Genomic DNA, 57671 nt, shown 5'->3' on the forward strand with positions numbered 1-57671 from the left:
CGCCTGGGCGGGCTTCACCAGGACCGGGAAGTCCAGCCTTCGCCATTCTTTCCAGCCTTCCACGGGCTGGTTATGCAAGGCAATCCATTTCTGGGTACCGATGCTCCTTTTCCAGTTCGCCGCATCAAAAGCAACTGCCGGCTGCGCCAGGTAGGCAGCGGCTTCCGCAGCTGTGCCGCCCCAATCCCCTACAATGGAAGAAGTTATGGCCGCATTGTAATAATCTTTGGCGTTCCCGGGAACATTGAAGCCTCTCATTTTGGCTTCGGCAAGCAAGAAAACAACCTCTGTATAAGATAGCAGCAGGCCTGGCAATTCCGGATTACGCAATACATTGCCGGGCTGGGCAACCCTGGAATAACTATTGGCAGCCCCATAAATTCCGCCCACATACTTACCCGCATTCGGGCCTGCGGTGGCCGGCCGGAAGAATTCGTTCAGGCGCGGATCGGCAAGCGCATTCAGCACATCCACAAACGTGTTGGCCGAAACATTGTCGTTCCGCAGCCTCAGGTTATTGTAAACCGGGTTAGCCGTTGTGGGATTGGCGGTATACGTCAGCTTGGTTTCTTCTGCTGTCGAGGCAAATACATGGGGAGCAGCCTCTTCCACCAATTTCTTCGCAGTCGCGGCATCTGCATCTGCAAGCGTGATACCAAAGCGCAGTTTCAGCGAGTTTGCAAATTTGACCCAGCTTTCGGAATGTCCGCTGTAATACAGGTCACCTTCGCCAAACCCTGCGGCTCCCTTATCAACATTCAGGTTCACAATCGCGGCATCCAACCGTTTGATAAGATCAGCGTAAATGGCTGCATCGTCTTCGTAAACAGCCTGCACATTCGTAAAATCAAGAGCCTGGGCATAAGGGATATTCCCGAAAGTATTCACCAGCACCGACCATGCATATACTTCCAGCACCTCAATGACCGCGAGTTGGTTCACTTTTTCAGAATCAACAATATACTGGTCTGCTTCTATCGTCTTTCTGGCCTCCCGCAGATCACCCAGCACGTCACGGTACAGCACATCCCAAAAGCCTTTGTTGATTTCCCGCGCATTGATATTGTATTGACTTTCGTCGGGATATTGTACCGCTGCCCAATGCTGAAGGTAATACCGGAAAGGATTGAGGTTATAATCCGCCGTGGTAATGATGTTGCAAAGGTTAAACTGCGCATTGCTCACCAATGTAGCGGCCGGCACTTCAGTTGCCTTTTTGGGATCGACGTTGTAATCATCGTCCAGGTTGTTGACGCAGGCTGTTGCGAAAAACAGCGTTGACACGCCTATAAAGAATATTTTTTTCATAGTAACGCCGATCAGAATTTCATTTTGATGTTAAAGCCAATGTTACGGGCAGTAGGATAAGCCCCGCCCAAAATTCCTATCCCGATGTTCCCTGCACCATATCCAGCCTCAGGATCGGAATAAGGGACGTCCTTGTGAATAATCCAAAGGTTGCGGCCCACCAGCGACAGGTCGATGCCTTTGAATGCTTTCAAACGGGAAATCAGGCTTGGCGGCAGTGAATAGGTCAGAGAAGCTTCGCGGAGCTTTACAAAACCTGCACCATAAACATGGCGCTCGTTGGGGCCATTGCCGCCCATCGAGCTTTCGGTGTTTTCAAGCCTGACGTCATTGGGGGAGCCGTCCTCCTTCACCCCGTCCAGCAGAAGGCCTCCTCCTTCCCCAACCGGGAGCCTCGAAGATTTGCCCAGTTCGTTCAGCCCGGCAGTTTCAGGATAGAGCCCCGTGCCAAAACCATAATAGGTGTCTATGTTGTATAACTGACCGCCTTTCTTCATATCGACCAGGAAATACAACGAAAGGCCCTTATAGGAAACTGTATTGGAAAGCCCTCCTATCCAATCCGGATTGGGGTCGGCGATCTCTTTGGTAGGAGCCGATAACACGTACTGCCCGTCCTCATCGATGAGGCGTTTCCCGTTTTCATGCAAAACATAGCCAGTCCCTCTCAACACGCCGAACGGACGGCCGACTGTCGCATTGGATGTGACGTTGGTCTGGTATTCGGCCAGGATCATATTGTCGCCTTCGGCCAGCGCTACCACCTTATTCCTGTTTCTCGACCAGTTTGCTTGGATCATCCAACTGAATGACGTCGTCTTAACCGGCGTAGCGAACACCGAAAGCTCTATTCCTTTATTGGCCACTTCGCCCGCATTCACGTATTTATAGCTGTAGCCGGTTGTGGTAGGCACCGTCACAGGCAGGATCTGGTTAAAGGTCTGCGAACGGTAAGCCGTCAGGTCCAGCCCTGCCCTGTTGTTCAGGAAAGCCAATTCCACCCCCATCTCGGAGCTTTTGGTTTTTTCCGGTTTCAGGTCAGGGTTAAACCTGGTGTTGGGGACCGAATACATGGGAATCCCGTTGAAACCGCCAATCGGGCTCCCCCTTTCCTCATTTTGCTTATTATAATATTTGCCTGTGGCCGCAAACGGCGCATCACTGCCAACCTCGGCATAGTTGCCCCTCAGTTTTCCATAAGATAGCCAGGATAGATTTTTCAGCATTTCCGAAAACACCAGGCTGACCGCCGCTGAAGGGTAAAAATAGGCGTTATTGGCTTTGGGCAACGTGGACGACTGGTCTCTCCGCGCCGACAGGTCCAGGAAAATCAACTCCCGGAAGCCAAGTGTCGCGTTTGCAAAAATACCGTCGACCGCTATGCGCTGCTCGTTCTCGATAGGAGGAGAAAGAAGGCTCTTCGAATTAGATAATGCATATAGCTTCGGTACCACCAAACCTCCGCTCGTGGAAGCACGCAAAGAGTTCGCTTGCGACCTCCGCATGTTCATCCCCACCAACCCACTGAGAGACAGCCCCTTGAAAAGGCTTTTCTGAAAGTTCGCAAACAAGTCAAAATTGAACTCGCGGAAAGTTCTGTTATAACGGGTATAATAAGGATCGCCCTCGTTCGAGGTACTGCCGATGGCAAACCTCTCTTCTTGTACCTCGTCATAAGTATCCATGGAAACCCGACCGGTGACTTTCAGCCAGGCAGCCGGGTTATAGATCGCCGCAATATTGCCGAAAGTGCGGTAACGCTTGTCGTTTTCATAGTTCTCATACCGGGTAAAATACGCATTGTCCGAATAGGCAGCCACGAGATCATCGGGGCCTTTCCAGTTCCAGCTCATATTTTTCCCGGTGCGGAAGTACGACTCTTTTTGCTCTTTCAGGTCCACATTGGTCTGAAACCACTGGCGGAAACCCAGCATCGGGTTCAGTGAAGAATAACCGGCCCCGTAACGTCCGAGACCGTCCTGCTGGGTAAAGTTCACATTCGCCTGCGTGGACAATTTAGAGGTTAGGTTCAGCACTCCTCCCAGGCTCACCATATTTTTCGTGATTTTGCTGTTGGGCACGATCCCTTTATCGGTGGTGCGGGTGAAGCCTACCTTGAAAGTCGCCTTCTCGCTGCCGCCGTCTACCATGATACTATTATTGGTAGAAACCGCCGTTTCAAAGAAATATTCCGGCCCGTGTTCGGCGGCTACCCAGGGTTTCGCCTTCTTGTAATACAGGGAAGTCGGGTCGAAAGCGTCCCAATGGTACACCAGCTTATTGGGATCGAATGCGTAACCGTAAGAGGCATCGTCGGAGAAAGAAACTGTTTCGTCTTCCACGCCATCCCCATTCACGTCGAAACTGCCCCATATTTCCTCGTATCCTGCGCCGTATTCTTTCTGATATACAGGCAACGTCTTTTTATCGACCTTTCCAATTGTCAAACCGCTGTTAACTGTAACGCCAAGGCCTCTTTTACCTTTTTTAGTAGTGATCAAAATCACCCCGTTGGATGCGCGCGAACCATACAAGGCCGTGGAAGCCGCGCCTTTGAGCACGCTGACGGTGGCAATGTCGTCCGGATTGATATCGGCTACCGGATTTCCATAATCGTACCCGCCTGCGCCCAGAACCTGGCTGTTGGTGTTGGAAACATTGTTGTTGACAGGCACACCATCAATGACAAATAAGGCCTGGTTGTTCCCCGTGAGCGACTTGGTACCCCGGATCACCACATTGGCGGAGCCGCCCAGCGTATTGGTCTGGGTGATATTCAAACCCGCTATTTTGCCAGACAGCGAGTTGATCAGGTTGGGGTTACGGCCAGCGGTGACGGCGGTTCCCTCGATCTGCGTCGCGGCATAAGGCAATGCGTTCCGGCTGCGTTCCACGCCCAGGGCCGTTACGACCACCTCGCTGAGCTGCCTGGTGTCCGGCTGCAGTGCCGCCTCGACGTTTCTGGCATTATCGATGGGAAGCTCGATGGTCGTATACCCAATAAAACTAAGTACCAGCACAGCCGGCCCTGTAGGCATTTCCAGATTGAAAATACCGTCGCTATTTGTCGTTGTACCGACGGAGGTCCCCTTTAAAAGAATGTTAACCCCGGGCAGTGCTTCCTGCGTAGACGCATCGGTTACCCGTCCGGTAACCTTCCTTTGCTGTGCCAGCAACGTCTGAAAAGAGCACGCCAGCATCATCAACACGAATAGATATTTTTTCATGGTCATAATAGGAAATAGTAATTGGATAAAAGTGGCTTGCAGGCAGGATCCCATGCATGCAAAGACACGCGCAAAGAATGACCTTCGCGGCTCTGTTTTTTTACTAAAATTTCAGCTGAAAAGGGAAATAAGGGGGAATCCCCGAGATTTGAAAAACGCGTCGGCAGAAAACACAGAAAGCCGTATAAACGGCTTTCGTCTGCAAATTGCAACATCACTTGGAGTCCCCAGCCATGGAGGAATAACGGCTAGCTGGTCCTCTTGTCTTTCAGCAGCATGCTCATAGCTGCGTCCAGCGAACCTGCGCGGTTGACTTCGCCGGAATTGACAAAGAATATTTCGTCGGCATTCTCAATGGTGTTCAACCTGTGCGCGATGATTACCTGGGTAGTAGTTTCGGGCAATTGTTTCAAAATGTTGCCCAGCAATTTTTCGGTTACTGTGTCTATATTGGCAGTGGCTTCGTCCAGGATCAGCACTTCGGGACTACGCAGCACTGCGCGCATGAATGCGATCAACTGCTTCTGGCCCAGACTGATACTATCCCCCGCCGACGTCACTTTCGTCTCCAGCCCGTCTTCAAACAAGGCCAGTATGTCTCCGAGGCCAGCTCCCCCGATGACCTGTTCGAGTTTTTCAGTAGAATGATTTTTCAGTGGCTCGTTGCCATACAGGATATTGTCGCGTACCGTCCCGCTGAAAAGGAATGGCTCCTGCAATATAAAACCTATTTTTTGGCTGCGCTCCTCGGCGCTGTAACTCCGGATATCTTTGCCATCTAACAGAACTACCCCTTCCTGGGGATCGTATAAACGTGCAATCAGCGATGCCGTGGTAGTTTTTCCGCCGCCGGTAGGCCCAATCAGCGCATACGTCTTGCCCCGTTCGAGCCGGAAATTTACATGATGCAATATCTCTTTCGAATCGTACCCGAAGTGCACGTTCCTGAATTCCAGCAAGGAACCATCGGCCACGGCTTCTGTTCCGGGAAGGGTAACCAGGTTTGTCTCAAGAGCAAGGATATAGGAAATACGGTCCCACCCGGCCATAGCGACCTGAAAATTGGCCCATAAAGTGGCTAATTGCCTCAAAGGGTTGTAAAAATTGACGGAATAGGCCAGGTAACTTACCAGCAAGCCCACGCTGAACCCGCCTGTGCTGATCAAATAAATGCCGTAAGTAAGGACGATCAGCTGCGCGATATTGGAAAACAGGGTGTAAACCGGCATGAAAATATTGTTAGCCAGCCCGGCACGAATGGCAGTCACATAGTTGTCGAGGTTGGCGACCTGAAAACGCTGACGAAAATAATCCCGCCGGTTGAAGGCGATCACTACTTTGAAATTGCTTAGGCTCTCCTGGATTTCCCCGCTCAGCCCTCCCGTACTTTTCAGGCTTTTGGCATTGGCGCTTTTCACCCAAGGGGATAACACCATGGTAAACAAAAGGATCAGCACCGCAGGCAGCAACGCGGCAGCACCCAGCCTGATGTTGATTGCCAGCAGGAATATTCCTGCCCCCAGCATCGTGAAGATACTGCCCACAAACTGCATCAGCGATTGGGAGAAAAACTGGTTCAGCTTATCGGTATCGTTATTGACCCGCGATATGAGGTCGCCAGCTTTGTTCTGATTGAAAAAGGCCACAGGCAACTGCTGCAATTTGTTGAAAATGGCATTGCGCAAGGTAAACAGCAGCCGCTGCCCTACCCCGCCCATCAGTTTGGTTTGCTGAAAAGCCGTCAACAGCCCGATCAGGTACATGCCCAGCAGGATTCCTCCGAATACCAATAAACCGTGAAACTGCTTGGTGACCACGTATTTGTCGATTGCGTGGCCGATCAGGAACGGTCCGAATAAATTAACGGACGTGTTGAGGATAATCGCAACAAATGCCAGCGAGAGATTTCTGCGCTCATGGGCGATCAGTTTCAGCAGTTTTCCCAGTGCTTTATAGGTGGACGTTTTCTGCTGCTGCTCCGAAAGCTTGTTAAGATCGTAATTCATAATTGCTGGTGCTTTGCTGTGAATTGAAAATCTGTACGTATTCCGGACTGGTGGCCATCAGCTGCTGATGGGTGCCGGTCCCGATTACCTCTCCCTCCATCAGGACGATAATCTGGTCGTAATGCTCGATGGCCGCGATTTTCTGGGTGACTGAAATCAGGGTGATGCCGGGATAATTCTGCTCCACGTTGGAAAGGATCTTCTTTTCGGTGCTGGTATCCACCCGGGCCGTGAAATCATCCAGCAACAACACTTTCGGGTTGATCGCCAGTGCCCTCGCCAGCATGATGCGTTGCTTTTGCCCACCCGACAGGCTTGAACCCCGCTCCGAAACGATGGTATCCAGTTTTTCCGGCAAACCGTCAATAAAAGCCGTCAGCTCGGCCGTATCAATGGCCTTCTGAAGAGACGCATTGGTTACCGTGCTGCTGAATGCAATGTTCTCGCGGACACTCATATTAAAAACAATACTGTCCTGAAAAACGAACCCTACCTGCTGGTGGAACGACTCACTATCGTAGTAATCAATGGGTTTCCCGTCAAATTCGACCACTCCTTCCCGGGGACTGATCAGCCCGGTAAGCAAATAGAGAAGCTGTGTTTTCCCAGCCGCGGTCGGGCCGATAACCGCGATTTTAGATCCTGCTTTGACCGATATCGAAACGTCTTTGAGGGCCGGTTTCTCACCATATTTCACCCATACGTTTTTCAAATCAATATTCCCTTCCAGGACCTCTTTGCCCGTGCCCTTTTCCTCGGGATCGGGTGCGTTCAGGATCGCCGAAATCCTTTGAAATGAGGCCGTCGACTGTGCGATCACGTTGCTCATGAAACCAATCACCAGGATTGGAAATATCAGCATGGAGAGATAGCTGTTGAATGCGGCAAAACTTCCGAGCGTCATCGTGCCTTCTATTACAAAATGCCCGCCCAGAACGAGGATGGTCAGCATGGAAAGATTGGCCGTAAAGCTTACTACGGGGATCAGCCCCGCAAAAAGGTTCAGGATGGCTAGTCCGAAACCTTTGGCCTTGGTATTGGCTTCCAGGAACTTGGCGTATTCCAGCTGCTGCGAGTTGACCACCCTGATCAGGGCCGAGCCAAGAATACTTTCATTGATGATTTTATTGAGCCAGTCGATCACCTCCCGGCTTTGCACAAAAAGCGCCCTGACTTTCTGCAGGGTCAGGAAAAAAGTACCTCCTATGATCGGGATGATGGCGATGACGGTCAGCGCCAGCTTCCAGTTAATGCTCAGCAAAAGGATGCTTGCCCCTATGATGATCACGATGGAGGAGACGATGGAGACGATTGCCTGCGAAACAAATAGCTTGATGGAATCGGTATCTGCTGTGAGGTTGGTCAGCAATTTGGATGGGTTCGCTTGCTCGATGAAAGCGTGGCTTTGCCTGGAAATCTTGTCCGAAAGCCGGGTGCGCAGGTCACGGGCCACCTTTTCGGAAGCATATACCTGGATCACACTCTGGAAATACCCGAATATGAACACCAACACGACAGCCAGAGAAAATTCGATGAGCGTGTATTTCAGATCAAAGCGCCGGTGGGTGTAGTCGTCTATCCCACCCGCAATGATTTTGGGCAGCCAGAGGTTAATGCCGTTACTCAGCAGGGCAAACAGCAATAACAACACAATCAGGCCCTTATAGGGCACCAGCAAGCTAAATATGCCCGGCCCGCCTGCCGCGCCGCGTTTGGTTTTTTCAGACATGGGTTCAGTTTCAAGCAAATTGCAAATATACAAAGACCATCCGCCTCTTTTGCCCAAACCAAAGAACCTGCAGATGAAAAGCTACCCGAGGCCAGGTGTGGATCGCCCGGAACCTTCTGCCGCCGGAGAATAGTCAAAGCGCTTTTTGAAGACATACCCGAAATGCGAAAGATTCTCGAACCCGACCTCCAGGGTATACCTCCGAAGGTTTTCGCTTGTTTTCCCTGATCTGACAATGTGCCAGTTCCAGCCGCTTGTGGGTAAGCCATTTTTGGGGTGTAGTGCGGAACACTTTCTTGAAGTCCCGTTTGAATGTGGTCAGGCTGCGGCCTGTCAGGTAGCCAAATTTGTCCATGCTCATGTTGTGCATGTAATGGCGTTCCATACAATCGTCCAGGCTGATCTTCCCTGGTTCATTAAAATTGGCCAGTACATAATCGATCTCGGATTCATCGTACGGAGGATATGAACAGCCTCTTCAATTTTAAACGAAGCGATCGCTTCCGGCAACGGGCCGTTGAAAAAGCGTTAAATGGCGAGCCTACGGGTTCTTTGTGCGGCTCTATTGTAGCTGTCTGTTCTTTGTTCCATGGCTAAAATCAAAATTTGTTGGAACAAAATTAGCCCGCCGCGAGCCGCGCCTGTTTGTTTTAAAGTCCTCATTTTGTGTTTTAAAGACCATTTTACAACAAAAAAAGACCCGCCATTACCGGCGGGACCTTTCCAACAAAAGTCACGTAAGGGTTGCTATTGCCCTTGCTTGACGGGGTGAATTTCGACCGGGATCAATCCGTGCGCTTCCCTGTGCGTATTGATCACCGAATTGGCGTCTTTGGCTTCCGAGAGGCACATCACCGCACCCGACTTTTCATCAACCCAGTAATTGATAAAATTGACATTGTACTTACCCTGCACCGCCAGGTCCTTGACATGCGCCTCAGCAACAGCCTTGGCAGTAACATTACCCGCTCCCAGCTGGTGAATGTCGAGAAACAGCGTGGGGTTCACGCCCCCTGCGGCTTCATGCCCGCTGCTGACAGGCTGTACCAAAGCAGGTACCAAGCCGTGCGCCTCTTTGTGCGTCTGGTATACCGATGCAGAATCCGGTGCTTCCGACAGACAGTAAACCTTACCTGCAGCTTCGTCGACCCAGAATTTGATGAAGTTCACACCAAACTTGCCCTCCGTGGCCAGGTCTTTCTTATGTGCTTCCATTACTGCGTCGAACGTAACACCGCCGGGCGCGAGATTGTGCACATCGAGGAACATGCTTTTCGGCTGGTTTGTGTCAATACCCTGCGATTCTGTTTTGCAGGAGAAAGAAAGGAGAACTAGTGTGATCAAAAGTAAGCTTGCGTTTTTCATGTTGTTTTTTGATTGTTTTAAATTTGATACAAAGGAATATCTTCCCCACCGCCCCGATTTCAGGGCTTTTCCCCATATTAAAATGCAGGCTCCCTATTTTTCCGACCACGGAGGCCGTATAGGGAAATATTCCGGACGATTTGAAAATGGGACTACAGGCATTCAGCCGGCCCCTATCTGAGACCGGCTGAATGCCTGTTCTTGATGTGACCAATGAGAGTAGATCAAGGGGAAATCCCGATCATCTCCAAACATGCCGCTTCATTGATGGCTCCGATCCGAGCCGACGTCCCGTTTGGCTGGTATGGACGAAATGTGGCCGCCGATTGTCTTGAAGAAGTGAAAAGATTACCTGCTATTTCTTTGCCGGGAAGCCTTCTGATGGTTCAGGCAGGATGGTTGGGCTCATGGATGATGCGTCATTTGCAGCAGGTTTTTCAACTCAAAATTTCCAGGTTAATTGCCTCCTGAACGGCCTTTGAGCGGGAATTAACAGCCAGTTTGCTCAGAATAGCCGAGATATGGTGGTCCACCGTTTTTGCGGAAACGAACAATTTTTCAGCAATTTCCTTGTTCCGCATGCCTTCTTTTAAAAGTTGCAACACATCGAGCTCACGTAACGTCAGGTTCGCGGCGTTGGACCGTGTAGTCTGCCGCTTCCCGCGGGGTATCTTGCAGAGACCGGCAAATCGCATCTGTTTCTTCAATTTATTGTAAACAGCCGTTGCACCCAGATCCTGAATGATGGTGAGGGCATTCCGCTGGTCGTCCTCATTTCCCTCGAGCAGCATCAGGGCCTGTTCGTAAGGACAGCCGAGTGTTTTCCAGTAAGCAGCTTCCTTCCGCGCCGCCTGGGCATTCTGGAAACCATAATCTTCATGTCTCTCCGAAGCCGGCAGGTAACCCTTCCTTGCCATTCTGATCCAAAAGTACAGCCTGTTTTTCTTGGCAATTTTGGGCAAAACGGAGATCATGGCAATGGCGTGGTCGAGAATTGCGTCCTCAACCAGCGGTTGGCCTTCCAGCCATTCGTATTCCAGCAGGGCTGCCAAAGCCGGGACAATACGGTGCAATTCCATGGTTTCAAGGGCAATAGCCTGTGCCTCGAGCAGCAATGCCGCTGCTGTTGCGCCTCCCCTTCTGAGTTCTAATATGCCAGCGACAGTCAGTGCACCGGTTTTCACAACTGGCAGCAGATCTTCTTTTTTTAACAAATCCCCCGCAATGGAAAATGCCTGGCCCCAGTCACCGGTTTCAAGAAAGAGTCTCGCCTTGTAACACAGCATGTATAGCTTCAGGGAATCCATATCCCTTTCTTCACAATAGGAGATTCCCAATTCCAGGTTTTGTTTTGCAATGGCATATTGCTTCATCGACACCGCATTGCTCCCCAGCGCCGTGTAAGCCCGCGCAATGTGCTCGTGAAACGCATGTTTTTTAGCAATTTCAAGACTTTGTTCCAAGAAAGAGATCCCCTCGGCGATGGAAATTTGCACCGTCATTAACGCCGATCCGATACTATTCATGGCATGGGCCAATGTTTGCTGATCGTCGATTTCCCTTGCTATCTCGCAGGCTTGCCGCCCCCATTCCAGACATGCGTCGGATTGGTCTTCCAGCATTTTAAGCTGAGCCATATTGCTGTAAGCCATCGCTTTCGCCCTGGAAGCAGGCATTTCTTTCAATACCTCCACAGCTGCATAACCCAGTTGTTCGGCAAGCGCCCTGTTTCCTTCGAACCACCACAATCTGGATAAAAAACGCAGACTATCGCCCGATTTTTCATGGTTATCCTTCTCCTTCCAATATTCCAGGGCCTTTTCCACACATGCAATGGCTTCTTTGTGACGGCTGATCAGATAGCACTCATAAGCATAGGATTCATACCACTGCATGAGATCATCCCGATCGCCCTGCTGCTGGTAATCAATGGCCATCCGATAAAGCCGGGCAGCGTCGGCATGGGATCCCGCTGTTGCCGACCTGGCGGCGGCGATTGGCGCATACTGACAAATCAGATCGACAGCTTCCGCGTTTTTCGCATGATGGATGATCCGCTCGATCTCCCCGTTGTTTTCGAATCTTTCCAGAAAAAGAGCAAGGATTTTCCTGTTGAGGCTAATTCTGAGCCGGGGCGTAAGCGCCTCCTCTATGGTAATCCGGTAAAGTTCGTGTTTGAAGAAAAGACGGCCCTCCTTTTCCAGTATGATTTTCGAGTCGATCCCTTCGCTAATTTCATCTAAAAAATGCGGTAACATCTCCGCAAAAAAATGCACTTCAGCGCCTGTCGGAAAAATGGAGAGCAACTCCCACATCTGCCGGGTCTTCGGATCCTGTTTGTTGTAAACAGCCAGGATGGAGTCCCTGATGTTATCGGGAATGCCGGGACTGTACCAGGCCAATATTTCATTCACGTAAAAGGGATTCCCCCCTGAAATCCTGTGCAGCTCTTTGCCGTCCAATCCTTTCTCACGGGCCAAATTTTCGACTGCAGTTCCCGAAAGCGGCCCAAGCCTGATCCGGGTGAAAGCATCGGGTGCAAGCTGGCCTAATATGTTAATGAGCGGGTGCCGGAAATGGATCTCGTCCCGGTAAGTGAGGATAAACAAACACCTCGTCTGGCCGATCCGCCTGCCCAGAAACTTAATAAAATCCAGCGTTGCTTCGTCGGCCCAATGTATGTCCTCAAAGACGATCACACAGGTTTCCTTACGGTTTCTCAGCTCGCCCAGGAAGCTGATGAACAACCCCGACTTATCGCCCGTACCGACCTGGCTTTTGAGAGCCGCACTGCCAAGCTGCCAGATGATATCGTACAACGGGGCCAGTGGCCTTGGCGTGAACAAGGCATCGCAGGTCCCCTGGTATATCCCGCTATTGTTTTTTATTGCGCTGCAAAACGCCCTCACGAGCGACGACTTACCAATACCCGCTTCACCGCTTACCAAAATGCAATGCCCTTCCCCTCCTATCGTTTCTTCAAATCTTTCATTCAACCGCCGCAAAAAGGCGGCCCGTTCAATCAACTCCATATTCGTTAAGTGTAGTAAGAGACCACCTCGCCGTCGTTTTCCGGCATGGTCTGCGATGCTTTGAAATTCAAAATGTACCGCGCAACTGACAGATTTCAGCCAAAAATCTATTTATTATAAGGAAATTCATTGACCCAATGGAAACCCCTGTTGACCAAAGTAAAGTTGCTGGTATCGAACTTCCTCAGGCTGATGTGCAGGGAGTCTGCCGCCCATCGGCCTTTGAGTTGCAGATAACCGTTTTTACTCTCCTGATACGCAAATGCAAAATGATGGGCCTTGTTTTCCAGCGTATTTCCTTTGATAGTGTTCGTTTTCACGTCTGCCGCAAACGCATATCTTTTTGTCGTGTCGTTCATGGCCATGATCTTTGCAAAACCCTGAGTATGGACGATCAGCTTTCGCCAGCGAGTATTATCAGTCGTTAAAGGAGGAATGGTGTCGCCATTCCTTACGAAACTTTCTACATGATAGATACCGTATAAAGGCGGTTTCTCGGCAGCATCCCCATATTCGCCCGCGGTTTTAACATAGAGTACGACAAATCCGATCAGCACGAATACGATCAGGATGTACTTAAAACCAATGGCTGCCCTCCCTCTCCATCCCGGGCAGCCCGGGGCCGGATCGCCGGGATGGAGAAAAAAGAAATTCAGGAGTCGCATGCCGTCTTTAGCCTGCAAAAACAGCGACATCAGCACAAGCATGGTCGACAATATCTTGACCGGCACGTCGAAACAGTAATTCACAGCCATGATATTCAGCGCCACCACCAGCGACAAAGCCGCACCAAGCATAGCGGTTCTCCTGAACAACAGCAATAAGCCGCAGATGACCTCAGAGAAGCCCACGAAGTAGTTGAAACCCACCGAATAACCCATGTAAGCCCAGGCAAGCCCCATGGGTGACATTGTTCCAAATGGCTGAACGAGACGACTTAGCGAAGGAAACGGAAACTGCAGCTTCATCACTTTGGCCAGCCCATAATTGACCATCGTGAAAGCCACATAAAACCGCACGATTACACAGGCCCAATAAAAAATCACATGGTAGTTACGCTGCTTCGTTTCGGTCACTGTCCAAATCACAGCGAAAAGGCTTGCCGTCCACACCGTAAACAACAGCAGTACATAATCGTAAGTAGTATCGCCGCTGCCTGTGACAGTTACGTCGACAGGCTTACCGAGGTGCAGTACATGTTCGGCTATCCACGGGATGAGGAGATGAAATGGCTGAAGGTAAAAATTGGCAAAATCGTCGGTATACGGGATACTGCCATTGGGATTGAGAAAGATATACAGTGAAAAAAATGCCAGGAAGAATCTGAGCGCAAATTTTTGTGTGCCGGTCCACTGCGCGGCCCGCATTACGACAGGTGTGGTCATACTATCTGAGGTTCTGAGCGTCATTCGTTGCGCAAGATTAGCCAAAACCAGTAAGAGCGATATCGGTGATATTCCCTATTTTATAAATAAGGGAAGAAAAGCGCCCTTTCCAAGACAGTAGCTCGCAGTTAAAATAGAGAACCCTGGTTCTAAAATAGGGAAAAACGCCGATATCGCCCCCGGAAATCCCAGTTTCCTTTGTGGAAAAATTAACATATCCACTTTTTATCTGTTAGCTATGAATACGTTTAAGTTCATTCTCTCCATTTTGATCCTTGTTTTTCTCGGCAGCTTTGTGCTGACGTCCTGTTCCACAGACGGCGGGAAGACGGTCGTGGCTCCATTATCGGAAACGCCCTATTTACCATCTGGTATGCGGTGTATGGTAAACAATTCGACCTGGATAGCGGGTGATTCCGGTTCCGGTGTTGTTCAGGCCCAATACCTGCCCGACGAAAAATCACTCACTTTCGGCGGTCTCGCCAGCTATGGAACCGGCGTATCACTGGGGATCGAGTTCTCTTTAAAGAACACCGATTTTTCCAATATGGCCCTTCATCAGCAGACCCAGGCGTTCCTGGGCGATTCTCTGACCGGAAATACGATAGTCAGGGTCCGAATGGCCGGGCCGGCGGGTTTCCGTTCACTTCCCCTCTCAGGCACCGATATGAAAAGCTATCTGATCTGGGAAGTGAGCAACAGGGGAAGTGATTTCGTGATCGTGCGTGGCACTTTTCAAATTCTTTTGCCCAACCCCGACGGCGGACTGTACAACATTCGCCAGGGAGAATTTGAGATCAGGGTTTCGACAGACCGTTCCTGAATGCTTTCGCTCCCGGTTTGCCGGCTCAACTTACTCTGAGCGAAGTGATTTGACCGGATTTGCCAATGCCGCTTTGATACTCTGAAAGCTGACGGTCAGCAAGGTGACCATGATGGTGAGTACGCCCGCCATGCCGAATATCCACCAGGCTATGTCGGTTTTGAAGGCAAAGTGTGCAAGCCACTTGTCCATCACATACCACGAAACCGGGCTGGCGATAAGCAGTGATACGCCGACCAGGGTCACGAAATCCCGCGACAGCAGCTGTACAATGTGGGTCACCGTTGCACCGAGCACTTTCCTGATACCGATTTCTTTTGTCCTGTGCTGGGTCACGATGGACACCAGTCCATACAGGCCCAGGCAGGAGATCAGGATCGCGAGCCCGGCAAAATAGCCGATCAGCTTACTGAGGCGCTGCTCCTTTTCGTAGGCATTCGCAATGCTCTGATCCAAAAATGCATAATCAAAACCTTTTTCAGGAAAGTACCGGTCCCATTCGCTCCTGATATAGGACAGCGTCCTACTCATGTTCCCGGGCGCAAGCTGGATAGATACCTGTGTGAGCAGTGGCTGGTCGATGTGCAATAACATTCCCTGGATCGGGTTTTGAAGCGATTGATTATGGAAATCTTTCAGGACGCCCACAATCCTGCCCTGCTTTCCTTCCAGGTTTATGGACTTGCCAATAGCTTCCTCCGCGGATTTCCAGCCCAATTGCTTCACCCCCGTTTCATTGATCAGAAATCCGGCGTTTTGGTCCGTTGAAAAGCTTTCGGAAAGATCGCGTCCGGCAGCGAGCTTCAGGCGATATGTTTTCACAAAATTGAAATCAGTCCCCAGTGCGCCAATGAACAGGTTGTTGTCTTTCGTCTTGCCTTCGGGGACCACATTCCGCTGAACGACACCCGCCCCCATCCTCTCCGTGGAAAAGGTAACCTCCTTCACGTCAGGATTTTTAAGCACGATTTCCCTGAAAGTCTTTAAACGCAGGTAAGCACTGTCGTTGCGCGATGCAAAAACATTGGTTATCTTCTCGTTCCGGACGTTTGCCGTGACCATGTAATCTTTATTAAAACCCATCGGCTGCTCCATCAGGTAGTTCAACTGCCGGAAAGCGACCATAGCGCCGATGATCAGCGCGATGGAAGTAACAAACTGAAGCCCCAGCAATGCATGCCTGAGCGCCCCTCCTTTTGCTTTTCCGCCTATAAAGCTTCCCTTCAACGTAGCAATGGGCTGGAAACGGGACACAAAAAAGGCAGGATAACTACCTGACAGAAGTCCCGCCAGCATCGCGATCCCCACAAAGGCGAGTAACAGCAGCGGGCTGGAAAACAGGTACGAAAGAGTGAGTTTCTTGTCAGTCAGACTGTTCAAAGCGGGAAGCAAAAGGCCGATCAGCACAACCGCTAAGAGCAATGCGATACCACTGAGCATCAACGACTCTCCCAAAAACTGGGCGATGATCTGGCTTTTTTCGCTGCCCAACGTTTTACGGATACCCACTTCCCTGGCCCTTTTCAAGGAGCGTGCCGTAGACAGGTTCACAAAATTGATACAGGCAATCAGCAAAGTCATAAAACCGATACCCAGGAAGACATACAGGTAAGTCATGCTGCCCGTAGCTTCCTGGTTCCCCTCTATTTCATCGTTCAGGTGAATATCGGCCAGGGGCTGCAATTTGTATTCGATATCCTTTGCCAGCTGCTTATCCGCGTGGGTCGCCAAAAACCGGGGGAAGCGGGCATTGACGCCGGCCGCGGACCTGCCCGGACGTAGCAGGACATACGTAGATGAGTGCGTAATAATCCAGTTCTGAGGCAGATTGGTCCGTACCAGCTCGCTCTCCGTCGCAAACATGGTCTGATAATCCGAAAGCAAGTCGATCCGGATGTGCGAATGATCCGGGAACCCCTTCACTATGCCTGTTACTTTCAGCGGATGTTTCCCCTCGTAAATCAGCATTTTACCAAGCGCATCCTGCTTACCAAAATATTTCTCCGCGATTTGGTCGGTGATGATCACGGAATACTTGTTTTTCAGGGCAGTCCGTGCATCTCCCTCTATAAACCTGAAGGAGAATATGTCCAGCAAGGTCGAATCCGCAAAGTAAAAATGGTCCTCATCGAACTTGACAGGCCGGGAGCTCGAACTCGTCGGGACCTCAATGGTAGCATTGCTCCGGTAGATCCGCGCGGATTTTTCGATGTCGGAAAAATAATCGGGCAGCAAAGGCGACGCCACAGGGGGCGTCAGTGCGATAAACTGGGCATACCCCGCGAATTTGGGCATATAATTGAGCCGGTAAATGCGGTCGTATTTCGCGTGAAACGTATCATAGCTCAGCTCATGGCGCACAAAAACCAGGATCAGGAAACAGCAGGTCAACCCGATGGTCAGCCCCAAAATATTGATAAACGAGAAACTTTTGTGGAGCAGCAGGTTCCGCTGTGCGATTTTGAAGTAGTTTCTAAACATCCCGGTGTCTGTTGCAGGTTATAAAATGGAATTCTGTTTCTGACGATTTCACGCTGAATTTACAATCATGTGCAGCCAACTCCGAAAAGAGCAGTTGGCGCGGCATACAACCCTGTTCCATCGACGAACTCCGCCGACAGGTGTTGAGACAATCTCTTAAACGCGCTAAGATCGTCCGGTATCACGGTCGTTCGTTCACTTCCGGACATCTACTTTTTGAACATGAAATTTTCGAAGCAGGCTTAAAAATACTTTTAATTATCTAATAATCAAATGTTTAACTTACATTTTCCACCCTCAGAAAATGAGTGGGGCTAAAATTGGCACAGGCTTTTTTAACAGATAAGCAGCCATGAGAAAATATAATAACCAAATCTTTAAAACCAACATAGCCATGAAAATCTCAATTGTTTCCAAAGCAGTTTGCGCAGTTGCCCTGCTGTACTCTCTTTCTTCATTTACCTCCGAAAAGGTGGACCGTGAAACGACCAGCTCTCCTAACAAGGTAGCATTCGACGCCTCGATTTTCCAGGTGCGTCACAGCAACAAAGTGAAGCTTGCTGTAGACAAAGGCGGCGACGCCCGGTTGAAGGTTGTATTGAAAGACGAAACAGGAAAAACTTTTTACAGCGAAACGTTTGGAAAAGCAGAACAACAGTATCGCCGGGTATTCGATCTGGAAGGAATGAACGACGGCACTTACTATTTCGAAATCAGCGCAGGAGATCAGAAACTGACCAAAGAAATCGCTATCCAGACCAAAGGCGAGCGCGTTATTTCATTTGAATAGTACTCAGAGAACAGCCTGAAAAAGCCCCGGTGTTCCCGGGGCTTTCTTGTTTTAGCACCGACCATACCCGCAAATACTACTTCGGCATAGATATTGTGTTAGGATGCATTTATAAATGCAATTGATGAAAGTGCCCTGGCAGGCTATTTTTCCGTTATCCATATGCGGACACAATAAAATGACTGCCAGGAAGCCTTATTTCTAACCTAATATCTTCAATACAATGACTAAAAGTATTTTGCTTATCCTGGCTGCGTTTGCTTTTGCCTCGTGCCAAAAAAAAGCACCAGACAACGCCGATGCGGCCCAAGCCGACAGCACTGCGGCAGCCCCAGTTGAAACCCAGAAGGCCAATTCGGATTACAAACCCGCATTTGAAGGTCAAACCAGGATCGCTGGCGTTAAATCAGTCACCGCTTACGAAGGCAAAGTCTTAGCCAGCAATCTGACAAACCCATGGGGCATTACAAGCTTGCCCGGCGGCCGCCTGATCATTACAGAAAAAGCGGGTACCATGCGCATTGCAACCACCGCCGGGGTAGTTAGCGAACCCATCATCGGCATTCCTGCCGTCAATGCAGAGGGGCAGGGAGGCTTACTTGGGATCCGCGTCGATCCCGATTTTGAGAAAAACAGGATGGTTTACTGGGTGTTTTCAGAGGCACGCCCGGACGGCAACCTCACTGCCGTAGCCAAAGGCAAGCTTTCGGCAGACGAAAAGAAAATTGAAGGCGCGACGGTGATTTACCGCGCCACTCCCGCATTCGCCAGCAATCTGCACTACGGTGGACGTATTTTATTCGATAAAAATGAGAACCTCATCATCAGCACCGGCGAACGTTCCGATACCATTACCCGGCCGCAGGCGCAACAGCTGAATTCGAGTCTGGGGAAAGTGATCCGGATCACTAGAGAAGGCAAACCGGTTGCCGGGAACCCGTTTGAAGGAAAGGCTGGCGCCAAGCCCGAGCTGTATTCTTATGGCCACCGCAACGTCCAGGGACTTGCATTTCACCCGGTCACGGGCGATTTGTGGGAAGTGGAGTTCGGACCCAGAGGAGGCGACGAGCTGAACCGCATTGAGCCCGGCAAGAACTACGGCTGGCCTACCATCACGTATGGCATCGAATACAGCGGCAAGAAAATCGGCGACTCTATCCAGGTGAAAGAAGGAATGGAACAGCCTGTCTATTATTGGGACCCGGTTGTTTCTCCGAGCGGCATTACTTTTTACAGTAGCGACAGCATTCCCGAATGGAAAAACAACCTATTTATCGGCGGCTTGAGCAGCATGCATATCGTAAGGCTGGTCATTGAAAACAACAAAGTAGTGGGCGAAGAAAGGCTGCTCGCCAAAGAGGGCCAGCGTTTCCGCGACATTACCCAAGGCAAAGATGGCGCGCTCTACGCGGTGACCGATCAGGGCAGACTGTACCGCGTGTATAAAAAGTAACGGTTATTTTAAAAAAATATCATGTGGTCATGGGTTGTCAAGGATTGCTTGGGCGATCGGGGCAATTGATTGACCACATGTTATTTAAGATATCACACTTTTTTTTCTGCCGAGTCTTTGGGCAATATTCGCTAATGACCGGGCCAACAGTCACAAATAAGCGTAGGGGTTTTTCGGGGCGCAGTTGTCGTGATCAAAAGACAGGCCTCAAATTACAATGATATGCATTTCATCAACTTCCGGAACCCGATCGCATTCTTGCTGTGCAGCGCCTTTTTCATGGCGTCCTGCAAAATGACCAAACCCACATTACCTGCCAAATTAATCAATGAAACCCCCAATTCCGTTGTCTTTTCTCCCGACGGGAGCCTCCTGGCTGCAGGGGTATGGGGCGGAGCCCGGGTTTGGGAACACGCGTCCGATAAATACACCGACTACCCGGCCAAATCTCGATACGAAACCCCGAAAAATGTGCGCTTTTCGAATGATGGCTCTCTTCTCGCAGCTGGTGTATGGGGAGCAGTACGCGTTTGGAAGCTGGGCACGTCCGAATTCACCGATTACCCCACAAAAATGAAGAATGATACCCCAGGCAGGGTTTACTTTTCGCCAGACGACCGATGGGTCGCCACAGGGGTTTTCGGCGCTGTTCGGATATGGGACCTTCGCAACGGCAATTTCATGGATTATCCTTTAAAACTCCGCAATGAAACCCCGGACGAAATCGCTATTTCACCAGACGGCAAAGTCATAGCGACCAGTGCCTTCGGCGGCGTCATGAAATGGGATGTGAAACCATTTTAAGAGGCTGCCCCACAGATTGGGACAGCCTCTTACTTTTATTGATCAATTCAAAAACAATTAGTTACCAACCCGGCGTCTGCTTGTAGGCTCCGTTGGACCTTGAAATTTCGTCGGGGCTCATTGGCCAGGCCATATGTTTCGAGGGGTCGAAACTGCGGGCCGGCCAGATTTCCTTCACGGTAAAAGGAGAAGCAGGGTCCGTTTTATTGGTATGGATACGCCCGTGAAGCGGAGCGTTGATTTTCGGGTAATCACCCCATCTCTTCAAATCCTGCAGACGGTCTGTCCATTCGCAGGCCAGTTCTACCCGGCGTTCGTGTTTCAGGTCGGCCATGGTAGGCGCAGCGACCGGAGCTAACCCGACACGCGCCCTTACTTCGTTCAATGGCACGGCGGCTTCCGCATTTTTACCCTGCATCATGAGCGCTTCTGCTTTTAACAGCAATATTTCGGCATAACGCAACAGGGGCAGGTTCAGCCTCGTGGTTGGATAGTCACCATTCTGGTTGATCATGTTGTTGGTACTGGCATCCTCGTTGGTACCATAGCTGTAAGGTTCCATATATTTATTGATCTGGAAACCCGACAAACTGTTGGTGGAATAGTAAGAACGCTCCTTGCCGAAATAGGTAAACTTATCGCCGAACTTTAAGATCGTTACCTCACGGCGCGGGTCGTTGGCCTCATACTCGTCATACAATTCTTCGGTTGGCTGGAAATATCCCCAGCCATTGAAAATTCCCCATCCCTTATTTTCCAGCACAACCCCGATAAACTCCGATCCTCCCTGCAGACCCGACGTTACCGACCAGATGTATTCACTGCTGAAATTGTTTTCAACTTTAAACACCGCCTGGTAATTGGCGCGGGCGCTTCCTTTGCCTGTGATTAAAGCACGGTTACCCTCGGTTTTGATCTTATCGGCAATGGCTGGGATCATCGCCCATTTGCTGGCGTCGTGCTGTGCCCAATAGGCGTAAGTTTTGACCATATATCCCCAGGCTGCTGCCTTGTGCGCACGGCCCTGGTCGGATGTGCCAAAAGTTTCGAACAATGGAAGCAGGTCTGCCGCTTTTTGCAGATCGGCGATGACCTGTGCGTAGTTATCTGTCACGGACGGCATCTGGGGAGGTATTCTTTTGCCATATTCCGCGTTCTCAGGACCGTCGAATGGTACACCCTGATTTTTATGCCCCCACAAGTAGGCAATCCAGAAATGCGCAAATCCACGTACGAAATAAGCCTCGCCCAATGCAGTGTTTTTCACAGATTCAGAAACGTTGGTAGCAGTGGGGATGCCTTCGATCACCTGATTGGCCTTGTTGATCATCCAGTATACATCGTTCCAGCCTCCGGTCATGCCACTTTCACGGCCTGTTACATTGAAGTTTTTGATGTTGTCGCTTTCCGCGCGGACACGACCCGTAACCAGGTCATCGCTGGCATTTTGCATCCAGAACAGGTTCCTGCCCCAGGTCGATTCGTAACGCATCGGCACATACATGGCAGCCACTGCTTTCTTTACATCGTCTTCACTTTTCCAAAAGAATGCCGTCGTCGGCTCTCCGTTCGGTTTGGTATCTACCCATTTCTCGTCGCAGCTTGTAGCACATGCCAGGGTGGCAACGAGGGATAGTTGATATAGGATATTGAATTTCATTTGCTAAAAATTTAAGCTTTCAATCAGAATTTAAGTCTCAGACCGGCTGAATAGGTCCTTGAAACCGGGAACTGGCCGCCGTCTAGACCGATACCGCCCACTTCCGGGTCCATGCCCGAGTATTTGGTGAAAGTCAGTAGGTTATCGCCGCTTACATATACCCTCAGGTTTTCAATGCCTTTCAATTTTTTGAAAGTATAGCCGACCATGAGGTTTTTCACACGCAGGTAATTGCCGTTTTCCAGGTACCAGTCGGAGTTGGTTGAAAAGTTGCGGTTAGGATCGTTCGCCTGCACGCGCGGAATGTTGGATCCCGTGTTGCTTTCCGACCAGGCGTCCAGGATTTTATCCCACCGGTTATATCCTTGCTCGGCGCCGTTCAAAGTCGATTCCTTAAATGCATGGAACAATTTCACGCCACCTACCCCTTGCATAAACAAACTCGCGTCGAAGTTTTTCCAGGCCACATTGGCAGTAATGCCGTAGGTCACTTTTGGAAAAGCGCTGCCCATGAACACACGGTCGCTGTCGTCGATCTTACCATCTTTGTTTTCATCGACAAATTTGAGGTCACCGGCCTTAGCGTTGGGCTGGATCCGGTTTCCATTGGCTGCGACATAGGCTTCTGCCTCGGCATTGCTTTGGAAGATACCGTCATTTTTAATCAGCCAGTAAGAATAATAGGGCTGACCAACCACTGAACGGTAAGGATTCAGGATACCTCTCCACGAATCCCCGTGCGACCAGAACGACGATGGGTTTCCATCGATATAATCCACCCGGTTTTTCAATGTCGCCAGGTTACCGCTCACTTCGTAGCTCAGCTCGTCAACGCGGTCGCGCCATGCAGCCGAAAACTCCCAGCCTGTATTCCTGATTTTACCCTGGTTGATGAAAGGCGCGCCGTAACCGAATGTATTGGGCCAGCCGGTGTCCTGCTGCTTGATCAGATCGTAGGTCAGTTTATTAAAATAATCGACGGTCAAGGAAAGCCTTTCCTTCAAAACACTCACATCCAGACCAATATCGGTTTGCTGCGAAGTTTCCCACGAAAGCTCAGGGTTAAAGCGGCTGTTCACATAAAGCGCGTTGCTGATAGGCGCCTCGTTACCGATCTGATAGGTACTGTTAGAGCTCAGTCTCGGATAACCATAATAGGTGCCGATGGAGCCGATGTTACCAATTCGTCCCCAGCTCGCGCGCAATTTGAGCAAGTCGACCGGTAATGAATTCAGGAAAGGTTCGGAGCTGATTTTCCAGGCACCGGTAACACCCGGGAACCCTTTGCCGCGATAGCCACTGGCCAAACGTCCGGCGATGTCGAAGCGGTAACTTCCGGTCACGAAATACCGGTCGGCCCAGCTGTACGACAAACGCCCTACATACGAAGCGTTCTTATCTTTCCATTCATAATCGCTCGGGCGGTCCTGATCAAAAACAGTAGCATTTACAAAGAAGTTGGCCCACTCCGATTCGTTTTCGAAACCTCTGGCACCAGCGCCAAATCCACGCGCGCCATTTTCCTGGGCTGTTGTCGAAAGCATCGCACCAATGCTGTTCTTGCCCAATATCTTATTATAATTCAATGTATTCTCCCAGATCCACTGGTAGTTACGGTCGGTGGAATAAGCCAGGCTGTTTTGATTGTTAGGCTTACCTGGCTCCGTTCTTTTGGGCTCAAACTTCTTCCAGAGCGAGCTTCCCTGGCGGTACGTGAACCGGGTAAAGAAGGTCAGATCGGGAATAATGTCGGTATAGCTGAACTCCGATACCGACTGTACCTGGCTCGATTTGTTGTAGGGATTATTACGCAGCAGCGTCCCTACCGGGTTGATCGCATCTCCATGGATACCCAGGTACTGGCTGTCACGCGGGCCTACGCCACCGAAGCTTCCGTCTTCATAATAAGCAGTAGCAGATCTGGGCATATATATCGCGGAGAGGATCGTTCCGCTGTATCCGCTGGCCGTTTCCGTGCCTCGGTTGTCGTTGTTGTTCCAGAAAACATCCTGCCTGAATTTCAAATGTTTGCTGAATTGGTAGTTCGCGTTCAGCCTGAGGGATAAGTTCTGGCTGAATGTGTTCAGCAAGGTGCCTTCTTCTTTTTCATAGCGGCCCTGGATCAATGTAGAAAACTTGTCAGTGCCCGAATTGATGCTCAGGTTATGCCGCTGCACGATGCCGGTACGGAAAATCTCGTCCACCCAATCGGTACGCGTTACTGCCGCGTAGGGGTTTTTGGATGCATCCCAGCCGTCCAGTGGCGAGAGGCCTGCGTTGGTGTAAGCCAGGTTAGAAATGCGTGCTTCGTCCTGAGCCGTCAATGATTGCGGCAGACGCCAGGCCTGTTTGGCACCCACGAATCCACTATATTCGATACTGGGTTTCCCCTGCGCTGCCTGGCGAGTAGTGATCAGGATTACACCTGCAGAACCGGAAAATGCTCCATAGATCGCAGCGGAAGCAGCATCTTTCAGTACGGTCATCGACTCCACATCAGCCGGGTTGAAAGGGGCGCCCGGCACACCGTCCACCACATACAGTACACTTTCACCGCTGCGCGAGCCCATTCCACGTATCGTTACCGAGGGCGCGCTGTTGGGGTGGCCACCATTGCTGACCGCCGTTACCCCTGCTACTTTTCCCTGGATCATACTCTGGACATTGAGCACGGGCCTGTTTTTGATCTGCGCCATATCCGGCACGGTGGATACCGCCGCTGAAAGGTCACTTTTACGGGCCGTTCCGTACCCGATCACGACTACTTCGTCCAGCGACTTTGCATCCGCTTTCATGGTCACATCAAGGACGGTCTGGTTGCTGATCACGATTTCCTGGGACTGGTAACCTACAAATGAGAAGATCAACGATGCCTCTTCATTATCGTTGATGCCCAGGGTATACTTACCATTGGCATCCGTTACGGCGCCCCGTTGGGTGCCTTTCACTACAATACTTACCCCGGGCAGAAACTCGCCCTTTTCGTCACGAACGGTACCCTGTAAGTCACGAAGGACCTGATGGCTCGCACCCGTTTTGACGGCCGCCATCAGATAGCCCTGGCTATGGAGCGTGGCCGCTGCCAGCAATAGCGCGGATACAGCAATTTTTGGCTTAAAAATGCTGGTAAAACATGAAAACATAATTTGTGGGATTGGTAATAAATAACAGGAGTGATCTCCAATTTGCGGAGCAAATCCTTAAAAACGGGGCAAATATGCGCCCCGCAGCATGCTCATAAAAGCCGGAAAGCGATTCTTAACAATTATTTAAAAAATTTAATAACCTTGCCGTAACCCCATTATTCCGCTATAAAGGAGTATTTATCTAGCAATTCTACAAAATTGCCATGTACATTTGGGAAATGTTCGGACCTGTTGACTGATATGAAATATTTAGCTTCTGCACTTCTTCTGATAGTCGGATTATCACTTGCACACAACGCCCTGGCGCAGGACAAGCGCGGGTTCGTTTCCGTCTCCGCGGGTTACAGCCTGCCGGTCGGAAAATTCGCGAAGGCCAAACCGGATGACCCTTTGTCCGGCCTGGCGGGATCGGGATTCTACGGACAGGTCAATTATGACCGGCAGGTGTGGAAATGGCTCGGGTTCCGCTTTTCGGGCAATTTCAACAACAATAGTACCAACGCAGGGCCCATTGTCGAAAAAGCAAATTCCTACACGGTCGGAACAGGAAAGACCTACACCTGGCAGAGCGATGTTTCCAAATGGAAGTTAGGCGCGGCCCTGATCGGGCCTGCCGTTTATCTGAATTATCAAAAGCTTAAGATCGAAGGGCACGTCCAGGCGGGTATTGTCACAGCGAAGACACCGTCTGTTCACCTGACTGGCAATGTGTTGACCGCCACCGGGCAGGTAGATCCCGCCAGTACGCAGATCGATATCACGATGGACCGGAAAACGGTTACTCCCTTTGGGTTTGCAGGGGGGGGCAGCCTTCGTTATCCTGTTTTCAAAAGCCTGTTTGTTCATGTAGACGCAGACATCATCAGCGCCAGGGCGCAGGTAAAACACCTGGCGATCAAGGCAAAAGTGGGCACGCTCGAACTTTCGGAGCAGTTGTCCGACAAACGGTTTATCGGGGTGGTTAACCTTGGCGCCGGGCTTGGCATTGCGTTCTAGCAAGAACCCTTTCCATTGAGACTGGCTGCTCGTAATAAAGAAATGATTTGATCATGTTGGGGTAAAAAGAAATGATGTAATAAATGGTTCTTTTGCCCTGCCATTCAAACAAACCCGCCGTGTAGAGGGTGGGATCAAATCATCGGGATTATCATGAAAATATTGCGGCTAACCCTGCTAAGCCTACTTTCACTGATTGCCTTTCTGGCTGTAAACCAATACTTCTTCTGCCCGCATTTCAAATTCAAAGATCCGGCCCCCTTCACAGGACGCAGGATTTACAATCCATACCGGTCTATTTCGGCAGCCGACTGGGTTAAATGCAATTTTCACGCGCACGCCAAAGCCTGGAACGGGGTCACCGATGGGCATGGGACCGCGAAAGACATCCATCGCGCTTACAAGGACCTTAAATACGGTGTGCATTGCGTGTCCAACTATCATTACATCGATACCACCGGCGAACGGCAAAAAGGATACATACCTGCCTATGAGCACGGGTATAATATCCGGAAAACGCATCAGCTGGTTCTGGGCGACTACCGGATCGAGTGGCTGGATTATGTTTTACCGCAGACCATCCATAACAAGCAGGATGTTCTCAACCATCTGAAAACTCCAAACTCCCTGATCATCCTGAACCACCCCGAATTACGGAGCGGCTACCCGGCAGGCGATTTTGCTTCTCTTTCCAATTATGACTGCATGGAAGTACTGAACCCTTCTGTGATCTCGACAGAGCAGTGGGACGCCGCGTTGTCGGCAGGCCGGAAAGTGTTCATCGTCGGGGACGACGACCTGCACAATGTGATCGAAAAGGAGCGGCTCGGGAAGATCTGTACGTTTGTCAACGTGCCCGAAAACAGTCAGGAGCTGGTTTTGAATGCTTTGAGAAGCGGGAAGAATTACGGCGTTGTCATCGGCGCCGATCAGCATGCCGATTCGATCCCTTTCCTTAAAAATATGCAGGTCAGCGGCGATACGGTCCTGATCGAAATGAGCCAGCAGGCGAGCGACGTGGTGATCACCGGGCAGCAGGGTAAAGAGATCCAATTGTTTCATGACACCAGCCGGGTCCGGTTCATACTTAAGCCGCAGGACCATTATGCGAGGGCCGTCTGGTCATACGTCAATGGTACGCAGGTTTACCTGAACCCCGTTTTCTTTACCGCAGGGGAACCGGATATCCTGCATGCTGCCGCCCCGGAAAATGTGCTTGAAACGCTGATGTTCCGTAGTGCGGGCGTGGTGGCCCTGATCGTTTGCTGGTCAGTAATCAGCAGGGTTTTTCAATTGAAATGGGTACCCCGCTACATGGTCAGATGATACTATAAGTCCCAAAAGCTCACGTCAAAAAGCGCCTTACCGAAAATCAGGGCAATCCCTGATGAAGATTCCTTCCGGATAGACGGGGATGTTACGCCTTCACGCCAACTGCTTATCATAGTAAGGTTGCTCCCGAACAGCGCAGGGAACACTTTACGTTGATCCAAAGCTCACTTCAAACTCCCTGAGGTTCGAGTCAATGTCCATATATTCTTCAATTGCCAAAATCTGTGTATCTTGACTCCATAGTCAGTAAATTCACAGACACCGGAATAAGGAGTTACCAATGGATAATGATCTGTACTCGACGTTGCCAGATGAAATGTTGGGAAGGCTTCTTTTTACAGGCGACGCAAAGGCCTATGAGGCTATCTACCAGCGTTACTGGCGGTCGCTGTTTTCCATTGCGACCTGGAAAACGAATAGTCAGATTGCTGCCGAGGAAATGGTGCAGGAATTATTTCTGAAATTGTGGGAAAACCGTCAAAAGACCCTCATCGAGAACCCCGAAGCGTACCTTAAAACAGCATTGAGATACAGTGTGATCGGCTTTATTAAAGCAAAGCTTGTTCATGCGCAAGCCGAGCTGAAAGAAGCTTCCGACCAAACCACAGACCAGCTGGCCGATACGGGACTAGGTCTGGCCGAGTTGTCGGCTGCATTGGAGAATGCCCTCAATTTGCTCCCCGAAAAAACACGGCTGATATTTCAGATGAGCCGTTTTGAACAGCGTTCTACCTCAGAGATAGCAAGCCAGCTGGGGCTTACCGATCGCGCTGTTGAATACCACATTACGCAATCCTTACGCCTGCTGCGGTTGCAATTGAAGGACTATATGGCCTATTCGGTCATCGCCGCCACCCTTGGCACATCCATTTCTTCCCTCTAGAAAGCACGCCCGCCCAAACATATTTTCTTTTGCCAAAGCGATTTTTGATATTTAATTATTTCAAGAATCTTTGAGCACATCCTCCATTTATTTGTTATTTTTCAAATAAATACAAATTTAATTTACGGCTCCACCCGCTTTTTTATACTATATCATTGAACACTTCTGAAGTCGCGATATAATGAATCGATCTGCCTTTCTGGCTTTATTGGACCGTTACGAAACGCATACCTGCACACCTGAGGAAAGCCAGCTGGTGGAGCAGTGGTATGAATTACTTGGAGAGCCTATTGAAATTCCGTTATCAGAAGAGCAATGGCTGACGATGGAGCAAAAGCTCTGGAGCAAGGTCCAGCCGCACACTCCGGAATCAGTCGTAGAATCTGCACCGTTCGTGAGGCCATTATGGCGTAAAGTTGCGTTGATCGCTTCCGGGATCGCCGCTGTCATTGCAGTTGTGATTGGTCTGAACTGGCACCAGCGACTGCTCCCAAATTGGTTCGGGCAACAGTCGCTGATTGATAAGGTGGAACAGACCGAATGGACGCAGTTTGTGAATGAGACGGGAAAGCATAAGGAAGTTAAACTGCCGGACGGAAGCATTGTTATGCTGTCGCCCCGTGCACAACTGGCTGTTCATAAGGAATTTAATAAGAAAACCAGGGATGTGAGACTGCTTGGAGAGGCCAGCTTTGATGTGCATCGCGACCCCGCCAGACCATTCCTTGTTTATTCCAATGATATCATTACGAAAGTGTTGGGCACCACATTCCAGGTTCGGGCCGGCGGTCCCAGGCAACCTGTTCAGGTTACCGTTCAAAGCGGTAAGGTAACGGTATACAGACAGGGGGTAAAGGAACTTACCAATCTTAGTCCCAACCGCGGTGTCATTTTGACCCCCAATCAGAAAGCCACGTATTTTCCTGACAACGAGCAATTTGTCACCAGCATTACAGAGGATCCGCAGCCAATTGTGGCATCTGTATCAGAAAAAATAGCATCTCCTTCCCTCGTATTCGAAGATACACCCATCGGGGACGTGATCCATCAGCTGGAAGTTATCTACGGGATAGAAATTGAATTGGAGCAGGAGTCATTGAGCCACTGCCCATTTACCGGGAATCTCACACATCAGGCACTGTATACCAAACTGGAACTGCTTTGCGGGACGATCAACGGGAGTTACGAAGTGCGAGGGACCAAGATTCTGGTTACAGGAAAAGGCTGTCAATAATAACCCATCTATAACCCATTTACTATGTCTTAAACTTTATCTGACTTCCGGAAACGAAATCGGTACCGTTGCACCGGTACCGACTTTCTACGCCCTTCCTGTATCTCGCAGAACATCCATTTCAGGGTGTAAAAGGGCTGCTATTGCTAAATCCTAAAAAAACTTAACAAACATTCAAAAGTATGAAAGACCATCTACATTGTCAAACCTGGCTTTGGGTAGTTATGAAACACTCCGTCTACCAATTTCTTCTGGCGGCTTTTGTGATAAGTGCCATTCAGGCAGGACCCACCCATGCGCAAAATCTGCTGGAACGGATCGTCACTATCCATCTCGACCAGACCAACGTGGGGACATTTTTGAATACCCTCGAAAAATCGACGGGAGTCGATTTCGTATACAGCTCGAAGGCGATTGGTGCTCAGCGCAAACTGTCTGTTCACCACATTAATCAAAAACTCTCTTTTGTGCTCGAAGCCACATTGAAACCCATGAACATTGGTTTCCGGCTGGTGGACGGCTCCATTCTTCTGCACCGGTCTGCGGGAGATGCTCCCGATCAGGTCAGTAGCGCCGGTAACTTTGTGGGTGATATTCCCGTCATGGATGCCCAGGATCGAACCGTAACGGGTTCGGTAACAGACGAGAAGGGCGAGGGACTGCCAGGCGTGAGTGTGGTGGTGAAAGGCACACAACGCGGCACAGTTACCAGCGCCAGCGGCGCATACAGTATCAGTGTTGCCTCCGATGCAGACGTGCTTGTGTTTTCGTTTGTAGGGTACCTGTCACAGGAGCTTACCATCGGGAACAGAAAAAATATCGACTTATCGCTGGTAACAGACACCAAAGCGCTTGAAGAGGTGATGGTGGTGGGATATGGTACTCAGAAAAAGTCGGACCTTACGGGTGCTGTCAGCTCTGTAAAAGGTTCCGATCTGACCCGGCTACCTACCCAGCGCGTGGACCAGGCCCTGCAGGGCCGCGCTGCCGGTGTAATGGTGCAAAATACAGACGGCGCTCCGGGAGGAAATGCCACCATACGTGTCAGAGGCGGCAACTCCATTACCGGTGGCAATAATGCATTGGTAGTCGTGGACGGGATACAAGGCGTGAACATCACCACAATCAACCCGAACGACATTGAATCGCTGGAAGTGCTAAAGGATGCGTCGGCCACGGCCATCTACGGTGCTCGCGGAGCAAACGGTGTTATACTGATCACAACGAAAAGAGGTGCGTCCGGCAAAGCGGTTTTCAATTATGGTTTCAGCATGGGTGTACAGAAGCTGAATCATAAACTTGATTTGATGAATGCCGGCGATTATGCCCGGAAATCAAATGACTGGGCAGCAACGCAAAACGGAACCGCCAGCGCACCTATTACCCCGGTGATACCTTTTACAACCGAACAGATTGCAAAACTGGATGCCAATGGCGGTACCGACTGGCAAAATGAAATATACCGGAGCGGCAAACTACAGAACCATCAGTTGTCTGTCAGTGGTGGTAGCGAATCGGTCCGCTTTTTCGTATCGGCGGGTTATATGGATCAGCAGGGAATTGTGTTGAACACGAAATACACCCGCTATAATTTGAGGAGCAACCTGGACCTGAAAGTGACCAGCTGGATGAATGCAGGGGTAAATCTTAACGTGATCAAGGACAAAGGCAATGTGCCGCCAGTAGGAGAGGGAACGCGTTACGGTGATATTCTTGGTCAGGTAATCAATACGGTTGCCAGATTTGACCCGATCACACCGGTTTATGACGCCAATGGCAACTACAACAACAAGGCGTTAAAAGGCGGGCCCGATGGCTCCAAGATCTATGCCGACAATGATGTGTGGAATCCTGTTGCCACAGCTTTGGAAACGAAATCGGAAAAAAATAACATCAGGAATGAGATCAGCACATTTCTGGATTTTAAATTGCTGAAAGGATTGTCATTGCGGGTTACCGGTGCTGCCAGCATCAACTCCAATGACGAGCAGCATTATTACAGCACCAAAACACAGCCCGGCCGCGGCGTGAGCGGACTAGGCGACCTTACCGAAAGTAAGTATCAGTATTATCAAAACTCTAATATCCTCACGTACAGCCATATTTTCAATAAGAAGCATGCATTGACTGTCACCGGAGTAGCGGAGCAGCAATTGATACAATCCAAGAACTCTTTCATTTCCGCTCAGGGGTTTTTCAGTGACGACACCGGAATCAACGATCTGGGCGGTGCTTCTCAGATCAACGAACGTTACAATGCGCAGGAAAAACAGGTGCTGAATTCTTATCTCGGCCGCGTGAATTATGTTTTCAATGAGAAATACATGATCACAGCGAGTTACCGGGCCGACGGTTCATCGGTCTTTGGCGCTAATAACAAATGGGGATATTTCCCTTCTGCGGCGGCGGCGTGGCGCATTTCTCAGGAACCCTTTCTTGAAAATGTAAAGGCCATTTCCAATTTGAAACTGCGTGCAAGCTGGGGTAAAACCGGTAATCAGGCTATCCAGCCTTATCAGACCCTTGCTACGGTGGCCTCCGGTTTCAATTATCCTTACGAAGGGAACAGTACACCAAACGTAGGTTTTGCCCTGGGCCGCGCTGCAAACCCCAATCTTAAATGGGAAACCACCGAACAAACCAATGTGGGTATGGACCTGGGGTTTTTCGGTGAGCGGCTCGTCGCAACGGTGGACCTTTATAAAAAAACAACCACAGACCTGCTGCTGAACAAACAGGTAGAAGCCTACACAGGGTTTACCACCATCCTTTCCAATGTAGGATCGATAGAAAACAAAGGACTTGAAATCTCTGTTGGTGGCAAGCCGCTGGCAACAGGTGCCCTGAAATGGAATACTTCCGCCAACATATCGTTCAACAGGAGTAAGGTTTTGGCCCTGCTTGATAACACACCGCTAGCGATCCGGACCAGCACGGGAGGCGGTTACCAGATCTACGGCAGCGGCTTTTCTTTAAAATACCTGCAGGTTGGGCAGCCGGTAGATCAGATGCGAGGTTACAGGAACCTTGGAACATGGAGCGAAGCCGAACGTGCTGAAGCGAAGAAAATGGGCCAGGCACCGGGCGAAGCCAAATGGAAGGATGTGAATGGTGACGGTAAAATAACGAGGGCCGACGATGGACAGGAAGTGATCGGGAACGCTTCACCGAAGTTCATCTATGGCTGGAATAACAGTGTCAGCTATGCCAACTTCGACCTGACCTTCCTTGTACAGGGCAGTTATGGCAACAGTATTTTCAATGCCGTGCGTATTAAAACAGAGAGCCCTTCAAACGGCCTGAGCACGAATCTCAAAAACAGGTGGACTGCCGACAATCAAAATACCGATGTGCCGGTGTTTTTGAGTACGCGGGATAGAAACCTACTGGAACTGGGAAGTAATCAGACGGCGGGGATTGGCGTGGACCAACGTTCCAGCCGATGGATCGAGAATGGATCGTACCTGCGCATGAAAAATGTAACGCTTACCTACACGATTCCCACCTCTATGGTGGCTAAGATTGGCATAAGCAGGCTGTCGACTTATGTGACGGCAATCAACCTGTTTACCTTTACCAAATACACAGGCTACGATCCTGAGGTAAGCTCGTTCAATGCAGGCGGGGCCGGAGGCCTGGGTATTGACCTCAGTAACTATCCCACAGCCAAGTCATTCATGTTTGGAATCAATCTGACATTTTAAGAGCGTATCACAATGAAAAAGAACATATTATATTCAAGCAAAAGTATCATCGCTTTGCTTTTGATGATTGCGGGTTTTTCCTGCCAAAGTCTGGAAGAAGCGCCGGAGGGGATATCCACCCCGCAGAATTTTTACACGACGGTTAGTCAGTGTGAGGCCGCCTACGCAGGTTCCATGAACGCGCTGTTTGTTACATGGGGTGGTTATCAGGGGCTACCCAGCTTTCCGGACGGACAATTTGAAGGTGCCAGCCTTGATTTTGGCGTTTCGTCATTTAATGAACTGTGGAGCTGGCACTATAAGTCCTTGTCCAATATCAACGCGGTTTTAAAAGCTGTTAAAAGTGGCAGCCTTACAGGTAATCCGCAGGATGTTATTGATAACGTAGTCGCGCAGGGACGGTTCCTGAGGGCTTTCAATTATTTTACACTGGTACGTTTGTACGGTAAAATCCCCTACCTCACTGAAGACACACCGGACCCCGTTTTAACGCCGTTAACGCCCGAGTCGCGCCTCGAAGTTTCGAAAGTGTATGATCTGCTCGAAGCGGATCTAACCTTTGCCATAGAACACCTGGGCGACTACGACGCGGCTTCCCCTGGTAAACCCAATAAGTGGATTGCAAAGGGATACCTGGCCAAGGTGTACGTTACCCGTGCCACTGCACCCCTCAACCAGACCGAATATTATGCGAAGGCACGCGATATGGCAGACGATGTGATCACCCATGGTCCATATAAATTATTGCCCAGTTTGCTGGATGTTTTTAAAACCTCCAACAACCGCAGCATGGAAATCATGTTTGCTTTTTATGAGTCACCTCAAACGCCCTATATGCCGGGAAATGTATTTGCACCTTCTGAGATGGACGGATGGAGCGGCGGCCCCGTGAAGATATACTGGGCTTCCAACATTTATCCGGAGCAACCCCGCAAGCACAGCTATCTGTTGCTTGACTTCACTTCGGACATTTATGATCCCGATGCGCCCATCATCAACTGGTCTAAGTCTGTCGATGGGGTGCCTTATATTGGTAAGTACAATATGCCGAACCTCACTTACGATCAGCAGGTCGGCGGTGGCGATGCAGGTATAGAAATGAAACTGCTGCGTTTTGCCGACCTATTGCTCATCTATGCAGAAGCTGCCAACATGGCTGCCGGAGGTCCTACCCAGCTTGCCGTAGACCGGCTAAATCTGATCATAGACCGGGCCAATGCAGGCACGGGAAAAGAGCCCCGGGCTACGCTGGCTATGAGCAAAGCGGCTTTTGACCAAAAGGTAATTGATGAAAGAAGTTACGAGCTGTGTTTTGAAAACGACCGTTACTTTGACGTTCTGAGAAAGCGGATTTTAGAACAGGTCAATCTACCCGACAATGCCCAGGGCTACCAGGAGACCGATTACTTGCTGCCTATTCCAGCCCTTGACGCAAAGGCGATCGGGCAGAATCCGGGATATTGACAATAAGCCTGTAAAAGCTGGGCGTGGTTTATAACCACGCCCAATTTAATATCAACCCATTTTAAAACATCAGCATGCTCAAAATCATAGGCTCGTTAATGCTGTTCATGGTATTTGTAAATGATGATTGCCTGGCGCAAAGGCCCGATTCGCTCCTACTGAAAAATTACCGGCCGCATTCTATTTATAAAATACCGGTAACCAAAATTACCAAAGCCAAATATCCTGTGATCGACATGCATGCCCATCAGGGCAATGTGAAATCTGATGCCGAATTGAAGGAATGGGTAAAACGTATGGATCGTTTTGGAATTGAAAAAACAATCATACTGACTATGCTGACCGGTGCCGCCTTCGACTCTGTTTATAAGGCATATGCCCCGTACGGCGACAAGTTTGAAATATGGTGTGGGTTTGACTACACGGGTTACAAGGAGCCGGGATGGAGTGAAAAAGCGGTGAAAGAGCTGGAACGTTGTGCCAAAATAGGCGCCAGAGGTGTGGGAGAGCTCGGAGACAAAGGCATGGGGGAAATTTTCTCCGAACCGGTACCTGCTTATGGCATGCACATTGATGACCCGCGCATGAAGCCATTGTTTCAGAAATGTGGCGAATTAAAATTGCCTGTGAACGTACATGTAGCAGAACCGATGTGGATGTACGAAACGATGGACTCCACCAACGACGGGCTGATGAATGCCTACGATTGGAAAGTTGACCAGACCAAACCAGGTTTTTTGGGCCACGGCGCACTGGTACAAACACTCGAGAATGTAGTGCGTGCTCATCCCGGGACCACATTCATTGCCTGCCATCTGGCCAATTGCGAATACGATCTCACCCTGCTGGGCCGGTTATTGTCGCGCTATAAAAACCTCTACGCTGATTTTGCGGCGCGGTATGCAGAGATAGCGCCGATACCGAGGTATATGTCTGCATTTTTTGAAAAATATCAGGATAAGCTTGTATACGGGACCGATATGCGGGCCACCGATGAAATGTATGAGATGACCTTCAGGATACTCGAAACCCAAGACGAACACTTTTATGCCATTGATCTGACCAATTACCACTGGCCGCTGCATGGTTTTGGGCTAAGCGATGCGGCTTTAAAGAAAATATACAGAACCAATGCATCCAAAATATTAAGTAAGAAATAGCCCGGCCTCCCAACCATCTAATTCGCTAAAAACAGGTAGTTCAAAAGGGTATCGAAGAATATCATGATGTCGTGACGGTACGCGGTATGTGTAGCGTTTAGGGAAGGCGAAATAACAGATACAATACCAGTTCTTGATTTCGATCAAGCGACGAAACAAATACTGTTCCTTATTTTTGTTTTTCATCAGACAGGAAACTATGGAACACAGGGCAGCATCCATCCGGCCATTTATCGGGGCCAAAGACTTTGAGGTATCGAGGCGTTTTTACCGCGATCTCGGATTTGAAGAAACTGTATTGGACCCGCATTTCTCCGTATTCAAAATCAACCAGTTAGCATTTTACTTACAGGACGCCTATGTGAAGGATTGGATAGATAACACCATGATCTTCCTCGAAGTGGACGATGTTGCCCGCTACTACGACGACCTGCTGGCACTCGATCTGACCGGCAGATACAGCGGGGTAAAACTGACGCCCATTCGAGTGGATTACTGGGGCCGGGAGTGTTTCCTGCACGATCCTTCCGGTATACTCTGGCATTTTGGCGAATTTTTTCAAACCACTTAAATGACATACTTACGGAAGGCTTTTGTAAGTATATGTCAAATGCAGAAAACGGACCTGGATGCGATTGGTAGATTTACGGAGGATGATTTCTCATGTTTTCATTTCTTCGACATCCGCTGCCATCGCAATCTGGTCTGAAAAATCCATTGAAACCGTTCACTATCACGGTCGTTCGTTCGCTTCCGAACACTTGACTTTTGGTATTGAAATATTTCAAACAAAAGATAAATACCTCAAACAGGACTGGCAATCAACCACTTAGGAATATCATTTCCCAACAAAAAACAACCTCCATCCGAAAGTGGCACAGGCTTTTTTAATAGATAGGTAACCATGAAAAAATAAAATAGTTAATCTTAAATAAACATAGCCATGAAAATCACAACCATTTCCAAAGCAGTTCTCGCAGTAGCCCTCATGTTTTCTGTTCCATCATTTGCCTCCGAGGTAAGAGCAGAACGCGAAACAGCCAGTTCCCCAAACAAGGTTGCCTTCGGTGCTTCTATTTTCCAGGTCCGCCACAGCAGTAAGGTGAAACTGGCCATCGAAAAGGGCAATGATTCCCGCTTGAAAGTGGAATTGAAAGACCAGACAGGAAGGACGTTCTATAGTGAAACCTATGGAAAGAGAGAGCGTCAGTATCTCCGTACTTTCGATTTGGAAGGAATGAGCGATGGCACTTACTATTTCGAGCTGAGCGCCGGAGATCAAAAACTGACCAAAGAAATTGCGATTCAAACCAAAGGCGAGCGTACCATTTCCTTTGAATAGTATTTTGAAAAAAGCCAGAAAGAGCCTCGGGGTACCGGGGCTCTTTTGTTTACAAACCAGCACGCCAGTTGATCCGGTCCGGTTACAAGTTCATTCCTCCGGTAAGCTCGATCCGCTGCCCGTTGATCCAGGCCGCATCTTCCCCACACAGAAAAGCCACTACTCCGCCTACATCGTGCGGGAGGCCGACACGGCCCAGAGCGGTTTGCTCGGCCACATACGTTTGCATCCCGGGGTTGTCGCGGATATACCCACCGCCAAAGTCGGTCAGGATAGCGCCGGGCGCAACAACATTGGCGGCAATCCGCCGCTCACCCAATTCCTTGGCCAGATATCTCGTGAACACTTCCACGGCGCCCTTCATCGCCGCATAAGTGGAATATCCCGGAAATGAATACCTTGTAACGCCAGAAGAAACGTTGACGATCCTCCCACCATCATTCATATACGTCAAAGCTTTTTGCGTCAGAAAATATACACCCTTGAAATGAATATTGAGCATCTGGTCGAACTGCGCCTCAGTTGTTTCAGCTATGCTTACCGCGTCGATCCCGGAACCCGCATTGTTGATCAGAAAATCAAAATGGGCTGTCCCAAAAGTGTCTTTCAGTGCAATGGATACCTGTTCGTAAAAGAGATCGTAGCTGGCTATTTCTTCCATATTGAGCTGCAGGGCAACGGCCTTTTGTCCCAGTGCCTCAATCTCTGAAACCGTTTGCCGGGCGTCCGCCTGGTTGTACTGATAAGTTAAAAGAATACCGACCCCTTTTTGGGCTAAACTGATTGCTATGTCCCTGCCGATCCCACGGCTCCCGCCTGTGACGAGGGCAATTTTTGTTGCTGTCATTGATTTTGCTGATTGCGTTAAATAACTGCACAAAGGTGCGCAACGGCAACAAAGCCTTGTTTGTCAGGGTCAATCCAACTTTTGTCAAATTCAAACTTTCTCTACCAATGAAGACCCTCTGAAGGCACCGGGCGACAATGCGGTTTGTCTTTTGAAGAATTTTGAAAAATGCGCCACGTCCGCAAATCCCAGACTGAATGCCACCTGTGCAATGGTCCAATGGGTCTGGCGAAGCAGGATCTTCGCTTCCTGGGTGAGCCTGCCTGCGATCAGCTCTGTAGTGGTGAGGCCGGTATTCGCTTTGAGAACTTTATTCAGATGGTTGACATGTACGGCCAGGTGATCGGCATACTCGTTAGCGGTGTGAAAACGGACCTGCTGCTGCGGCGATTCGAGGGGAAATTGTCTTTCGAGCAGCTCTACAAACTGGGATACCATGCGCGCCGATGCATTGTGGGCTGGATGTAAGGCCGCTGCCGGCTGCATTTTCTGCCCGAAATGGATCAACTCCAGCACGTAGGCCCGCAGCAAATCATATTTATACAAATAATCCGACCGTATTTCCATCTGCATTTTCTCAAAAATACCCTGCACGATCATGCTTTCGCTTTCCGACAATTGAAATACCGGGAAATTGCCGAACTTGAAAACCGGCATATTTTCCAGCACGACACCGCTATTGGCTGGCTGAAGAAAATCAGCCGTAAAAACGCAAAAGTGTCCGAGCAGACTTTCGTCCTGAGGCAACCAGTAAAACGGAACTTTAGGCATTGAGAACACCAGCGAATTGGGTTGCATTTCCACCGTTCGATCGGGGTATTCGGCCTTGCTCCTGCCACGCAACAAACTGATCTTATAATAGGTCCTGCAATTGAAAGGGATTGAGGGCTTTTGAACGACCGGCGTGAGCTCGGCGAGATTGAACACATTGAAATGCCCGATTTCGCCCTGAATGCCCTCAGGCAGCAGTGAACTTAAAGAGGCATCGTCCGTAGCCAGCCGCCGGCAAAGTTGTTCGAGGGAATTGGGTTTCATGTAAATTTCGCTTTGTCTGATGAAAATGCGGGACGTTTATCCGTTGCCAGATGTTACCCTAAACCAATTAGCCCGCTTTTTCATTTCAATATCCCGAAAAATAGCTCCGCAAGGCCAAGCTCGCCGATATGTCCTGAAAAAAATGTCCTACTTAAAACCAAAAATTATAGGGAACAAAAAGGTCACAATTGCCGCCCACAAAGTATAAACCGGCAGGAAAAAAGCGATTGATTTCCCCACCAGGGAGAGGTCCGTTTTTCGGGTGACGGCTCCCAGAAGCTTTACCGATACATATAGCAGGTGGATAAGCATCAACACATTTGCCCCAAGTACCGCTGCCCGGTTGGGTGTAATGCCCCACTCGGAAATCCGGAATAAAACAGCCGACAAAGCAATCCCGTTGACCACCAAAGTCACGGCAGATAAAAGAAAAAGAATAACAACCTGCGCACGACTCTTACCGGAGAGGCCGGTCCCCGCCACCGAAAAGAAAATAAGCGCCATCACGCCAATTAGCAATGCATTGAAGATCAACAGGAACTCTCTGTCGCGGTAAGGGTCCTTACCCGCAAAAACCATGGTACCCAGATAAACCAGAAGCATCGCCAGGGCGACGGGACTGAACAAGCTGGCAATGACCGGAGAAACTTTGTTAACCAACGTCGGCTGGGCCTGTGTGAGAAAAGTACCGACAACAGGCACAGCGGCCAATCCGCACACCACGATGTAATCAAAGTAAAACTTTTCGATCTCCAAGCCTGAGATTCTGAACAAATTAATCGTGATCGCCGTCGTAAGCCCGCCTGCGATCATAAGAAGGGCGATCGTGACCGCCAGATCCCCGTTGTACCGCAGAAAACCAAGCCAATTCAAACCGTTTTTAAGCTTTCCGCCCCCAAATGCGAAGCCCAGCAACGACCACAACAATAGCGGTAAATGAATACAGGACAAGATCAGTGTATTGCTCGATAAGTCTTTGGGAAAAAGGTTAATAAACAGGGCCGGGAGCAGCACGAGGCAAGCCAGTATCATGCCCGTTAGCCAGGAAATCTGGGTCTTCCAGCCAAAATAAGCAATCAATACTGGAAAAACGATGAAGCTGACGTTCCGGGAATAGAAAAACGTTTCGTCGAGCATAAGCAGTTTTGGCAGCTGGGCCAGCAGCGCGGCCATGAGGACGGCGCCTACCACAAACAAGCGCTCGCCTCGTGTGCCCCAGGACAGATCCTCCTGGTCGTAATTGAGTCGCTGGTACCACGCCTCCGCCAGCGGGTTCTCCTTTAATTGAGAATACAAGGAGTTAAAGGCCGATCTGAAGATCGGTTTGTTGGCCCGGTATAACTTTTCCAGCTGATGGGGATTGGCGATGTTCAACAAAATTTCTTCGCGCATAGCAGTTTTATTTTGGGTTAAACAAAGTACTTTGTATTTCAAAGTTAATAACGATTTTTAATATGCCATGGGTTAAGGCAAAAAATATACGGGCTAATAATGGTGTAACTGGTAGAAGAAGGGCACATTCAGCAAGAAAGACAACAGACAACGTTACAAAAAGTAAAATACAGCTACAAAATTGCAATAGAACCTTGAACGTCATTAGTTCTTCCCAAAAGACAGCTATAAAATCACGCACATGATCATTGACATTGTTCGGCGCAATGTTGATAAGCTCCTGCGAGGAGAAATTTCGGGGGGATTCGATGGTCGTCAGTTGCAGTATTCAGGGGGGATTCAGGGAAGTTCATTAATGGTTTTTCCCCGTTCTGCGGATTATTTATTTCAAACTCATGAAGAGCTCTGTTTCCAGCTTGGTTTCGTCTCTTGTCCAATGCCCGTAAATTTCAATGTAAGGGAGGATTACTTCATATCCCTGCTCCACCAGCTCCTTTGTCATATGCTGCCCGGTCTGGCCGATGAGGTGATAGGGACCTGCGTGCTTGTAGTAAGCATACTTTTTCAGGACTATTTTCTTTTCTTCCAATCCGTGATGGATGCCGGCGGCATCATTGTTGAGTTCAACACCGGCAAAGACGTTGTCGGCAGTTTCGTAAACCCAAATATTCCTCCCCTTGTTTTCAATGCCATTGGTTTTGACCACTTCCCACATTTTGCTGCTTAATTTAAAGGCGGTGCCCGCATAGTCTTTGTTCGTAGCAGTGCCCCCAAAGCCATGAATATTTAGCTGAAGGTTTTCAGTGATTATGTCTATCTTCATTTCTGCCAAATTTTAGTTTGCCACATCATTTTGCCGATAAATCATCCGATCGAAACAATTTTTATACAAAATAGGATATATGCACCGGAGATTCCCATCCAATAAGAATTCAAGAAAACCCTCAATGAAAAAACGAATCTACCCAGCTCTCCTTTTTTGTCTGCTTCCGGCACTTTCATACGCTCAAAAGCCTGGCGCGTCAGAAAAATAACTGCCCAAAAAGACCGTTTCTCCGGTCTTCACCTTGATTTTCACGCGATGCTGAAAGACACTTCGATTGGCAAAACTTTTACGCATCCTTTGATCGATTCGCTTTTATCCATTGCAAAGCCGGATTTTATTCAGGTCGATTGCAAGGGACATTACGGGATATCCAGTTACCCAACCAATGTCGGCAATCCTGCTCCGCGTTTCGATAAAGATATCATGAAAATCTGGCGTGAAGTTTCGGCCAAGTACAAAATTCCATTGTTTGTGCACTATTCGGGTCTTTGGGATAACAGGGCTATTCAGCTCCATCCCGAATGGGCCCGGATTAATGCGGATAGCAGCAGGGATAAGCATGCGGTTTCATTGCTTAACGGCTATCCGGCAGGCCTTATGCAGCCACAGCTTGTTGAACTTGCAAAGGATTATCAGCTGGACGGCGCATGGATTGATGGAGACTGCTAGGTACTAGGCCCGGATTATTCTCCTGCCGTGAAAGACTCCCTGATTTTCGCGGGGCTCGGTGATCAGATCATGCTGTTCAGATCCAACTTCAAACAGGTACGCTCATTGCCCGGAACGCAGGCGATAGGCAGCCAATACCGCCAGGATGATCTCCGGTTCAAGGAAGGTAATCCCCTGGCTACGGTACGTTCATATGGAAAGGGAAAAATTGCCGGCGTTTATCTCGATTTAGGCACATTTTATATAAGGAACAAAAACAACCTGATGCCATTTCTGATCAAAAGCATTTTAAAAACCATGGATGTGAAACTGGCGTCGACAATCGGCGGGTCTTCGAACATCCACCAGGTACTGGCCAATAAAAATGGCAAAACTTATGTGCACCTGATCAACACTTCGGGACCGCACGACAATCCCAATGTATTGGTTTATGATGAAGTGTCTGCCTTGTCCAACATTACCGTAAACCTCCGGACATCAAAGGCTCCCAAAACAGTAAAATTGCAGCCAGGCCATATCCCATTGCAATACAGGTATAGTGATGGAAATATCAGCATCATCGTCCCCTCGGTCGTTGTTCACAGTATCCTGGAAATCAGCAATTCAAGCAGTAAGGCTTGATAAGGCCGATTTTCAAATCAAATCCGGACCGAAGTTTTGCCGAGCAGGTCTTTCAGGTCTTTGGACGAATTGCACAGTCCCATCACTTTGCCGTCTTTACCAATAACAAGGTGTGTCGGAAATTCACTGATGTTCAGGGTATCCATGACGTAGTCATTTTTATTTCCGACTGTTTTGTAGTCAAAACGCTTTCTTGCCAAAAACTTCCTGAGCGCCGGTTCAGAATCAAGTGCGACACTGAGGAAAATTACATCGCTACGGTCTTTATTTTTAGTGACCATTTCATTCAACTCGGGGATTTCCTGCACGCAGGGTACACAACCGATGAACCAAAATTTCATTACCACATACTTACCACGTGTATTTTCGGGCGTATAAGAATTGCTGTCCAGATCGGTAAAATTGAAACCCTCGAGAGGTTTGCCTATTTTCAGATAATAGCGGTAATCGGTGTAAGCCAGGGCACGCAACTGGTTCTTGATGTTTTCTTCCACGTCTGGTTTGAGCTTTTCCAATTTGTATTGGACGATCGAATCCCGTGCAATGTATTTGTAAACCGCAAATTGGCCGGTACCATATCTGGACATGAAACTGTCGGGCAACATAGGCCTCGAGTCCGTATCAAATGCCTCAAAATCCTTATAAAATTTGAGATTCTTCGAATAATAAGACCAAAAGTGCTTGAAATCCGACATAGCTGTTGCGGTCCCTTCGACCGGCTTTCCAAGTCTGGCAATATCTTCTGAGCAACCGCCTGCTAATACCAGGCCGACCACAAAAAGTATTTTTGAAAGTTTTGAAAATGCTGACATCATTGCTTAGGTTAAATAAGGATACGGCGAATTCAGGCCCTATAAATTTGATATTATTTATTATGCGATCTGCTTCCCTGATAGGTCATTTTTTCAGATCAGGCAAAATGACAGGGTTAACAAGCCACATCAAAAAAATAATTGATAGGTCTAATCCCAGTTGGTACAAAACAAACTGTAACAACCGGAATATTCTGCATCACATTCCTGAACTTTTTTGGCATATCAGTTCAGTCACACTTTGAAAAACAACTCTTAATCGGGACATACATTTGCATTGCCGCCCAAATAATCAGAAATTGCGCGCCCAATTTTCCAAAAGATGACAACTTCTGTTTTTTGCGGTATTGATTTCGGTACTTCCAATTCGAGCCTGGCAGTAGCCAATCAAGACAATGTATTTCTGATTCCGGTTGAAAACCACCATACCACCATTCCCAGCGCCATGTTCTTCGCCCGAAAGGACAACGAAGCTTTTTTTGGGCGTGAGGCGACCGAGCGTTTCCTTGCCCGGCAGCCGGGAAGATTAATGCGAAGCCTGAAACGGGTACTGGGCACAACAGTCATGCGGCAAGGTACGATGGTCAACGGCGAACTGATGAAATTCGATCAGATCATTGCCGCATTTCTGGACCAGATGAAACGCAAGGCGGAAGCCGATTGCCAGACAGAACTCAAGCATGTGGTTATGGGCCGCCCTGTCCATTTTACCGACAATGATCCTGCGGCGGATCAAAGGGCAGAAAACGAACTGAAATCTGTCGCAATGAGCCTGGGTTTTGAACACGTTGGGTTTCAATTCGAGCCGATTGCAGCTGCCTTTGCCCACGAAGCGAGAGTAAGCGGCGAGAAACTGGCAATCGTCGTAGACCTGGGTGGCGGGACCTCCGATTTCACAATCATCAGACTATCCAGAGAAAATGCGAAAAAGCACGACAGGGGCAGCGATATCCTGGCTAACACGGGTGTCAGGCTTGGCGGAAATGACTTTGACAAAGACCTGAGCCTGGCTGAGATGATGCCAGAACTGGGCTTTCGCACCAGATACGGGGCCAAAAACCTAGAAGTGCCCTCCTACCACTATTTTGATCTTTCCGAGTGGAGCAAAGTGAACTTCCTCTACACAAACAGGACGATATTTCAGGCCAAGCAATTACTCCGGGAAACGCATGATCCTACGCGTTATGGCAGGTTGATCAGCGTCCTCGAACAGGAAACCGGCCACGCCGTACTGGCCGAGACCGAAAAAATAAAAATTGGCCTTACTGGTAACAACAAGTACGTCGCCAACCTCGACTTCATAGATCAGGACCTGCGCATTGACGTGGTAAGGGAGGATTTTAACTCTGCCATCGGCACGAAAACGGAACGTATTGTGCTTGCTGCCCGCGAATGTCTCAGGGAGGCAGGCGTATCGCCGGAGGCGATACGCCTGGTGATCATGACTGGCGGATCTACCGAGATACCGCTCATCCAGGAGCAATTCCGGCAACTTTTTCCGTCGGCAGAATGGTCGGAAGAAAACAAGCTCTCGAGTGTCGGCCTGGGGCTGGCTTACGATGCACGCAACCGTTTTTCTTAAGAAGAAGTTTGGCTGTAATATAATTCAGGCTGTCAACATGTATGGCTGGTATTCCCTTTGTAAGCCCAGTCAATTCAATATACTCACGACCGGATTGATAGTCGATATAAAAGGGTTCGATGGGATATTCCATCACGGAATCAATTCCCACCGTTGTGAAAATCAGGCAAAGGGGCAGTGAATAGGCAAATCACTAAAATGGGCATTCGGAGAAGTGTATGTAGGATTGATTTCCTGAGTGAAAATATGGAGAAAGAATTGGCCTGGTATAAAAATCAATCTTTGATAATGATTTTAAAATTTACATCCGTGTCCTCGGCAATTTTTGGTATAACGGCATAATAAGAGGTTTTTCCGTAACTTCCATCTGCCTTTTTATAAAGCGTAATATGATAATCTAGGGTGTTTTTTTCACAATCTCGTATCAGTTCCTGGCTTAGAAATCCCGTAGAGAAAATCGACGAATATCTCCCTACCAATAGCGATTTTGACTTAAAATCTATATTTGGAGCCGAGCCAAAACTGGACTGATCTAGATAGGTGTTGTACGCAATATCAGATTGGATAATTATAGCTCTTTCAACAAGACCCGGGTCGTCATTTTTTATAGTAAAACTTTGATTTTTACTTGCGACCAATTCGTATGGGACTGAACCATCAACACAAGTTATGACGTATGCGGACGGTTCTTTACAATGACTAAATATCAAGCAAACAACCACTATCGTTGTGGCCATTGAAGTTCTGTTTTTCATATTTAATTTCGACAGGGTTAAGCTGGTTCTTTGCCCCACTGTAACTATTCAGAGTTATCTTTAGGCTAGTATAAATACTGCTATCCTAAAACCCCGATCAAAGGATCGCTGGAACAACGTAAAAAACAAGTACTAAAGAGTATATAAACGCCAACATTCATAGTTGGGCAACAGCAACGAAGTATAATCAAAACACGATTTCCCCGCGGTGGATCAGCGATTTAACAGGCGATATCCGGGAAACGGCTTCTGCCGAGCAGCTTGCGTCGATCAATACCATATCTGCCCGGTCGCCTGCTTTTGGCCAGCTCTGATTCCCCTTATCGTCCAGCGGAAGAATATCATGGGTAGCAATTTTCAGGATCCTTGATAGATCAAATTCAGTTCGGTAACCGTACAGCTGTGCAGCCAGGTTTGCTTTCTGCAGCACACTGCCCGTCCCAAACGTGCTCCACCAGTCTATAATGCAATCGTTACCGGCCATCACATCCACACCGTATTTATAAAGTACCGGAATGGGCATGATCGTTCCTCCGAAAGGGATGGTGGACGCAATGCCGATTTTTGCATCGGAGAGCTTTTCAGCTGTCTCTTCTGTTTTGGCTTTATCGAGATGGGCAAGCGCGAAGCCATGGCTGACGAATGTCCTTCCTTTTAATACAGGGTTTTCAGTGACTTTGTCGATCAGGTATTGGATCGTCTTCATCCCGGATTCGCCGCTTTCATGAAGGTGGATATCAATCCCTTTATGGTTGTCCAGGGCAAGCTGAATGATAAAGTCCATATGCTTTTCAATCGAGCCGTCGATACTCGTCGGGTCCAGTCCGCCTATGAAATCGATATCCATTTGGGCAGCCTCTTTCATCAAACCCTCAGTCTTGGTGTAGTAGATACCGTGCTGGGGAAATGCCACCAGCTCCGCCTGAAAAGAACCTTTCTTGTTTTCAAGCGCTTTCTGGAGGTTTTTCAATGAGTTGAGCCCCGAAGTAGGCTCAATATTGACGTGCGATCTTGCATAATTTGTGCCGTAAGACTGCATCAGTTCGATCAGCTTTTCGCTTCGGGCTGTGGAGGTTTTGAGGAGTTCAGGGATAATCTGCTGCTCATAGGCGATCATATCCTTCACCGACTTGTTCCGGGCCAGCTTTGCTTTCCAGGGAAGCCCGTAAAATGTTTTATCCAGGTGAATGTGCATATCCCTGAATGCCGGGAGCATCAGCAGTCCTTTGGCATCAATGGCGTTCGGGTCGGGTTTATGGGAAAGGATAGCCTTTATTTTCCCATTGAGCACCTCAATGTTGAACAGCTCCGTTTTTGTACGGACCACTTCCCCTTCCTCATCATATTCGAAACCCGTTTCCAGCCTCACTTTTTTCAAGGTAAATGATTTCCCTGCCTTGGCGGGTTGCCGCTGCCCGGAAGCTTCTGATGGCGATGCGTTCAAGATACCGGCACCTGCAGCCAGGAGCATGGATGATCGTGTGATAAAGCCCTTGCGGGACATGGGGCGTGGTTCCATCATTTGTAGTTTGTACAAAAATAATAGTCCCTACGCCAAAACAAGGCAGCATTCACCTGATTAACTTGTATCACCTGTAACACCAGCAAGTTTCCGGCGGTAAAATCATATTCCCGGACACGGCATCTACCGCGAGGGCCATGGAAATTGCCGGTGAAGCCATATTCGCATTTCAAGACGCCGCCATGAGATTGTGACCGGCATCAGTGCCGTGAAATGTATAAGTAATGCCTTTAAATGTGAAAGTGTGTACCGATTGGCTGAGAGATATTTGTTCCATTAAAATTTAAATCATGGAAACAGAAAATCAAAAACCAAAAATCGTGCTGGTAACTGGCGGCAGCCGGGGTATCGGGAAGAGTATCGCACTGAACGCAGCAAAACGGGGACTGGGCGTTATCCTGACTTACAACACGCATTCTGAACAGGGAGAAGCGGTAGTCGGCGAGATCCATCAAAACGGTGGCAAAGCCGTTGCTTTAAGATTGGATTCGGCCGATATCCAATCTTTCGACAGTTTCAAAGAAGCGCTTTCGCAGGTTCTGAAGACCAATTGGGACCGGGAGACCCTGGATTACCTCGTCAACAATGCGGGCATTGCCCAGCGGAGCGCTATCAGGGACACCACCGAAGCCATTTTTGACGAACTTGTGAATGTAAATTTCAAAGGGGTGTTCTTTCTAACCCAAAAGCTCATTCCGCTGATCGTCGACGGCGGTCAGATCATCAATATCTCGTCTGGCCTGGCCCGTTTCGCATTTCCCGGTGTAGCGGTTTATGGCGCGCTTAAATCGGCATTGGAGGGATTAACCCGATACTTGGCAAAAGAATATGCCGACAGAAAGATCCGTGTCAACAGCGTTGCGCCGGGAGCGATTGACACGGAATTCGGGGGCGGAAAAGGCGATGAGGACCACCGTCGGCAAATTGCAGGCACAACGGCCCTGGGGCGCCTTGGCGAAGCGGAGGACGTAGGTATTTTTGTCGCCTCCCTCCTATCGGACGACAGCAGATTTGTCAATGCGCAACGCATTGAGGTAGCTGGCGGGATTTATATCTGATCCCAGGGTGTTAAAAGGCATCTAACCCATGCATTATGGAATTTGTAGATATCAAATCGCTTTCTGAACTGCACGAATTTTTTCGCTACGCCAAGCCGAAACATCCGCTCATATCTGTTGTAGACCTGGCGAAGGTGGACCGGTCACACCGGAAACCGGACGTGGCCTACCGTATCGACTTATACTCTATCGCCTGCAAAGAAATAGAAGGAACATTCAAGTATGGACGGACTACCTACGATTTTTTTGAAGGAACGCTGATGTTTACCGCGCCGGACCAGGTTTTATCTCCCGGCGCAGAAAACAAAGTGACTGGTTGGGCGGTTTACATTCATCCTGACTTTTTCCATGCGAGTCCCCTGGGACGGAAATTGACAGCATATTCGTTTTTCGGGTACGATATGAACGAGGCCCTGCATGTCTCCGAAGACGAAAAGAAGGTTCTCGGCGATTGCGTCCAAAATATCCAGAGAGAGATTGCGGGCAACCTGGACAACCATTCCTATCACCTGATCCTGACCAACCTCGAACTGATTTTATCTTATTCCGCACGGTTTTATGACCGCCAGTTTTTAACCAGGGTCAAAGCGAGCCGCGATATTGTCGAGAAGTTTGAGAGGTTGTTAACCGATTATTTCGCCCGGCCCTCACTCATCGACTCAGGCTTGCCCGAGGTGGGATATTTTGCTTCGCGCCTGAACTTATCTGCCAATTACCTCTCCGACCTGCTGGGCAAATATACCGGAAAATCAACCTACGAGCACATCCACGCCAGGTTGGTCGACAAGGCAAAGTCCCTATTATGGGGTACCGAAAATTCCATCAGCGAAATTGCCTACGATCTCGGTTTTGAGCACCCCTCCCATTTTACGAAGGTTTTCAAAAACAAGACCGGCATGTCTCCCAGACAGTTCAGAAGCCTGAATTAGTACGTGAAGTTGTAAAGCCCCCTCTGTCCATTGCAGCCTTGTTCATTTTTGAACAGGTTCGTCCGGTAATGGACGAAAAATCAATTGATTATTATATAAGAAATTCACAACCAATAAATTACGTAAATGGTACAATAGTTTTTGAGCCTAATATCTACACCTATTTCGCCCTGAGAACTATGCTACGTAACTACTTCAAACTTGCCTGGCGGCATCTTATAAAACAAAAAATGTACGCTTTTATCAAGATTGGCGGTTTTGCCATCGGGGTTGCGGCGTGTTTTCTTATTGCGTTGTTTATCCGTGACGAGCTGAGTTATGACCAGCAGATCCCCAATAAAGAACAGATTTACAGGGCAGTCAATAAGGGGCTTGTTGACGGTAAAGAATTGAAGTGGAGCTATATGTCCGCGCCGTTCGCAAAGGCGCTCCGCGACGATTATCCGGAAGTGGAAAAAACGGGCAGGCTGCTAGACAGCGAGCTCTTTGGTGCCGGTCCCAATCAGATCAGAAGGGCGGATAAGCTTGAAAACGTATATGAAGAAAAATTTGCCTATGTAGACCAGGATCTGATCGGGATCTGGGGCCTGAAAATGATCATGGGTGATCCCAAACATGCGCTGGACAAACCGAATAGCCTGGTGATCACCAAGTCCAAAGCGGATAAGTTTTTCCCCGGCGGGAACCCGATAGGCCAGGTGATGATCATCAATGATGACGAAAAAAATCCGCGTAAAGTTACCGGGGTGATTGAAGACTTTCCTCATAACTTTCATGTCAATGTCGATTTTCTAATGACCCTGGCAGGGATCAATTTTTATGACGGGGAGCAAACCAATTGGCTTGCAACCAACTACCATACTTATCTTCAGCTAAGAAAAGGCACCGACGTTTCCAAATTTGAATCTAAACTCGCCCAGCTTACCAAGAAATATTACATACCGCAAATGCGGCAAAGCGGACAGCAGGTCGACGAAAAAAAGATTGCCTCCGAACAAAGCTACGTTGTGCAGCCGGTTTCGGAAATCCATTTGACTTCTGATGTTTTCGACGGGTTGAACCATGGCGATATGCGGTTTGTGTGGCTCTTTGGTTGCATAGCCGGTTTTATTCTCCTGCTGGCCTGTATCAATTTTATCAATCTCTCTACGGCCAAGTCGGCCAACAGGGCAATCGAGGTCGGACTTAGAAAAACCGTGGGTTCCGAACGCAGCAGCCTTGTCAATCAATTTCTGACCGAGTCGTTGCTGATCAGCTTCATTTCCATTACCCTGGGTGTGACGCTGGCGTGGGTGTTGCTGCCGTTCTTCAATACCCTCTCCGCCAAAGTGTTGGTTTTCCCGATCGCAGCATGGTGGTTAGCCCCGCTTCTGATCATAAGCTCGTTATTCATCGGCGTATTGGCGGGCATATATCCGGCAATTTATTTGTCTGGGTTTAATCCGATCAGCGTCCTGAAAGGACAGCTGAGTAAAGGCAGCAAAGGAGCCGGACTCCGTAGCAGCCTTGTGGTTTTTCAGTTCACCACGTCTATTATCCTGATTATCGGCACCTTCGTGATTTACCGGCAGGTCAACTATATCCTGAACGCCAAGCTTGGCTATGACAAGGATCAGGTAATCCTCATTCAGGGTGCCGCCTCCCTGGGGAAAAATGTGACTGCCTTTAAAGAGGAGGTCAAAAAGTTATCAGAAGTGAAAAATGCAACTGTAAGCGATTATTTGCCTGTGAGCGGTACTAAGCGCGATGGAAACCTCTTCTGGCCCTTCGGTAAAACCAAAGAGACAGAACCCGCGCAAGGGCAATTCTGGGTCGCTGATCCCGACTATATCGAAACATTGGGGATCAAACTTGTAGAAGGCCGTAACTTTTCCAGGGACCGAAAAACGGATGCCCAGGCTGTTATCATCAATCAAAAACTCGCCAAGGAGCTCAACCTGAAGAACCCGATCGGCAAGCATATTACCAATTATTCAAACAGCGGCAACGATCTGGAAGTGATAGGAGTGGTGGAGGATTTTCATTTCGAGTCACTTAAAGAAAACATCAAAGGCCTTTGTCTGGCCCTTGGGGACAGTCCTGGTATTATTTCAGTGAAGGTGAATACCGGGAACATGCAACATGTTATCAAGTCCATTTCAGGCATATGGAATACCCTGGCACCGAATCAGCCGATCAGGTATTCGTTTATGAACCAGCAATTTGCACGTATGTACGACGACGTGAACAGGATGGGCCTTATTTTTACCAGTTTTGCAGTTTTGGCGATCATTGTGGCCTGTCTTGGATTGTTCGCGCTATCGGCCTTCATGGTAGAGCAGCGCAGCAAGGAGATCGGTATCAGGAAAGTGCTGGGTGCTTCTGTGGAAAGCATTTTGTCCCTGCTGACCGGCAATTTTCTCAAGCTTGTATTGATCTCCACCATCGTCGCCTCGCCGATCGGCTGGTATATGATGCAGAAATGGCTGCAGGATTATGAGTACAGAATAAGCATCACCTGGGATATTTTCGCCCTGGCCGGCCTGCTGGCGGCAGTGATTGCGATTTTGACAGTCAGCTATCAGGCAATCCGGGCCGCTTTGATGGATCCTGCCAAGGTAATGCGATCGGAGTAGGTTTGTCGGGATTATAACCGGGGTAGGGACTTCCACCAGGTCAGTAATTTCTTACTGAGCTCGTCCCTTACCTTCGGCTCCCCGGATGCCAGGTTATTGGTCTCTGCGAAATCTTTAACAATATGATAAAGCTCCTTCCCACTGCCGTCGTGATTCATTAAAAGTTTCCACTCGCCCGACCGAATCGCGAGTTGTGGACTCCTGTCGCGGTCTTTCGGGTAGGCGTAGGCGATGTTGTTCCGTCCGTATTCCCAATACATTTCTTTTTTTCGGAAAGACGGCTTGCCGAGCAAGACGCGCGACCTATCGATACCATCCGATTGATAATCAAAAGGTAATGCAACGTCCGCAAGTTTCGACAAGGTGGGCAGCAGGTCGGTTGCGTGCAACTCCGACCGTTCATCGGTCTTTCCTGCGGGAATATGTCCCGGCCAGCTCACGATAAACGGCATGCGGATTCCACCCTCATACAACGAAAGCTTGGATCCCCTGAACCCGCCGCTCGTGCTACCGCCGAAAGTAGGGAGCGCGCCATTGTCGCTGGTGAAGATGATGATCGTATTGTCAAAAAGCCCCCGCTCTTTCAGGCCGTCGATCAGCCGACCGATCTGAATATCATATTCTTTCAGGACGCGTTTGAATGCGGCTTGTTCCTGCGGCTGGGCCGATTCGCCAGCGTCAGGTCTTGGCACCCAGGGCGTATGTACATCATCGGGCCAGAGGTTCACAAAACACGGCTTCCCCTTGTGGCGACTCATGAAATCCAGTGTTTTATCGACAAAATAAGCGGTCCGGCCCCACCTCTTAATACTATCCTTATCAGACCAGATCCAGTTCGTAGCAGTCAGCGCCGGGTCGGGTTCCGGGCTTTCGTAAGTACTGGCGTGCTCGTCAAATCCATATTTTTCAAACTTCGGAGTGTCGGTTACGTCCCGCCCGCCGCCCATGTGCCATTTGCCAAAATGCCCGGTGGCATAGCCCGCATTCTTAAAAAACTTGGCGATGGATGGTGCCGCGGGGTTCAGAAAATCAATCTGCTCGGCATCTTTGTTGTGGCTCTTTTTATCAAGATAAGTGGCGAAATTCCATTTCCCTGGCTGCATTCCTGTGAGGATGCTGACCCGGGACGGAGAACAAATAGGCGCCCCGCTATAGTACTGTATAAGCTTCAACCCGTCGGCCGCAAGCCTGTCGATATGCGGCGTAGGCACCGTATGGCCTCCGAACGTTCCAACGTCCCCAAAACCCATATCATCGGTGAGGATGATGATGATATGGGGCTGCGTTTTGGCCTTCCTTGCAGTCTTGCCTTCGCCTGTTGCCAGTATACAGAGAAACACCAACCAAAATCCTGCCGATATTTTAAATAGATTGAATCCTTTCATGACGTAAAAACCGGTTTCTTCACTAGCCCAGATAATCAGCCGGATAAAGCTTCTGACCATACTTTTCTGCGATAGTCTGCATCTTTTCCGGATCGGGCTTCTCTCCTTTTTCGGCCGCCGCTCCGGCAACCGCTGCGATTTCGAGAAAAAAGGCGTCCAGCCCGGCGGGTACCACCGTACAAAGCAGACGGGCTGTCTGATCGGTTTTATTTTTAAAACAATGTACCGCCCCCCCTTTGGGAATAGCGGCATAGCTTCCTGGACCAGCTGTGTAAGCACCTTGCTCCGTTCTAATTTCCACTTCTCCTTCCAAAACATAAAAGGTTTCATGGAAACCTGCGTGCGCATGAGGCCCCGGCCCGCCTCCCGGCGGAACAGTCATTTCGATCGTGGCATAATCGCCATGGGTCTGATCGCCCGACACGATGATCCGGTAGCTCCCGCCCGCCATAGGCAGCATTTTTCCTTCTGTCGCGCCAACAATACTTGCGGGCTTTTTCTGTTCTTCCATTCTGATAGTTTTAACTGTTGAATTCTTCAAGTTTTCTAAGGAACCGGATCAGGCGATCAGCACTTTGTCGACCTTGCCATGAACGTCCGTTAAGCTGTAACATCCATCAATTCGGGAACGCCGCTGATCAGTTCGTTTCGTGGTTGCCATGGCGCGCTGCTTCGTCTTAAGGGAGCAAAAGATCGATCGCCAATTGCCTGGTGACGAACATGCAGGATGCTACTATTAAATGCGCGGATCAGCCAATCGCGCCTCGGCGAGAGATCGTGGCGCTTGTCGCCTGGGCGATCCGCTTGGGTGGTTTAAGATTAGAAGCGGGCTCCACGCTCTTTTTTATCGTCCGTCATCGCGAAAGTTCTTGTGGCAAGCAGTTAAATGGCAGCTCAACAACGTTTCGCACGTTAATCAATCGACAAGGACCTTATTGACACCTTCAAGAATCCCCAGCAATTCGACGAGATCGCCTATGATGTAGTCTGGGTTGGCCCCGCGAAGCTGCTCGGGCGTGTGCGCGCCGGTGGTGATGCCAATGCTCAAACCGCAGCCTGCGTTTTGTCCTTCTTCAATATCGATCGCCGAATCACCTACTTTTACCACCTCGCTTGCATCAGTGATCCCCAACTGTTTCATGGCCAACAGGATCATATCGGGGTTCGGTCTGTTCAGTTCAACATCCGAAGCGGTGATCAGACAATCGAAATCAACGCCCGGCGTCCAGCCTATCTTTTGGATCAGTGCTTCGGCCGTCTGCCGCTGATAACCCGTGTTGAGCACAACAGCGATATCATGCCTCCTCAATGCATGAAAAACAGCAGTAGCATGATGTTGTTCAAAAACATCCTGCGTACCGTAAGCATCATCAAGCATGACCATGAACCGCTCAAAAATATCCGCAGCGACAGCATCGTCATCGATCTGCTTCAAGGCCAGAATGCTCCTGATCGCCTGCAATTTCTCCTTTCCGGCGCCCTCTGCCAGCACTTCGTCAAGCGTTACGTCCACGCCCTTTTCATTGACAGCACGCTTAAGGGTTTTATATACCACATTATTTTCGTTGACCGTGGTCCCCGCCATGTCGAAAACGACCATCTTAATCATTTTGCCTATCTGTTTATTTTGAATGACTTGTTGATCTATCATCTGCTTTCAATCTATCAGGTCCATTGTTCCAACAAAGTACATGATGATTTACGACCGTTTGGCTGCAGGGGACAGGTCCCCCCGCGTTCAAAAAAAGGCACATAAGATCTTGTTCAGTGTGTCCTGCCGAGAGGCTGCTAACCTCAGGACCAGATCGCATAGGTAGCCAGCTTCAATGCCCAAGGTTGCAATTTAGCCATATTGAGTAATAGAAAACAGAAAGATAACTAGCAAAAATGCCGTTTCCAATACTTGGAGACGGCATTTTTGCTAAGACAGAGGGGGTTATTATGGCATATACCAGGGTTTTACGGATTTGTCGTCTGTGCCGCCCGTAACGGCTTTCCAATTGTCGAAGTTGGAAGTTACCTCAGCTGGCGGGTAAGTCAGTCTGTTGAAATTCAGGGACTCGCTTGTTGGCGCAAGCGGCACATGAGGGGTTGCGTTTCCGGTGCGGCGCTGTAAAGTCCATGCGTCAAAAGGCTGGTGAAACAAGGAGATCCAGTGTTGCTTGTAGATCTGGCTCAGTGCAGTGGAAGGAGTCGCACTGTAAGCAACCGCAGGATTGGCCAGCATTGCTGCTAAACTGGCATTGTCCGGGGCGGCAGCCGGTTTGTTGACCACCCAGACTGCCGAGCCGTTCGCCAATTTATACCAAAACTTAACCGAAGAAGTAATTCCCTCTTCATAGAATTGCTTTGCGCTCGCCTGGTTGGCTGCCGCCCCGCCGATACCCCTGTTGTACACTTCGGCTTTCAGAAAGGCGATCTCTGTGCCTGTCAAAAGCAGATCTGGAAAGGTCTTATCCCCTATGTAATAGATGTTTAAAGGGGAGTAATAGTAAGTACCCTTCGAAACCCAGGTTGTTAGCCGGCTGTCCGCATAGGGATCATTTAACCCCCCATCGGTATCATTCCTGGTTTCAGTCAAGACGTCGGCAGGAGGGTTTTGAGGATATGGCTTCCATTTACCGGCGCTGTTGGGCTCGAAGAAAATTTTAGCCCGCAAATCAAAAATGCCTGAGCCGTCTTCCGCATTGGTACTGGACATCGCGCTCCACATGGTTGAGCCCATTCTTACGTAAGAGTTACCCCTGTAATTCCCCGCCCTGTCCAGCAGCCCGGTCACCAGCGAAGCGTCAATCCCTACATATTCGTCAGCTCCCAAAAGCGGCTTGGTGAGAGCTTCTGCAATAATCGCATCCGCGGCTGCGGTGTTTTTTTCCCTCATCACCAGGGCATATTTAAGCCTGAGGGAGTTGGCAAATTTGACCCAGGTCGGAATATCATTCTTGAGCAACGTTTCGCTTGATCCCATCGAAACCTGGTCGGCACTTGTACTGAAACCATCAACGGCCGTTTTCAAATCTGCCAGGGCAGCAGTAAATATCTCCAGCTGTTTATCGTAAGCCGGCCTGTAATAGTCCGATCCATATATCGACTTGGCCGCTTCCTCATAGGGCATATCGCCGTATAGCGACGTCGTTTTCAACGTCTTAAAAGCCATTACAGTCTGCAGCATCGCTCTTATATTCGTCATTTTGGCAGCATTCGGGTCGGCATCGAGCAGCTCGATCGCCTTGCGATAGTCTACAAACGCGTAATAGTAGTTTTCCCAGGTCCCGCCCACCTGGTTGTCAAGCCGGTATCCCGATGCGGCATAATTGGCTGCCAACTGAGTTGCCTGGTACAAAAACGTGGAAGCAAGGCCTCTTCCGGTTTCTGTCATGCTGGAAACGATGCTGTTGTACAAGGCCGGCACAGTAACCGAATACTGCTTGTTATCCCATGGGTCGTTGATACTTCCAAAATCCTTTTCGCAGGATGTGATCATCGCCAGCGAGCAGACGATCGCCAGTGACAAAACTGTTCTGTTAATATATGTCTTCATTTTGTAATCAATTAAATGTTAAAACTGGGTCTTGAGGCTAACACCATAGGATCTGATACTGGGCATACCGGACCATTGCAATCCCTGCCCGTTCCCTACGCCGTTGATGGCTTCGGGGTTCAGGTGTATCGGCAGACTGGAATACAGGTAGAAGAGGTTTCTCCCGGTTACCGATATGGTCAGGTTTTGGAATATTTTGGTTTTGGTAAGTACTCCCTCCGGCACACGGTACGATAAAGAAATCTCGCGCATTTTAGCCCAGGTATTTTCGAAAACAGACAAGCTCCTTGGCACGTTAAGGTGCGTCCATCCCGCATAAGAACCTGCATATTTGTAAATTGGACTTACCACCCTGTCGTTCTTTCTTTCATCATCCACGTTGTACCCGTCCATGATCACCCCTACGTTTGCCGTGGACCCGTCCGGATAAGTGTAGGGTAAGCCCCCACCGTTTCGTTCAACTGTCGTTTCAGGGGCAAGTCCGCTACCCATCGCCGTAGAGTGGTCGATAGAATAAATGTCACCGCCCAATTTGAAATCAATCAGTCCGTACAGGGAAAAATTCTTATATCTGAAAGTGTTCCCCATACCTCCTGTCAGCTTGGGCGCTGCATTACCAATGGCCACAGGTTCGTTGGATACCTTGTATTTGGTACCGTATACATTGCCGGCAGCATCCTTGATATTATAGACTTGTTTATTCCCGTTTTCATCTCTTACAAAGTCGGTGCCGTAAATGGTCCCATATTTTTCGCCTG

43 protein-coding genes (2 of these 43 cut by a window edge) are annotated in these 57671 nt (G+C 49.2%); 20 read left to right on the top strand and 23 right to left on the bottom strand.

Translation table 11 applies throughout. The features are described from left to right. The 6 genes from AC1XUF_RS30430 to AC1XUF_RS30455 all read right to left on the bottom strand — a co-directional run. Window positions 1-1308 carry the 5' portion of a SusD/RagB family nutrient-binding outer membrane lipoprotein gene (locus AC1XUF_RS30430; RefSeq protein ID WP_483345648.1) on the bottom strand. It extends 132 nt beyond the left edge of the window, so only the first 1308 of its 1440 coding nucleotides appear in the window; the start codon lies at window positions 1306-1308; the stop codon falls past the left edge of the window. An 11-nt stretch (window positions 1309-1319) separates the two neighbouring features. Beyond that, a complete protein-coding gene (locus AC1XUF_RS30435) occupies window positions 1320-4535 on the bottom strand; it encodes a SusC/RagA family TonB-linked outer membrane protein (RefSeq protein ID WP_483345649.1) in 3216 nt (1071 codons plus the stop codon). A 248-nt stretch (window positions 4536-4783) separates the two neighbouring features. Further along, entirely contained in the window at window positions 4784-6541 is a 1758-nt protein-coding gene (locus AC1XUF_RS30440; RefSeq protein WP_483345650.1) for an ABC transporter ATP-binding protein, read from the bottom strand. After that, window positions 6525-8270 carry an ABC transporter ATP-binding protein gene (locus AC1XUF_RS30445; RefSeq protein ID WP_483345651.1) on the bottom strand — a complete coding sequence of 582 codons (1746 nt, stop codon included), beginning with the start codon at window positions 8268-8270 and terminating at the stop codon, window positions 6525-6527. The genes AC1XUF_RS30440 and AC1XUF_RS30445 overlap by 17 nt, the downstream gene beginning before the upstream one ends. Window positions 8271-8403: 133 nt before the next feature. After that, window positions 8404-8655: a hypothetical protein gene (locus AC1XUF_RS30450; RefSeq protein ID WP_483345652.1), complete on the bottom strand. Its 252-nt coding sequence runs from the start codon at window positions 8653-8655 to the stop codon at window positions 8404-8406. A 362-nt stretch (window positions 8656-9017) separates the two neighbouring features. Next, window positions 9018-9635: a DUF4242 domain-containing protein gene (locus AC1XUF_RS30455; RefSeq protein WP_483345653.1), complete on the bottom strand. Its 618-nt coding sequence runs from the start codon at window positions 9633-9635 to the stop codon at window positions 9018-9020. A gap of 213 nt (window positions 9636-9848) precedes the next feature. Between AC1XUF_RS30455 and AC1XUF_RS30460 the strand changes: the two genes are divergently transcribed. Continuing rightward, on the top strand, window positions 9849-10106 hold the full coding sequence (locus AC1XUF_RS30460) for a hypothetical protein (protein ID WP_483345654.1): 258 nt from the start codon (window positions 9849-9851) through the stop codon (window positions 10104-10106). Here the strand turns inward: AC1XUF_RS30460 and AC1XUF_RS30465 are convergent. Both AC1XUF_RS30465 and AC1XUF_RS30470 read right to left on the bottom strand, forming a co-directional pair. Beyond that, window positions 10073-12667, bottom strand: a complete 2595-nt coding sequence (locus AC1XUF_RS30465; protein WP_483345655.1) for a helix-turn-helix transcriptional regulator — start codon at window positions 12665-12667, stop codon at window positions 10073-10075. The genes AC1XUF_RS30460 and AC1XUF_RS30465 overlap by 34 nt on opposite strands. Window positions 12668-12774: 107 nt before the next feature. Then, on the bottom strand, window positions 12775-14076 hold the full coding sequence (locus AC1XUF_RS30470) for a DoxX family protein (protein WP_483345656.1): 1302 nt from the start codon (window positions 14074-14076) through the stop codon (window positions 12775-12777). Window positions 14077-14290: 214 nt separating this feature from the next. On the opposite strand from AC1XUF_RS30470, the gene AC1XUF_RS30475 reads away from it, so the two are divergent. Continuing rightward, complete coding sequence (locus tag AC1XUF_RS30475; RefSeq protein WP_483345657.1) at window positions 14291-14875, top strand: hypothetical protein; 585 nt, start codon at window positions 14291-14293, stop codon at window positions 14873-14875. A gap of 30 nt (window positions 14876-14905) precedes the next feature. Here the strand turns inward: AC1XUF_RS30475 and AC1XUF_RS30480 are convergent, their stop codons facing one another. Continuing rightward, on the bottom strand, window positions 14906-17356 hold the full coding sequence (locus AC1XUF_RS30480; RefSeq protein ID WP_483345658.1) for an ABC transporter permease: 2451 nt from the start codon (window positions 17354-17356) through the stop codon (window positions 14906-14908). 394 nt (window positions 17357-17750) lie between these two features. Between AC1XUF_RS30480 and AC1XUF_RS30485 the strand changes: the two genes are divergently transcribed. The 3 genes from AC1XUF_RS30485 to AC1XUF_RS30495 all read left to right on the top strand — a co-directional run bounded on the left by AC1XUF_RS30485 (window position 17751) and on the right by AC1XUF_RS30495 (window position 20403). Continuing rightward, window positions 17751-18146: a hypothetical protein gene (locus AC1XUF_RS30485; protein ID WP_483345659.1), complete on the top strand. Its 396-nt coding sequence runs from the start codon at window positions 17751-17753 to the stop codon at window positions 18144-18146. Between the two features lie 223 nt (window positions 18147-18369). Further along, window positions 18370-19599, top strand: a complete 1230-nt coding sequence (locus AC1XUF_RS30490; RefSeq protein WP_483345660.1) for a PQQ-dependent sugar dehydrogenase — start codon at window positions 18370-18372, stop codon at window positions 19597-19599. A 222-nt stretch (window positions 19600-19821) separates the two neighbouring features. Beyond that, a complete protein-coding gene (locus tag AC1XUF_RS30495) occupies window positions 19822-20403 on the top strand; it encodes a WD40 repeat domain-containing protein (RefSeq protein ID WP_483345661.1) in 582 nt (193 codons plus the stop codon). A 61-nt stretch (window positions 20404-20464) separates the two neighbouring features. On the opposite strand, the gene AC1XUF_RS30500 is transcribed toward AC1XUF_RS30495, so the two are convergent. Both AC1XUF_RS30500 and AC1XUF_RS30505 read right to left on the bottom strand, forming a co-directional pair. Continuing rightward, the gene (locus AC1XUF_RS30500; RefSeq protein ID WP_483345662.1) at window positions 20465-22063 is read right to left on the bottom strand and encodes a RagB/SusD family nutrient uptake outer membrane protein; all 1599 of its coding nucleotides are present in this window, start codon (window positions 22061-22063) and stop codon (window positions 20465-20467) included. 23 nt (window positions 22064-22086) lie between these two features. Then, window positions 22087-25206 carry a SusC/RagA family TonB-linked outer membrane protein gene (locus AC1XUF_RS30505; protein ID WP_483345663.1) on the bottom strand — a complete coding sequence of 1040 codons (3120 nt, stop codon included), beginning with the start codon at window positions 25204-25206 and terminating at the stop codon, window positions 22087-22089. A 243-nt stretch (window positions 25207-25449) separates the two neighbouring features. On the opposite strand from AC1XUF_RS30505, the gene AC1XUF_RS30510 reads away from it, so the two are divergent. The 9 genes from AC1XUF_RS30510 to AC1XUF_RS30550 all read left to right on the top strand — a co-directional run bounded on the left by AC1XUF_RS30510 (window position 25450) and on the right by AC1XUF_RS30550 (window position 37324). Then, window positions 25450-26205, top strand: a complete 756-nt coding sequence (locus AC1XUF_RS30510) for a hypothetical protein (protein WP_483345664.1) — start codon at window positions 25450-25452, stop codon at window positions 26203-26205. A gap of 153 nt (window positions 26206-26358) precedes the next feature. Beyond that, the gene (locus tag AC1XUF_RS30515) at window positions 26359-27531 is read left to right on the top strand and encodes a CehA/McbA family metallohydrolase domain-containing protein (RefSeq protein ID WP_483345665.1); all 1173 of its coding nucleotides are present in this window, start codon (window positions 26359-26361) and stop codon (window positions 27529-27531) included. 286 nt (window positions 27532-27817) lie between these two features. Then, entirely contained in the window at window positions 27818-28420 is a 603-nt protein-coding gene (locus tag AC1XUF_RS30520) for a sigma-70 family RNA polymerase sigma factor (protein WP_483345666.1), read from the top strand. A 181-nt stretch (window positions 28421-28601) separates the two neighbouring features. Then, window positions 28602-29654, top strand: coding sequence for a FecR family protein (locus AC1XUF_RS30525; RefSeq protein ID WP_483345667.1), 1053 nt, complete (start codon window positions 28602-28604; stop codon window positions 29652-29654). Between the two features lie 182 nt (window positions 29655-29836). Continuing rightward, window positions 29837-33358, top strand: a complete 3522-nt coding sequence (locus AC1XUF_RS30530; protein WP_483345668.1) for a SusC/RagA family TonB-linked outer membrane protein — start codon at window positions 29837-29839, stop codon at window positions 33356-33358. Between the two features lie 12 nt (window positions 33359-33370). Next, entirely contained in the window at window positions 33371-34822 is a 1452-nt protein-coding gene (locus AC1XUF_RS30535; RefSeq protein ID WP_483345669.1) for a RagB/SusD family nutrient uptake outer membrane protein, read from the top strand. Window positions 34823-34896: 74 nt separating this feature from the next. Next, window positions 34897-35982: an amidohydrolase family protein gene (locus AC1XUF_RS30540; protein ID WP_483345670.1), complete on the top strand. Its 1086-nt coding sequence runs from the start codon at window positions 34897-34899 to the stop codon at window positions 35980-35982. 199 nt (window positions 35983-36181) lie between these two features. Further along, window positions 36182-36553, top strand: a complete 372-nt coding sequence (locus AC1XUF_RS30545) for a VOC family protein (RefSeq protein WP_483345671.1) — start codon at window positions 36182-36184, stop codon at window positions 36551-36553. A gap of 372 nt (window positions 36554-36925) precedes the next feature. Beyond that, window positions 36926-37324, top strand: coding sequence for a hypothetical protein (locus AC1XUF_RS30550; RefSeq protein WP_483345672.1), 399 nt, complete (start codon window positions 36926-36928; stop codon window positions 37322-37324). A gap of 82 nt (window positions 37325-37406) precedes the next feature. Here AC1XUF_RS30550 and AC1XUF_RS30555 read toward each other — a convergent pair whose 3' ends face one another. From AC1XUF_RS30555 to AC1XUF_RS30570, 4 genes are all read right to left on the bottom strand, one after another. Next, a complete protein-coding gene (locus AC1XUF_RS30555; protein WP_483345673.1) occupies window positions 37407-38171 on the bottom strand; it encodes an SDR family oxidoreductase in 765 nt (254 codons plus the stop codon). Between the two features lie 90 nt (window positions 38172-38261). Continuing rightward, window positions 38262-39206: a helix-turn-helix domain-containing protein gene (locus AC1XUF_RS30560; RefSeq protein ID WP_483345674.1), complete on the bottom strand. Its 945-nt coding sequence runs from the start codon at window positions 39204-39206 to the stop codon at window positions 38262-38264. A gap of 147 nt (window positions 39207-39353) precedes the next feature. Beyond that, a complete protein-coding gene (locus tag AC1XUF_RS30565) occupies window positions 39354-40598 on the bottom strand; it encodes a hypothetical protein (protein WP_483345675.1) in 1245 nt (414 codons plus the stop codon). A gap of 382 nt (window positions 40599-40980) precedes the next feature. Continuing rightward, a complete protein-coding gene (locus tag AC1XUF_RS30570; RefSeq protein ID WP_483345676.1) occupies window positions 40981-41421 on the bottom strand; it encodes a GyrI-like domain-containing protein in 441 nt (146 codons plus the stop codon). A gap of 156 nt (window positions 41422-41577) precedes the next feature. Here AC1XUF_RS30570 and AC1XUF_RS30575 point away from each other — a divergent pair, with 156 nt between their 5' ends. Together AC1XUF_RS30575 and AC1XUF_RS30580 are read left to right on the top strand one after the other, a co-directional pair. Then, entirely contained in the window at window positions 41578-42093 is a 516-nt protein-coding gene (locus AC1XUF_RS30575; RefSeq protein WP_483345677.1) for an alpha-amylase family protein, read from the top strand. A gap of 27 nt (window positions 42094-42120) precedes the next feature. Beyond that, window positions 42121-42714 (top strand): hypothetical protein, encoded by a 594-nt coding sequence (locus AC1XUF_RS30580; RefSeq protein ID WP_483345678.1) that lies wholly within the window; start codon window positions 42121-42123, stop codon window positions 42712-42714. Between the two features lie 17 nt (window positions 42715-42731). Here AC1XUF_RS30580 and AC1XUF_RS30585 read toward each other — a convergent pair whose 3' ends face one another. Then, window positions 42732-43529, bottom strand: coding sequence for a TlpA family protein disulfide reductase (locus AC1XUF_RS30585; protein ID WP_483345679.1), 798 nt, complete (start codon window positions 43527-43529; stop codon window positions 42732-42734). Window positions 43530-43848: 319 nt separating this feature from the next. Between AC1XUF_RS30585 and AC1XUF_RS30590 the strand changes: the two genes are divergently transcribed. After that, window positions 43849-45108, top strand: a complete 1260-nt coding sequence (locus tag AC1XUF_RS30590) for an Hsp70 family protein (RefSeq protein ID WP_483345680.1) — start codon at window positions 43849-43851, stop codon at window positions 45106-45108. A gap of 275 nt (window positions 45109-45383) precedes the next feature. Here the strand turns inward: AC1XUF_RS30590 and AC1XUF_RS30595 are convergent, their stop codons facing one another. Continuing rightward, window positions 45384-45863, bottom strand: coding sequence for a hypothetical protein (locus AC1XUF_RS30595; protein ID WP_483345681.1), 480 nt, complete (start codon window positions 45861-45863; stop codon window positions 45384-45386). 187 nt (window positions 45864-46050) lie between these two features. Beyond that, window positions 46051-47385, bottom strand: coding sequence for an amidohydrolase (locus AC1XUF_RS30600; RefSeq protein WP_483345682.1), 1335 nt, complete (start codon window positions 47383-47385; stop codon window positions 46051-46053). A 290-nt stretch (window positions 47386-47675) separates the two neighbouring features. On the opposite strand from AC1XUF_RS30600, the gene AC1XUF_RS30605 reads away from it, so the two are divergent. The 3 genes from AC1XUF_RS30605 (at window position 47676) to AC1XUF_RS30615 (ending at window position 51987) form a co-directional block, all read left to right on the top strand. Further along, complete coding sequence (locus tag AC1XUF_RS30605) at window positions 47676-48443, top strand: SDR family NAD(P)-dependent oxidoreductase (RefSeq protein ID WP_483345683.1); 768 nt, start codon at window positions 47676-47678, stop codon at window positions 48441-48443. Between the two features lie 35 nt (window positions 48444-48478). Beyond that, on the top strand, window positions 48479-49372 hold the full coding sequence (locus tag AC1XUF_RS30610) for a helix-turn-helix domain-containing protein (protein WP_483345684.1): 894 nt from the start codon (window positions 48479-48481) through the stop codon (window positions 49370-49372). Between the two features lie 230 nt (window positions 49373-49602). Then, a complete protein-coding gene (locus AC1XUF_RS30615) occupies window positions 49603-51987 on the top strand; it encodes an ABC transporter permease (protein WP_483345685.1) in 2385 nt (794 codons plus the stop codon). A gap of 11 nt (window positions 51988-51998) precedes the next feature. Here the strand turns inward: AC1XUF_RS30615 and AC1XUF_RS30620 are convergent, their stop codons facing one another. From AC1XUF_RS30620 to AC1XUF_RS30640, 5 genes are all read right to left on the bottom strand, one after another. After that, the gene (locus AC1XUF_RS30620) at window positions 51999-53432 is read right to left on the bottom strand and encodes a sulfatase family protein (protein WP_483345686.1); all 1434 of its coding nucleotides are present in this window, start codon (window positions 53430-53432) and stop codon (window positions 51999-52001) included. Continuing rightward, complete coding sequence (locus AC1XUF_RS30625) at window positions 53395-53883, bottom strand: cupin domain-containing protein (protein WP_483345687.1); 489 nt, start codon at window positions 53881-53883, stop codon at window positions 53395-53397. Before AC1XUF_RS30625 ends, AC1XUF_RS30620 begins: the two co-directional genes overlap by 38 nt. Window positions 53884-54288: 405 nt before the next feature. Beyond that, window positions 54289-54981: a phosphonatase-like hydrolase gene (locus tag AC1XUF_RS30630; protein WP_483345688.1), complete on the bottom strand. Its 693-nt coding sequence runs from the start codon at window positions 54979-54981 to the stop codon at window positions 54289-54291. 330 nt (window positions 54982-55311) lie between these two features. Then, on the bottom strand, window positions 55312-56913 hold the full coding sequence (locus AC1XUF_RS30635; protein WP_483345689.1) for a SusD/RagB family nutrient-binding outer membrane lipoprotein: 1602 nt from the start codon (window positions 56911-56913) through the stop codon (window positions 55312-55314). 18 nt (window positions 56914-56931) lie between these two features. Then, window positions 56932-57671, bottom strand: the final stretch of a protein-coding gene (locus AC1XUF_RS30640) for a SusC/RagA family TonB-linked outer membrane protein (RefSeq protein WP_483345690.1). It continues 2611 nt past the right edge of the window; the window shows 740 of its 3351 coding nt (coding positions 2612-3351); the start codon falls outside the window, past its right edge; it ends in the stop codon at window positions 56932-56934.

Source organism: Dyadobacter sp. HNCC25DJ185, assembly GCF_056895195.1.

Coding starts and splice junctions, on each gene's coding strand:
- AC1XUF_RS30435 (WP_483345649.1), bottom strand. CDS start 4,535: ATGAAAAAATATCTATTCGTGTTGATGATGCTGGCGTGCTCTTTTCAG.
- AC1XUF_RS30440 (WP_483345650.1), bottom strand. CDS start 6,541: ATGAATTACGATCTTAACAAGCTTTCGGAGCAGCAGCAGAAAACGTCC.
- AC1XUF_RS30445 (WP_483345651.1), bottom strand. CDS start 8,270: ATGTCTGAAAAAACCAAACGCGGCGCGGCAGGCGGGCCGGGCATATTT.
- AC1XUF_RS30450 (WP_483345652.1), bottom strand. CDS start 8,655: ATGGAACGCCATTACATGCACAACATGAGCATGGACAAATTTGGCTAC.
- AC1XUF_RS30455 (WP_483345653.1), bottom strand. CDS start 9,635: ATGAAAAACGCAAGCTTACTTTTGATCACACTAGTTCTCCTTTCTTTC.
- AC1XUF_RS30460 (WP_483345654.1), top strand. CDS start 9,849: ATGAGAGTAGATCAAGGGGAAATCCCGATCATCTCCAAACATGCCGCT.
- AC1XUF_RS30465 (WP_483345655.1), bottom strand. CDS start 12,667: ATGGAGTTGATTGAACGGGCCGCCTTTTTGCGGCGGTTGAATGAAAGA.
- AC1XUF_RS30470 (WP_483345656.1), bottom strand. CDS start 14,076: ATGACGCTCAGAACCTCAGATAGTATGACCACACCTGTCGTAATGCGG.
- AC1XUF_RS30475 (WP_483345657.1), top strand. CDS start 14,291: ATGAATACGTTTAAGTTCATTCTCTCCATTTTGATCCTTGTTTTTCTC.
- AC1XUF_RS30480 (WP_483345658.1), bottom strand. CDS start 17,356: ATGTTTAGAAACTACTTCAAAATCGCACAGCGGAACCTGCTGCTCCAC.
- AC1XUF_RS30485 (WP_483345659.1), top strand. CDS start 17,751: ATGAAAATCTCAATTGTTTCCAAAGCAGTTTGCGCAGTTGCCCTGCTG.
- AC1XUF_RS30490 (WP_483345660.1), top strand. CDS start 18,370: ATGACTAAAAGTATTTTGCTTATCCTGGCTGCGTTTGCTTTTGCCTCG.
- AC1XUF_RS30495 (WP_483345661.1), top strand. CDS start 19,822: ATGCATTTCATCAACTTCCGGAACCCGATCGCATTCTTGCTGTGCAGC.
- AC1XUF_RS30500 (WP_483345662.1), bottom strand. CDS start 22,063: ATGAAATTCAATATCCTATATCAACTATCCCTCGTTGCCACCCTGGCA.
- AC1XUF_RS30505 (WP_483345663.1), bottom strand. CDS start 25,206: ATGTTTTCATGTTTTACCAGCATTTTTAAGCCAAAAATTGCTGTATCC.
- AC1XUF_RS30510 (WP_483345664.1), top strand. CDS start 25,450: ATGAAATATTTAGCTTCTGCACTTCTTCTGATAGTCGGATTATCACTT.
- AC1XUF_RS30515 (WP_483345665.1), top strand. CDS start 26,359: ATGAAAATATTGCGGCTAACCCTGCTAAGCCTACTTTCACTGATTGCC.
- AC1XUF_RS30520 (WP_483345666.1), top strand. CDS start 27,818: ATGGATAATGATCTGTACTCGACGTTGCCAGATGAAATGTTGGGAAGG.
- AC1XUF_RS30525 (WP_483345667.1), top strand. CDS start 28,602: ATGAATCGATCTGCCTTTCTGGCTTTATTGGACCGTTACGAAACGCAT.
- AC1XUF_RS30530 (WP_483345668.1), top strand. CDS start 29,837: ATGAAAGACCATCTACATTGTCAAACCTGGCTTTGGGTAGTTATGAAA.
- AC1XUF_RS30535 (WP_483345669.1), top strand. CDS start 33,371: ATGAAAAAGAACATATTATATTCAAGCAAAAGTATCATCGCTTTGCTT.
- AC1XUF_RS30540 (WP_483345670.1), top strand. CDS start 34,897: ATGCTCAAAATCATAGGCTCGTTAATGCTGTTCATGGTATTTGTAAAT.
- AC1XUF_RS30545 (WP_483345671.1), top strand. CDS start 36,182: ATGGAACACAGGGCAGCATCCATCCGGCCATTTATCGGGGCCAAAGAC.
- AC1XUF_RS30550 (WP_483345672.1), top strand. CDS start 36,926: ATGAAAATCACAACCATTTCCAAAGCAGTTCTCGCAGTAGCCCTCATG.
- AC1XUF_RS30555 (WP_483345673.1), bottom strand. CDS start 38,171: ATGACAGCAACAAAAATTGCCCTCGTCACAGGCGGGAGCCGTGGGATC.
- AC1XUF_RS30560 (WP_483345674.1), bottom strand. CDS start 39,206: ATGAAACCCAATTCCCTCGAACAACTTTGCCGGCGGCTGGCTACGGAC.
- AC1XUF_RS30565 (WP_483345675.1), bottom strand. CDS start 40,598: ATGCGCGAAGAAATTTTGTTGAACATCGCCAATCCCCATCAGCTGGAA.
- AC1XUF_RS30570 (WP_483345676.1), bottom strand. CDS start 41,421: ATGAAGATAGACATAATCACTGAAAACCTTCAGCTAAATATTCATGGC.
- AC1XUF_RS30585 (WP_483345679.1), bottom strand. CDS start 43,529: ATGATGTCAGCATTTTCAAAACTTTCAAAAATACTTTTTGTGGTCGGC.
- AC1XUF_RS30590 (WP_483345680.1), top strand. CDS start 43,849: ATGACAACTTCTGTTTTTTGCGGTATTGATTTCGGTACTTCCAATTCG.
- AC1XUF_RS30595 (WP_483345681.1), bottom strand. CDS start 45,863: ATGAAAAACAGAACTTCAATGGCCACAACGATAGTGGTTGTTTGCTTG.
- AC1XUF_RS30600 (WP_483345682.1), bottom strand. CDS start 47,385: ATGATGGAACCACGCCCCATGTCCCGCAAGGGCTTTATCACACGATCA.
- AC1XUF_RS30605 (WP_483345683.1), top strand. CDS start 47,676: ATGGAAACAGAAAATCAAAAACCAAAAATCGTGCTGGTAACTGGCGGC.
- AC1XUF_RS30610 (WP_483345684.1), top strand. CDS start 48,479: ATGGAATTTGTAGATATCAAATCGCTTTCTGAACTGCACGAATTTTTT.
- AC1XUF_RS30615 (WP_483345685.1), top strand. CDS start 49,603: ATGTACGCTTTTATCAAGATTGGCGGTTTTGCCATCGGGGTTGCGGCG.
- AC1XUF_RS30620 (WP_483345686.1), bottom strand. CDS start 53,432: ATGGTCAGAAGCTTTATCCGGCTGATTATCTGGGCTAGTGAAGAAACC.
- AC1XUF_RS30625 (WP_483345687.1), bottom strand. CDS start 53,883: ATGGAAGAACAGAAAAAGCCCGCAAGTATTGTTGGCGCGACAGAAGGA.
- AC1XUF_RS30630 (WP_483345688.1), bottom strand. CDS start 54,981: ATGATTAAGATGGTCGTTTTCGACATGGCGGGGACCACGGTCAACGAA.
- AC1XUF_RS30635 (WP_483345689.1), bottom strand. CDS start 56,913: ATGAAGACATATATTAACAGAACAGTTTTGTCACTGGCGATCGTCTGC.